This window comes from Bacillus cereus group sp. N14, from assembly GCF_016483555.1.
GTDB lineage: Bacteria > Bacillota > Bacilli > Bacillales > Bacillaceae_G > Bacillus_A > Bacillus_A wiedmannii.
Map to the genome: position 1 here is coordinate 115,343 of NZ_JAEHBQ010000013.1, position 48,063 is coordinate 163,405.

Here is a 48,063-nt window from a genome sequence, read left to right on the forward strand (position 1 = left end):
TGGCAACTACACTACAAAATTATAGTATTGTGGCTGTTTGTATTCTGATTTTTATTATGTTTGCGTTGTATACAAAATCGTGGATTACGATTTTTGTAGCATTTTCAATGTGTATAGGCCCAATCTTAGAAAGGGTAATCCCAAGTGAAATAAATAAAGACCCACTGTATATTACAGTAACGATTATCGGTTGTGTTGTCATGGGTATTTGTTTAGGGATATATTTCTACAAAAAAAGAAAAAATTATGAAGCAAGCCATTAAACAGGATGAAGCTTGGGCGATGTACAAAATCCTAATTTGGATTGTATTCATTTAAACGTCTATTATATATCTCTATTTTTCGATTAAATTACAATTATGAGTGGCCCAAAAAAGAAGGAATCGTTGTCGTGCCCCATCCAGAGGGTGCTTTTTCTATTGGAATAGAAATCCATTTGCTGACTATATTTTAAATATAATTAAAATTACGATACGTGAAATTTTATAAAGTAGAAGGATATAAGATTACATTTAATAAAATTAGGGGAGAATAGAATGTAAGAGTATGAGTCAAATGTATTTACTATTATAAAAATGGAGGGATGTTATGAACGCTGTTTTTAGAAAGTGGAAACTGTCTTTAAACGCGTTAAATGCTGCCAATACATACTTAGATAGCTTATTGCAAACTAAATCGTATCTGCAGTTTCTAATACTTATCATATTTTGTGTTATTACAGCTTACATACCTTTTCCTTCATTTACGCTTAATTATATAAATGAATTAGATATACAAATACAATACATAATTAAGTCTATTTATTTTTCTTTTCCTATTTCATTAGTTTTCCTATTTATAATGCGAGATCAAAGATTCTTGTTTTCTAAAAAAATCACTTTCCAGCAGCTAAAAATTTCTGTTTTCTGTGCTTTCATTATTTATGCTATTATGTTGTTATTTTTAGCCGTACTAATATCTTTTACAACATTCAAAGGAACATCTAATCCTATTGGGAATGAAGGAATTACTAATATGCTTTACAAAACGCCTGGGGTTGCAATTCAATTAATCGGAGAGAACATTATGTTTGTATCTATATTGTTCTTTTGGCATAAGATCATACGCTCCTTCATAATAAGCCCCATAGCTTCAATTACAGCCTCTTTAATATTATCTGGAAGCTCATTTGGATTACTCCATCTCTCTACGTATAACTATAATTGGGTACAATGTTTAACTATCATTGGAATACCAGCTATCGCTCAAATGATTTTCTTTCTAATATTTAAAAATATTCATATGGGATACATACTTCACTTCAATTACAATTTAATTATTATACTTTTTAACTATATAGCTTCTATTTAAAATAATTTACCACTAAAAATAAAAGAAAAGGTACCCCTGCTGCAAGGTACCTTTTCTAAGGGGTATAACGCATTAGCTAAGCGGCTGTTGGTCAAGTATACCGCCTAGACTATTACATGAGTTATGTTTTTATTATACATTGATCATATCAAAAATATTATCATTAGTGAAATTAACTTTTATTATTTTTTAATTTTAAAGCTGCCACCATAATAATAATTTTCTCCAAGTTTCATAACAGCTACAAATGATCCTGGCTCATAAACTGATGTAATAGGTGTTACAAATCTACCATAATTATGCTCAGTACCAGTATCATATATTGTTTTATATCTTTGCATATTTACTACTTCATTCTCATTATTTTGTTTGGTATTCAATATTTTATTACTATATTAGCATGGAATAAATCCAATAAAATTCAATAGGTATAGACAAAAAAGCTTATCTTTTAGCACATAATGATAAGCTTTTTATTATTTTCTTCATCTCTTTTTGATTTAGGGAGTATTTTTTGTTAGCTTGATAGCGATGTGGCGTGACCCCATCGCTATCAAGCTAAGAAAAGCAAATACCCCCAAAACGAAAAAATAAGCCGTTTTTTGTGAAAAATACACGAAATTTTCATCCTGGGGTGTTATAAAATTCTTAAGTTAATGGGCATGGGGTAGTACTATATCGTCACCAAGCTACGGTTTTGAAGTACCCCTAAATGAAAATTTTATTTCTCTATAGTTAGTTATTTTAAGAAATGAGCTCATTTTTTTGTACGATACATTTTTTAACTAATTTTGGTTAAGTTATTTCCAAAGGCATTATTTTCAATGAGCATATTTATATATCACTATTCCTAATCTTAAAAATAGAAATTCACTGAACACAATATAGTTTATTTCTGAGAGGAAGGGCATTATCAATTGAAACCGAATGAAAAAACACCTGTTTACTCTATAAAATCTTTGTACGATTTAATGCAATTACTAAAAAAATCTAAAGATTTTACTACATTGGAAATTGCTTCAAAAAATTCCTCTATAGTCATTTCATATTTTAGAACATTAATCGATATAAATATATTCCATGAAGAGATTTTAACTTATATAAAGGAGCAGAGCTTCGATTCATTACAAGATATTCAGTCTGTCTTACCCTTTGAAAATTCAAAAATAACAAATCAAATGAAAGATATTCAGGATAGTATTTTAAACGGCCATATACTTATTCAGTTCGATACAGATAAATTAAATGGCTTGTTAATAAATGTGTCAAAGAAAGAAAAAAGAGATATTGCAAAAGCTGAAATTGAATACAATATCGTGGGTCCACAAATCGCGTTTGTTGAAGATTTAGATGTAAACTTAAATTTAGTACGTAGAAAGCTTCCAACACCTTATTTACAAATGAAGGAATTGAAAGTAGGCTCCCTATCTAACACAACCGTTGCAATTGTATTTATTGAGGGAATTGTAAATGATCAAAATCTACAAGAAATTATAAAACGGGTGAGTCAAATAAAAACAGACCATGTTTTGGATAGTACTTATTTGATTGAGTTAATTGCAGACAATCCTAATACTATATTTCCTCAATTTTTGAATACAGAACGTCCAGACCGTGTAGCAGCTGTATTGGCAGAAGGGAAAATTGCACTTTTTGTAGATGGCTCACCTTATGCTATCACTCTTCCAACAACATTAATTGACTTTTTTTCTACGACAGAAGATTACACCATGCCTTGGATTATTGCCTCATTTTTTCGACTGTTAAGGATTTTTGCTTTTATCTTTTCTGTTTTAACGACTCCATTATATGTTTCGATCTTAACATATCATTATGAGCTTATTCCAAAAGAGCTTCTTGAAACGTTAATCATATCGAGAAGTAAAGTACCTTTTCCTCCATTAATTGAAGCACTTTTTTTAGAAATAACGATTGAATTACTGAGAGAAGCGGGGACACGTTTACCAACTAAAGTGGGTTTAACTGTCGGTATAGTAGGGGGTATTGTAATTGGACAAGCATCGGTGGAGGCAAGTCTTACAAGTAACGTACTTATTATCATTGTTGCACTTTCAGCTCTTAGTTCATTTACAGCACCAATATATCGAATTGGTAATACAATTCGAGTAATTCGTTTTCCTTTTATAATAGCTGCACACCTGCTGGGCTTATTAGGAATTGTTTTAACAAGTTCTTTCCTTTTAGCACGCTTATTACGTACAGAATCATTAAGACGTCCTTATTTGTTCCCTTTTTATCCCACACGCCCTACAGATTGGAAAGACAGCATTATACGTCTGCCAATCTCAGCGATGTTCCGACGTCCAATTTTTTCAAAATCTAAACAGCGGTTTCGTTTTGATCCAGAAGAGGTAGAGAAAAATAAAATCATATCACGAAATGATTTTGATGATTGAATTTAACAGGGAGGAGCATTATGAAACAGATCCCAATTGAGTATCAAGTATCTCCATATATGGTGTTTTTTTTAATTATTACTATACAGATGGGGGTTGGTATGCTTGGCTTTGAAAGGATTAGTGCAAAATTAGTTGGAAATGATGCATGGATTAGTACGCTACTTTTTGGAATATCTGTTAATCTTATGATTTGGATCATATATCAGATTTTAAATCAGGGTAATGGAGACATCATTGCAATCAATCAAAACGTACTTGGAAAATGGATTGGTGGATTGTCCAACTTCATTTTTTTATCCTATATTGTATTGTTAGGTGCAACAACACTCCATACTTATATCGAAGTAGTACATGTTTGGATGTTTCCTTCAATTTCATCTTGGGTTATAGCTGGGGCTTTTTTAGGCTTATGTTATTACATTGTGACTGGAGGATTTCGTGTAGTTGCTGGAATCGGCTTCTTTGGAATCGTTATCCCAAGCATTCTAATCTTCACATTTTTTTATCCTTTGCAGTATGCAGATTTTCGAAATTTATTTCCAATTGCACAGCATTCATTTCTAGAAATTATGAAAGGAATGAAAGGAAATATGTTTAGTTTTTTTGGATTTGAAATGTTATTGTTGTACTACCCATTTATTAGAAAGGCAAAAACGTCTCAAAAATATGCGCACTATGCAAATTTAGTAACGACTATTGTCTACACATACCTTATGATTTTAACTCTTGCGTTTTTTAGTGAAAAACAACTCGCGAGCGCGATATGGGCATATTTAAGCATGATTAAAATTATACAATTTCCCTTTATAGAGCGGTTTGAATACATTATTGTTTCTGTTTGGGCTTTTTTTATATTACCTAATGTTTCCTTTACATTATGGGGAGTAAGTCGTGGTATAAAAGAGGCACTGGGAATAAAGCAAAAATATGTTTTGCCAGTTATCATCGTATTCATCTTTGTTTTATCATTTTTCTTGAATAACCGTAATAAAATTAACTTATTAAATACTTGGACAGGTCAAATTGGCTTTATATATATATATGTATACCTACCTGTACTATGGCTAATTCAAACCGCCAAAATAAAGTTAAGGAGATAAACATGAAGCGATGGATACTTTTCCTTATATTAAGTGTCTTCTCAATAGGTTGTGCTAAAACGAAAATTGTCGATGACATTGATTTAGTTCAAGTTGCGGCATATGATACTGAAGCAGAAGGTAAGCTAAAAGGAACCTTTGCGATTGCAGCTTATAAAGGAGGCGTGGAAGGTGAAACGAAAATCTATTCAGCATCAGGCCAGACTGGTAGAGAAGTTCTTGCAAGAGCATCCGAAAAATCTTCTGGACCTCTAGAGTTAGGTCAATTGCGTGTTATTATATTTAATGAAAAAATAATTGAAAAGGGAATGCAGGAAATTTTAGAGACTTTGAACCGAAATCCCAGTGTAGGAAATGCAATTTATTTAGCAATTACAAATGTAAAAGGTGAATCACTATTAAAGGGGAACTATTCTAAAGAAAAAGAAATTGCTTCCTATCTATCCTCTTTACTGGAGCAAAATATGGCCAATGGAACGCAACCAAAAACAAATTTTTTTATGTTTTTAAACCAACTTGATGATGATGCGAGAGATTCATATTTACCGATGATATCTAAAAAAGATAACGTGTTGGAGTTAAATGGAATAGCACTTTTTAAAAGATGTAAAATGGTTGATAAAGTGAAACCTAAAGATTTATTTGTATTTAAATTGTTGACAGATACTTTTAAACAAGGCACATACCAATTCAAACTACCTGGTTCTTCAAATACTTACGCCACGATAGAGAATATAAAGGCTAGAACAAAATATAAGATGGAGGGGAATAGCAAGCATCCATTCGTAAATGCTCATATTCAAGTTAAAGCTGAAATTCAAGAATTTACAAAAACAAAAAATCTAGATAGTCCTAGAGAAATAAAAAAATTAGAAAAAATTATGGAAAAAGAAATAGAAAAAAAAGCAACTACATTGATAAAGAGATTTATTAAACAAGGCACAGATCCTATAGGACTAAGAAAGCTTGGTAGAACTCACGTAAGAAAATGGAACAGTCAAGAATGGGAAGAATCCTATAAACATTTACGTTTTCGTGTAACAGCTGATGTAAAGGTTACCCAATCTGGTGTTACAGAATAAGTAAATCAAATAAGATATAGAAAATTTAAATAAATATGGTCTCGCAGGAGATTAGGGAGAAGAGAAACTATTAACAAAGCATCTCATAAACATTAAGATGCTTTGTTAATAGTTTTTATATCTATATAGGGGATACCGCCACATCCATCAAGTTATCTAAATAAAATAACCTCTAAAAATCAAGAGTATCCAAAAAATAAAAATAGATATTTATTAACTTCGTTTGTTATAATTCAAACAAAATAAAAAAACGTTTATCTTTTATATTTAACGATATCAAATTTACTGGAGGGGATAAAGATGAAAAAAGCACTTTACATCAATATAGGTGGAGAAGGACACTTAAATCCAACATTAGGATTAGTACAGGATTTAGTACAACGTGGAGACAACATTGTCTATTATTCATCAAATGATTTTGAAGAAAAAATCAAAAAAGCAGGTGCACAATTCCGTCCCATCAATCAAGAGGCACAAAGAGAGCTTTCGGAAACTATGAATCTTATGACTTCCCATCCTCAAGAGTACTTATTACAATTCCTTCATGCTATGGAAAGAATTACTGATTCCATTTTTGAAGAAATCTCCAAAGAAACATACGATTACATCCTCTATGATGCACAGTCTTTACCTGGAAAATGGGTTGCTCACCATAGAGGTTTAGCATCTATTGCAACTTGGACCACGTTTGCTTTTTCACAAGAACTAAAAGAAAATATGAACCTGACAGGAACAAGAAACATAGAACAAAAACAGGAACGTTTAGCCATGCTACAAGCATTTTTGCAATTAGAAAAAATAGCAAAAAGGAAACAATATTTAGAAGGAAAATATGAAGTATCCCTATCTGATAATTTTTTACTTTGTCCGGGTTCACGCGATTTGAATATTGTCTTTACTTCTCGCTATTTTCAAAGAAACAGCAAGGATTATAAGGATGGCTATATTTTTATCGGTCCTTCCATTGCTGAAAATGAAACTCTAAATGATTTTTCGGTTGATGAATTAAAAGGAGAACGTGTGATTTATATTTCTATGGGAACCATAATTAATAATCAGCCTGAATTCTATCAAAAATGTTTCGTCGGTTTAAAAGATCTCAATGCAAAAGTAGTACTTAGTATAGGCAAACAATTAACAGTGGAGCAGCTAGGAGATATACCTGATAATTTTATTGTTGGTAACTATCTTCCACAATTAGATATACTGCGTCAAGCGGATGTATTTATTAGTCATTGTGGAATGAATAGCACAAGTGAATCACTTTATTTTGAAGTACCTCTAGTTATGCTCCCATTTATAAATGATCAGCATACGATTGCTGAGCGAGTATACGAACTTGGCGCAGGATTTATGTTAAATATCCAGCAATTATCGGCCGAGGATTTAAAACATGCCGTTAATGAAGTGTTGCAGCATTCGATTTACAAAGAGAATGCCAAAAAAATTAGTCAATCATTCCGCGAGGCAGGTGGTTATATCAAAGCTGTTGATGAGATTATTACATTTACTCGTTAATTCTGCTATGTATGCCACTCAAGGGCTATTAACTTAAGAATTTTATAACACCCTACAACAAGAATATAGAAGATAGAAGAAATGCTGGCAGTATCCCATACTCATCAAGATAAGAAATTAAATACCTCATTACTATCAATTCTTAAGTTGATAGTAATGGGGTCTCGCCACATCGCCATCAAGCTGAGGTTTTGAAGTACCCACTAAATGAAATTTTTCTTTCTCTGCAGTTAGTTATTTTGAGAAGTCAGCTCATTTTTTGTTTTTGGGGTGTTTACTTTTCTTAAGTTGATGGATGTGGTGATACCCCAAATATGATAAGAGAGTCATTTGGTTCTCTTGTTTCATACACAATAATAAGTTTATGGAATCGGGCTTGTAAAAGGAAATCTTGATGCCGCAAAGAATGTTGGATTAAATTGATTGCCCACAATACTTCCATTTGTAGTAGCACGAAATATAACTTGCACACTGTCTCCTGCTTTTAATCCATATATAGTGGAAATATTCACAAGTAAGTCGGCAAAAAAATCCACATTATTAGTTGCAACTATAACTTCAACATTGTTAAGTAAAATATTGAATGAAAACCCATAACTAACTAATGTACTACTAGGGCTAAATCTTGCACCTGCTGCTAATGAATATACTCCGTCTTGATTTGGTTGGAATGTTGAAACACCGTCAAATTCATTTCCAAAATCAAATTGTTCATTATTAAATGTAAGAACTAAATCATCCCCTGCGGTATATGCTTGTGCCTCTAGTGGTCCTTGTTTAGAAGCTCTAAATGCAGATTCAATTACGTTTAATCCAGTTGGACCCGTTGGTCCTGTGGGGCCTGTTATTCCGGTTACTCCTGTAGGTCCCGTTGGTCCCGTGGGGCCTGTTATTCCGGCTACTCCTGTAGGTCCCGTTGGTCCTGTGGGGCCTGTTATTCCGGCTACTCCTGTAGGTCCCGTTGGTCCTGTAGGCAAAGTAAATGGTGGAATAGGTGGAAGTGTCGGACCGAGTAAGCTTGGGTCTATTGCCGCACCTTGTAAATCTTTTTCTTCTGACATACGTCACCTCCAAAAACACTTATCATACTAAATATATGCATTGTGGAATCAATTATGACAAAAGAACCTATCGGATCTCTTTTTTATTTTTTCTAAACAATACAGCAGATGGTTGCGAATATTTTCACTGTCAATATTCAATTGAAAAAAAGACATGCAATATTCATATCCACAATTTGTAATCTAATCCACATTTTATTGATACTACTATAGTTACAAGTATGCTAAAATACGCTGGATCTGTTGCATTTGTTAGCTTGATAGCGATGGGGTCCCGCCAACAAAACGCGAATTTCGTAAGATAAGGAATTTTTTATTAAAAAAACTTAGTTTTTCTGTACGTTAAGAAGGTTCCATAAACGGTATTTAATGTTTGGTATGATACTTTATTTTTGGTAATGAGTTTTGGAACTGGTTTTAAACGTATTTCAATTAGTTTAGATAGATATAAATAAAGTTCCTTAAACGAACGTTTTAGGGACTATGTTGACTATCTGGTACTGGTTAGTCAACCTCAATTGCAATAGCTATAAGGTTCCTATAACCAACTAGTGAATAAAGTCCTTTTGAACTAAAATAGGTATTTAAAAAATGTTGTGATATTATAGTAAAAATAACATTTTATTTACTAAATAAATTTCGATCTAGAAAATGGAGGATTTAGGATGTTAATGATGGAGCACTTTATATAAAGTTATACAATACTAATTAGAGGTCCACCTTTTAGAAATGTTTATAAATATTATTTACATTTTTAGGAGGAATAAAGAATGCGTACAGAAAAAGAAATGATGGAATTAATATTAAGAGTTGCTAATGAAGATGATAGAGTAAGAGCTGTTGGAATGAATGGTTCTAGAGCAAACTCTAATGTACCAAAAGATAATTTTAGGGATTACGATATTGTTTATCTTGTATCAGATTTTCAATCATTTTTAAATAATCCTGATTGGGTAGATGTTTTTGGGAAAAGAATAATAATGCAAACACCTGAGGATATTGGGTTAAAAAACCATCCGCTGTCTTTTTTGCTGATTGTTGTAATGAATTTTGGTGGATTTCGACTAATGTAGCTAAAGGATTATGGAGAGAAGAAATACTTTACGCTTATGAACACTTAAATAGTGTAAGAGAAATGCTATTAACAATGCTTGAGTGGAAAGTTGGCATAGAAACCAATTTTTCATTGAGTGTAGGGAAAAACAGTAAGTACCTAGAGCGCTATGTTAATAAGGACATATGGGAACGTTTATTGAAGACGTACCCTAATGGAGAGTATAAACAAGTATGGCATTCCCTTTTTGAAATGATTCGTTTATTTGAACAAGTAGCTATTGAAGTTGCTGATATTCTAGAGTATCAATATCCTTATGAAGAAGCTAATAAGGTAAAGGATTATCTTAATAAGAAATAAACAACTATACCTTTAACCCCGTTCTAAATTTAGGACGGGGTTAAAGGTATAGTTGTTTGGACTTGTAAAATTAAATAACTTTATTGTCATTTTACATCTAAGCGTACGAAATTCGTGTAATGTTGGTGCTACCCCATCGCTATCAAGTTAATAAATTGATTGTTCCCTAAAGCAAAAAAATGAACTTAATTCTCATAGATAAATATAGAGAGAAGAAATTCTGTTTTTGGGGTACCTCAAAATCTTGGCTTGATGGGCATGGGGTAGCGTCAGGCAAAGTCGGATTTAAGTTCACCCACACTAGATGTGAAAGAACCCAATAAAAAAGCAATGACCCTTTTTTATTGTTATGATGTAATCACTACAAAAACATATTAACCAACCAAAAGATCATTGCAATGGATAACATTATTTGCTTACAACTAAAGGTTTATAAACTTTCTTGTCAAACAAATACATAATATGGCTAAGTACCAAGAAAAATACTATAAGGCCACCGATGTAGACAAGGGATTTTGCTCCTATTCTGTCATAGTCAAAGAAAAAGTAAGCATAATGTACTGGCTTCCCATCAATTGGCGATATATTGTACACATATCCCATTAGACCTGCGATAGTAGCAAATGCCACATATGAGAGCGGGTATATCAAAACATAATATACATCTCGGTATTTTAAATGATTAGATTCTGTAAATAGAAAATAATCTACAAGGCAAAGAATAGGTGTAATCAAATGTACTGCAAGATTATCAAATTTCCAAAGATAAAAACTTCCACCCATTGTAAAGGTAGTAGGAGCAAGCAACACCCAATAAACGATAAGTGTTAAAAGTAAATCAATTACACATATCATTTCAAAGCGTGGAAAATAGACAGCACTTCCCGTCTTACCATCATTTATCAATCCCTTAACTGTACGTATAGTAAGTATACTAAACAAGATCAGTGCTAAAAAATTACTTTGGATAGTATAGTACATAAATATCTTAAAATTCATTTCGCCCGATTGGATGCCCATACGTGATAATAGACCATATAATGCAAAAATAAGGCTACCAATTCTAAATAATACTGCTATAACTCTATTACGTATCATACGATTCCTCCTAATTTATATTAATATCATTTCATTCAACCAAATATTCACCCATCATTTCATCTTAAATTTTCACATGAAACGTTATTTTAGCGTTTTAGCGAAGCTTTGTCAAAAATTTACTCTTACCTTCATTTGGATTTTCAGATTGATTGTTACTATTCAGCCTTAATGATTAAATAAAAACTATAAATAGACCAGTCTATAGTTGAACTGGTCTACCTGTAAATACCTTTTCTATTGATTCTAGAACAGAGAGTTGTTTCCTTTTCTTTTACAAGTCTCAACAAAGCTCATAACCGTGCAATACAATTCATTTCCGCTTTGTTTTCTAAAGCAACCTGATACCTTCTGTTTCATCTTGCATTTTCGTAAATCTCGCTCGGAAAGATTATTGTTATATGCTACCTTGAAATCCCTGAAGAATAGCAAATGATTCGATTTATACTTCGTTAATCTGTTCAGGAGAGTCTTTTCGGATTCCTTGGCATATTTCCCTTTAGTTTGGATATTTTCTTCATACCCTTTACTAAGCAGATTATCATATCTGGTTTCGTATGCTATAATTTCTTCTTCAGGGTAGCAGGTCGTTGCAAGAGTAAGTGAATGCTAGTGAAATATATAATGGTTGAATGCAGAAATAGGAGAATAAATGGTTCACATAACGACTATGTACTTAGTTCATCATTAAATTAGAGTTAAATTATTTTTTGAGGTATTTTTATTAAAAAGGTATTTTATTTGTTTGAAAGGAGTTAGAAAAGTGAAAAAAAAAAAACATCAAGAACAACCAACCTCATGGCGGCCTAGAGGTTTTATTCAATGGTTACTGACAATCCTTGCAGTAATTGTATTGCCTATTATCAGCATTATGACATACTATATTTGGAATCCAGGCGGTTTTCCTAATATAATGAGTGTCCTCGGAGCGGGTGCATTGATAATACCTACGTTGCTATTAGGTATAACTGTTGTGATAATCATTTTATTAGTATTAGCTGTCTGGAGGAAAGCTTTACTAGCTCGTGCAATTTTGATCCCTTTAGTTTTATTATTAAGTTTTCTAACTGTCGAGCCAATCATTAAAATGTTAAACTATGCAAAAAAAGAGAATGTTTCCGTTTCACTTAGTTCTCATTTTTTTGGTAAGACAGAAATCACATCAAAATTCACACAGGACGTCGTATACGAAACAACAGCTGATGGCGTGGAATTAAAGCTTGATGTATGGCGAGCCCATGGAGACTCAAAACAATCACTACATCCCGCTATTGTAAAAGTGCATGGAGGTGGATGGGTTGAGGGTGATAAAGAAATGGCCCCTCACTGGAGTCAATGGTTAAGTGAATTAGGATATACTGTGTTTGCTATACAATATCGTATGCCACCTCATGCAGGATGGAAAGATGAAGTAGCTGATGTAAAATCAGCAATAGGATGGGTAGCAGAACATGCGGATGCTTACAATATTGATCCTGAAAAAATAAACGTAATGGGACAGTCAGCAGGTGGAAATCTAGCTATGCTAGCCGCCTATAGTATGGGAGATACAAAGTTACCTCCTTCAACAAATGTACCATCAGTAACTGTTAACTCTGTGATTAATATATACGGTTTGTCTGATATGGAAGGAATTTATAAGAATAGCCCAAGTCCTGATTATATGCAAGATGTAATGGAAAAATATATTGGGGGTACACCTTCACAATTCCCTGATCGTTATAAAATACTTTCTCCGATTAGTTACATTCAGGAAAAAACACCTCCTACTATTACACTTTTAGGAACAAGTGACCGAATTGTACCAGAAGAACAGGCTGAAATTTTGGATAGAAAACTAAAAGAAAATAACGTTTCTCATGAACTTTATCTTCTTCCAAGAGCCGACCATGTTTTTGATGGAGCACCAGATAGCTTGAGTACTCAGTTTGCTTATGAAAAAGTAAAAGCCTTTCTTCAAAAGTATAATAAATAAACATGGGGAAGAATAATCCGGGAAGGTTTATTTACATCATTATAAAAGAAGAAGCCTTTATAGCTTCTTCTTTTTATTATGTTCGAAAAGGTATGGATTTTAGAATATTTTTTATTTATATATATCTAAAGATAAAACGCATCCTGGATACGTCTGCAAAGCGTTTCAAAAGGTACACCTTTTGAAGTGAGGTGATTTCTATAAAAAACAATGTGTCAAAAAGTTCGAGATAACATTTTAAAGTACTTCAAAAATATATAGACCTTTTGAAGCATTTGTGAGTTTTTTTAAACGATTTCTTTCAAGTTGATTTAATTCTTATTATTCACCAGAAATAAATAAAAATATATGAATAAATCGATATAGACAATAGTATAGGTAAATAGAGAAGAATGAATAATTCTTTAATATATTTAAATTATATATAACTGAAGCAATCCCTTTATAAAAAGTACCCATTTTCATGTCTTTTTACACAAGATTAAATGAATATAATTCTGTAAATCTATAAAAATTCCGTTTAGACTTTCTTGTCCTTGTACAACATACATTAAGATAGGAGGGGAGTTTAACTCACATTTCCTCAACTGTTCGTTAAATTCCGATTTAACGTAAACAACAATTGTAGAAATCTAAAATTTTTATTTATATCTACTAAGAGAGAGTTTTTATATTCCAATTAATGTAGATTTCAAACTATATATTTTTTACATAATAAAATCAAATGTGAAACGAATAATAAATATCATTTTAACCCTAGTATAGGGAAAATAATAAAAGTTCAGCAATGTAAAATTGCTGAACTTTTATTATTTATTCTTTCCTATTCTGCCTAAGCTATCTTTAATAGTTGTTTCTCCAAGCTGTGTGTATAATAAAGCCGTATCTTGGCTAGTATGCCCAAGTTGCTGCATCACTTGTAACGAGTCTTTTTCTTCCATATATAACTTATTTGCCAATGTATGTCTTAATTTATGAGGAGACATTCTTTTACCAAAGGCCTTAGTATATTTTTCTACTATATCTTGGATAGCCCTAACTGAAAGAGGCTGTGCAGTATGTTTATACTTCGATAAGAATACATTTTTTAATTCTTTCCCTGGAGCATATTTTTTATCTCTAATTTCCATATAATTTTCAAGATCATTCAATGCAATTGGGGTAATCCATACAGAATCTTCTTTGTTTCCTTTTCGTATTACATCAATTAGCCTTTCTTTTAAGTTTATATCTTCCATACGAAGATCGGCCAATTCACTTACACGAATACCACTACCAAGAAAGAGAGAAAGAATAGCTACATCACGATCTTTATCTCTTAGGAAATAGAACAACTGATGTTTTGTTAAAGATTTTTCATGTTCGTACTTAATGTAATTCAAAAACTCTTGATCGTCATCATTATGAAATATTTTAGATCTCATACGTTTTGCACGGGCATTTAATGTTTCCTTATTTTTATGTATTTCAATTTTAGCCATTACATTTCTATAAAAATAACATTCTCCATCATCATTCTCTGATAGGGAGGTAAGGTACTTAAATAAAGACTTTAAGGCTGAAATTTTTCTGTTAACAGAGGAATTCTGCATATTTTGTTGTAGTTTTAAAAATCTCATAAAGTTCTCAACATCTTTTTTCTTTAAATTCTCCAAATCAGAGAAGGATATGTCTTTAATGGGCTTAAATTCAATAATTTGTTCAGATAATAGCCAATTAAAGAAAACTCTAAAATCATATACATAATTCAGTAGGGTGGAGGGAGAGGCATCATGCAATTCTTTGTACTCCACAAATTCTTCTATGTAAAAGGGCATTTCATTTAAATTCTCGTATAATTTCTTACGATGTACTGATTTTTGACGTTGCTTGCTGTAATCCATAAAAATCACCTCATATATACTATAACAGAAAAAATAAACGAACACAAGTTCGCGTTAAATTCAATTTTTACACGAACTTATTTACATAATTAAATTATGAAATAATAAAATTCACTCGAAATTGAATGGGAAAGTGTAATTATTCTAATAAAAGTTATAGATAACCAAGTGATAAATTCATATTTGGCGATAAAAATTATATATGTATATAAAATAAAACGATTTTCAAATATAAATTCTAACAAAATGAATACATGAACACAGTTTAAAAGTCGTTATAAAATGTGAATTGGTTAATTTAATCAAGAGTTAGTTAGATCAACACAAGAAAAGCTCTTATAAATTAAAATGTAATTCACTATAAAAATTGTTTATGAGTAATTCAGCATTTGATTATTCTTATATAAAATATGAATTTTATGGCGTATACCAATATACTAAGATTCATGCACTTGGGCTTGAAATCCCTAGATACTGTATTTAACTTTTATATAATCGTATTATTGTGCGTAAAATTGGTATTTCGTGCGAAGTTTCGAATTGTTTGTTTTTCACCTCTTCATATTAACTTTTATTCTCATCTAACAAAATACGTCATTCACTTTATCTTTCATTAGTCCGAACATCTTTTAGTTTCAGATACATTCAACTATACATATTAATATTGATTACATAGTTGCTTATAGGACATATCCAGTATATAAATACACTTTAATACAAAACAGTTAACTTTAATCGCTTAAGGCTAAGTAGATTGTATTTTTCGCAAAACTTGATTGTTTATAATGTCGAAATAGAGTGTTTCCTATAGTACTTTTATATTGTACTTGGTTTAGCTGAGCATTCCGCTTAATATAATTTTAATACAGATTTCAAAATATAACTTCTAAATTTTTCTTCTGTCTCAATAACATAAGTATTCTTTTCAATTTGAGATTTATTCCGATCTTTTTTTACAAACACCTATAATAAAGGTTATGTAAACTAATATAAAGTAAGTTCGTATGACAACCCATATAAATATGATTTCCTCATGATTTATCTCCCCTTACTTTTACACTATAACCTCGTCGAATAATTAGATATCACTGAGAAAATTGTAATCGTTGACTAAACATACATAGCCTGAAATACACCCGTGCTGTTTATAAATTATGTAATGCTCTAATAAACACCATAACCTACTCCAACAATAAAAATGTTTTTTCACTTTCTAATTATTAATGCTAAGTGAGTAATTTTCAATATCCACTGAAAGTGGAATCTTTATTAACTCTACTTGTTATAGAAATAGTAAATAAGCGATATATGCACCATGCACTCAACCCTTTATTTTAAATACATTTAATTTTTTTAATGTAAAGAATATATTTCATGACTTATATTTTATATTTTGTTACGCTTTAAGTAGATTAGCTTCAACAGCAAAATTCATTCTTATTTTTGAGAGGAGAACTCAAATGAAATTCAGATTTATAACCCCACTTTTCAATTTAAAATTAGAAACTGTTCTCAATAAGGGTATAGAACTTTTTCCAGGAGCAAGAATTACAAATGGACCAGAAGAAAAAAACAAAATTTTAAATACACAATTGATGCAACATACTGCTGGGAAAATTTCCATACGAGAATATGACAATAATCCTTATCTATACATAGATGGTGAATTTGAAACTATCAAATCAAAAGCAGAAATGGATGAAATAGGAGTTAAATATACTTATTATTATCTAAGACTAGCGCAAAGTTTTCTTCAAGACTTATGGCTAATTAAAGACAATAGCATTTATGTAAGAGATGGATTTTTACTTGCATATTATAAGGATTTCGAAGACGGTTTTATTTACAAAGCATCACTGTCCGAAATATTTTACCACTCTTCGTGTGTTGATATGGAATCAAATTTCACAAAAAATCAAATTTTATCAGCAACTCGTGAGTTTATACCTTATCCAATCGAAGAATATGATGAAAAAAACTTCGGGGGTAAGAATCCTGATGCAGATCATCTATTCAAAAATAAAGGCTCAAACCGATTAGATAGGGCTTTTTATTTCACAATTAGAGCAAGAACATGCTGTATTCTGCCAATGAAAATAGTTTTTTATTGTAATGCACTAGAATGCCTATTTACAGTTGGAACTTCTGAGGTTAACCACAAGATTGCTGAACGTGTTGCATTGTTGTTGGGGACTTCTGGTGAATCCAAGAAAGAATTATATAAAATTATTAAGATGGCTTACGACTGTCGTTCTACAGTTGTACACGGGCAACATATTAAAGGTGAAGAGGTAAAACTAGTACATGTTTCGCAAAAATTAGATGATATTTTAAGGGAACTATTGACTGAGAAGCATGAAGTGTTCTCAAAGAAAGACCCAGAAATGGAGGAAACATTCACTAATTTACTTTTTAATGTAAATTAAAATTAGGTCATAATCTATGAAAATGGTCCGTTTATGATGGTTAATCACAAACGGACCATTTTCATAGATTCGGACAATAAATAACAAAGTAGCCTACAAAATCATCTTAGTTCTCTTCATGTTGTTCAAAGCAACTCAAGCTAAACATCACAAATGAGGGATCAGTTGTTAAACTAGTACAGTAGCAGTCATATCATAATAGAGTTTATAAATCGGGAACGCTTTATAGCGCTCTTGTTCTTCCCTACTCAATTTATCAAATAGTAACTTCGCCTCTACTTTACTTTCTAATAGGACACTTGTACAGAAGTTCATTCCTATATCACCTGCATGTTCTTGCTTTATCGAAAAAAGTCTATGCACATCGGCTTCCGACAATTCCCCTTCTCTTCGTTTCTTAATTTGTGTTTGATTGATATATAGTATCTCTGGAGTTAAGGTATCGCCTTGATATTTGCTATATATATAATCAGCTAACTCTAAGAAATCTTCGTTTTGTGAAAGATCGAAAGCATGGATACATGTTAAACAAAAGTCATTCGAAATATATGCAACTTCATCATTCACAAACGGATCAATTCGGTTAAATGACTCTTTGATTACTGTTATATTCACGTTACAACTACATACCAATGATTGACTGTCAAATAAGGTATATGGTGTATACGGTGTTTCAACATCATTGTAAATTACACTTATACGTTTATTAGAAATGTTTTGAGAAAATGCATTTGTAAATATTGGTTTCGAGTAAGGATCATAAAATAATATGAATTTCATTCCCCCTATATTAAACCCTATATATTTCGCTTCTTCTGGAAATTCTACTTTAAAATTACTACGATCATCTTCCAGCATCATCTTATTAAAAATATCAATTTGATTTATAAATTTGTTTCTTTCTATTGTTTCATCCCCAAACTCAGTCGTTTCATCAACATCTAATTGCTGAAAAACTTCCTTAAGCTGTAACATTGTACGATACAATCTCTTGTAAGTTTTACTCATCTCACGTTCTTTTTCCGTAACAGATAAATCAAATGTCCATCCTAGTTGTACAAATTCCACATTTCTTCCTGTTAGTAAATCAAGTACGAGTGGCAATACTTTTAGTTGTGCAGCCAAAGAATGCAACCTCTTTAATTTAAAATCAAATTTACTAGTACCAATTGTATAATTTAGTTCTAAAGAATTTTCAATTAACAGTATGACTTCCTTTTCCATATTCGTTGTTTCTATAAATAACTCATATGATACGCCATCTATAATAATTGTTTCTATTATTTCAGACTTTAAAGCATCTATTCGAAAATGATCTAGCGGAACAGTGAGTTTCTCTTTCACGCCATAAAGCGTAAAATCATGCTCAAATATATTTCCAATAGACGGATCAAATGTTAAACTCGTCATTTCATAACTTGTATAATCTTCTCGTTCAAAAGGCTTATTTTCGATTAACATTAATGGTTGTTTCTTCGTTTCATTCATGAATTTAATACATACACTTGCCAAATCCGTCTCGGATATCGGTCTCAGCTCAATCCTTCTTTGCCCTTGCCCCTTTTTTATTCCGTATTCCTGTAAGATCCCATGAATTTCTGTAGGTACTAATTGTTTATAAAACACCTTTGATTCACGATTTCTTTTAATCTCTACTACAAAAATGATAACTCCTTGGCTATTGTAGTAATTTTGAAAATGGTCCATTCCCGTTGGAAACGTTCGATTTCCTGCCGTAAATTCCTGAACTTGTGTGCCCTTTACTTGAACAGGTACTCTACCAATTAGCGATTGTACCGATTCCGTATCATCCTTAAATACTTCAATCTCACCATCAAATGAAATCCCTTTATCTCCTACGGGTATATTTGCTCTTAGCGTCGTTTCGGATTTATTTGCATGCTCCGTAACTGCAGCTACTCCTAATCGTTCTAATAAGGCTTTTGATAATTTCGCCATCCCTACACCTCTATTAATTCTATAATTAAGATAATTATATCAACTACATGATTTACAATCTATTTTGGTATACGTACTATCAAAAAAACATATCTTCAAGGTAGATATACGCTGCCGTGCAAAAAAAGACGACACAGAGTCGTCTTTTATACTTTCAATATAAATGAAAACAAATCAAATACGTTTAGTCAGAATGTCTTTGAACTCTTTTACCTCTTCATCTATCATATTTGGATTCGGAAATGCTTTTGAAATGACATGTAATTCCTTTGCTATTTCATAGGTTATTGCATCAAGCTGTTTCTTATCTTCTCTAGTCTTATTAGGGGTTTTCATATATATTTCTTTGTATTGAAGTGTATAATTTTGAATTTGCTTAGCTGTTTCTATCAAATTTTCTTGCTTTGTCTGCACCATTAGTTCATAAATTTTATTACTGTGATCCTCTATTTCACCATGATAACGTGTAAAGTGTTTCTTTTTTTGATAGGGTTCTTCATAACTAATAGGATATCCGCGTAATTTGAAATTATATAAAGACAAAACAAACCAATCCATCCTTTGATTTAACTCCCTGTAAAACGTTTCGCTCGCTTCTTCTTCTGTTGATTTGATACGTTCGAAGCGTTCATCGTTTTTCATTATCGAGGGATCAGCAGTATGATAAGAAAACGAATACGTGTCGCTTTTGTCTTTAATAAGGACTGAGCCAAAGCTAAAATTACATGTATAATCTCCGCAGTCAAAAGACGAAATAGATGTCTGATTATCAAATTCTTTCTTCCAATCTGTCAGAACTTTTACTTTTTCATTATGAGACAAGTTATGAAAGGATTCATTCCCCGTAATAACAATATCAAGAAATTGCATATCCTCAAGTGTTCTTCTTTTCTCATAGGATAAACCATGATCAGAATATGGTTGTAAATTCATTTTTTTCTCGAAATCTCCTAATTCTTCTTCTATTTTTGTAACATCCATCTTAGCACAACCCGCAATTAAAAATAGAATAATAGCTACAATGAAACATTGCACCTTTTTCATAGAAGTCCCCCTGTTCACTTGGAATTTATTTTTATATGTCCATATTCCCCTAACCAATCACTATTTGCATCGTTCTTTTTTACCAACATCTAGGCATACACTATGATTTCAAACATATGGAATAGTAATTTGGCATCATTTGCGCATACTAATGTAAGTAACCTTATATAAGGAGATTAAACGATGACTGAAGAAAAATATGCAGCTAAAGAAGCGAGTGATAAGCATAATGCTCCAACAATTAATGTTTTCTTCAACATTAAATCACTTGTTAAATTGAATATTTTTACTGATTCTATAAACTTCAGATATTTTGTTCAAAAATTAAGTTTGAATATCATTACTTATCCCATATAAAAGAAACAAAAAATCCATTCTAATAAGTCTTTTATCAAGATCTTAATCGAAATTAATTTTTCAACTTTATAGAGACTGCTTTTTAACTATACATCTCTTGCAGTTTCATTAAGTTCTTTTTATGATTTGATAATCCAATTGTAAAACTATTTGGATTCATAACAATATCTCCTTTGTTATCTTTTAATGTAACAATAACTTTAGACTTTATTAGCCCTCTTTTTACTTTAATTTCCTCTACATCTTCAATATCAATTATTATCTTATTGCCATTAAACTTTCCAGTTAACGGATTCAATTCAAGCATCATTATCCTCTTATTAGTAAAGCAGATCACTTGATGTTGATTTTCTAAAAATGCACCAGGACCAAGTTTAATATATTCTGATGTTGCTGCCATTTTCATAGTGTAAAAATAATAAAAATACGATTCATCTTCATATGCTACCTCATTAAATAGTTCATCTAATACATTATTGTTTAACATTTTTATTCCCCCGATATGCTAATAATCCCTTACCATTTACCCTTTTTCTTCCTATCCGCATTTTAATTTTACCATAAATTAGAATTAGGTTAGAATTTAGATAAGATTAATAATAAATCAAAAAAATTCCCACATATTTATTTCAATAGCTAAATTAACCATTGGGGTGAAGAATAATGATAAGTTATAAAAATTGGAGCGAGGTCCCCATAGAACTTGCAAGCAAAACTAAACTCAACAAAGAAGGTTTAAAGCCTTTAGAAGCTCCTGTAGCTAAGGTATTCCAGAGAGTAAATAATAGGTATATAGAGCTATATGAACGCTCAAAATCAGAAAAAAAACAACAATTATCTGATAAGCAAAAACTAGCACTATCAAATGGTAGAAAATTAGGTATAGAGCAACGGACTTGTAAACAGTGTGGCCATGTTGTTCAAAGTAAAGCTAAACTACGTTTAAGTCTCTGCCCTAGCTGCTACGAACACCAAGTAATTATGAATCAATTAAAAGAAACAAAATTAAAAATCCAAACATTTATCAACCAAATGTTTATAAACAAAGATCAGTTCGTTATTTTAGATACCGAAACTACTGGACTTACTCTAAGAGATCAAATTATCGAGATAAGTGTAATTGATTTAACAGGAAAAATCCTATTAAATTCATTAGTTAAACCAACTATAATTATTCCAGCTGAAGCAACCTCCATTCACGGTATTACAAATGAAATGGTTCAAGATGCACCATCGTGGATAGCGATATATAAAGCGTTACGTGAAGTTACCGTAGGAAAAACTTTACTTATCTATAACGCTGAATTTGATTTAGGTATGATAGAAAACACCTGTATTGCTAACAATGTAGAATTTAAGGATTTTAAATCCACATGTGTTATGAAAATGTACGCCGATTATGTAGATTCAAAAAGATGGATTTCATTAAGTGATGCAACAGAATTATCGATTAAACATCGAGCAGCAGCTGACTGTTTTGCTGTCCTGGAATTATTACAACATCTCAAAAATAGTCAAATAGATTAGAATACTGTAAATAGGACTAATTTACTAACATAAAAATAAGCACATCCTGTAAAAACAGATGTGCTTATTTTTTAATTTTTATGCGTTTTTACGTTTTAAGAAAATAACTCCACCAACAATTAACAGTAATGCGCCTGCAGCCATAGAAATCCAACTTGTAAGATCAGCACCTGTTTGTGGTAACCATCCAATTTTAGATTGAACATCTTTCTTAGGTTGTGGTTGTTCTTTTACTTGCTCTTTTGGTTGTTCTGTAGTTGGAGTATTTTTATCTTGATGCGGCTGTTCCGGTTTTGGTTGCTCCGATTTTACTTCTTTAAATTTCACTGTCTGCCCCTTATCTTCGATGTCAACGTGAATAGCTACCAAGACATTATCTTGATACAATTCTTCAAACACTACCACTTCTTTACCTTGTAATGCAGAAGCATTGAATGTGAAGTCTAATGTGATAGAACCATTCTTCTCTTTAGCAGTAAACTTAGATTCTACTGTTACTTCTTTACCATCAACTAATAATGGTTTTTTTGTTGCTTTATCCATTAGTTTACCTTTTACTACGTACTCTTTACCCACGATTAAGTCTTTGTATTCCACTTTATCTTGGATTGTTACAGTTTTAGAAGCGTCTAACTCTTTAGAACCATCAGCTTTATTTGTAGCTGTCGTTTTAATAGAAGGCTCTACAAATCGTACTGTTTGACCTACATCGTTAATATCAGCGTGAGTTGCAATTACTTGGCTTTCATGTAATAAGTCTTCAAACACTACTACTTCTCTTCCTTGCTGTTCAGCACCAACAAAAGTAAAGTCTAATGTTACAAAACCGTTCTTTTCTTTTGCAGTAAATTTAGTCTCAGCTGTTACTTCTTTACCATCAATTAGTAATGGTTCATTAATAGCTTTGTTCATTAATTTTCCTTTTACAGTGTACTCTTTACCAACAACTAAGTTAGTGTACTCCACTTTATCCTGGATTGTGATAGAATCCTTTGAATGAATCTCTTTTCCACCATCAGCTTTGTTTGTAGCAGTTGTTTTTACTGATGGCTTAACGAACTTAACTGTTTGACCTTTATCATTGATATCAGCATGTGTAGTAACAATTTTTCCACCTTTCAGTAGCTCTTCGAATACTACTACTTCTTTTTCTTCTAAACCAGTTGCATCAAAAGTGAAATCTAATGTAATAGAACCAGCTGCTTCTTTTGGTGTAAACTTAGTTTCAGCAGTTACTTCTTTACCATTTACAACTAATGGTATATTAGTCTTTTTATCCATTAATTTACCTTTTAAAGTGTACTCCTTACCTACTTGTAGGTCTTTGTATTCCACTTTATCTTGGATTGTTACAGACTTAGAAGTGTGCATTTCTTTTGTACCATCTTTTTTATCAGTTGCTGTTGTTTTAATTGAAGGAATCTTCTCATCTTTGACGATATGTTTAATAATTTGACCATTCTCTTTGATTTCAAAAGAAAACGTCTCTTCATTTAAGATATAACCGTTTGGTGCAATAGTTTCTTTATATGTGTATTTTCCAAATGGTAGCTTTTCAAATTTAGCGATACCTTTATCATCTGTTTTACCTTTTACTACTTCTTTTCCTGCTTCGTTATAAATCGTAAATTCTGCATTTGGAAGCTTATTGTTACCATCCGCAACATCTATCTTTGTAATTTCCAGATCACCTTTGATTAGATGATTAACTGCTAATAGCTCAATAATTTTTCCATGTTCCTTTATTTCGAACACAATTGGTTCTGTAACAAGAACGTAACCGTTTGGTGAAGTCTTTTCTACAAATGAATACTTACCATACGCTAGATCTTTAACGTTAATCTCACCATTTTTATCTGTCTTATATTCACCAATTACTTTTCCACTTGTATCTTTTAACTCGAATACTGCACCTTCTAATTTTTTACTAATATCTTCGGTATCTACTTTTAATAGTTTTACACTACCTTTTACTTCGGTATTTTCTACTGTAAAAGTAAGTGTTTTATTATGATCTTTAATTTCAAAAGGATACTTTGTTTTATTTCCGATATATCCATTTGGTGTTTTAGTCTCTAAGAAATAATACTTACCAAATGTAAGGCCTTCAACCTTTGCAATTCCATTTTCATTTGTTACTGCCTTTTTCACTTCTTTTCCATCTTCAGTAAAAACAGTGAATTCAACATTAGGTAGCACTTTACCTGAATCACTAAGTTTTTTTATTTCAATGTTTCCCTTTGCCTTGTTGTTTACTATTTGAACAGCCCCAGTTTCTCCTGTCCTAACCTCAATGGTTTGTGGTTTATCACCTAAAACATAGCCTGTTGGCGCTTTTATTTCTTTTACAGTATAAGTACCAATTGGTAGGTTATTTAATTCTGCAGTACCATCAGCACCAGTCGTAATTTTCCCAACTGATTCATTATTTGCATTAAAAACCTCGAATACCGCACCAGCTAATACTTCTCCACTTTCCCCAACTTTTTTAATTTTTAAAGAACCAGCTGCTTCCCAATTTACTGCAAGGTCACTACTAAGCTTTTCTTCATTTCTTTCTAGTAATACTGTAGCATTCTGAACAGTATCCGTACCGCGGTAAGCAATTGCTTGAACTTTTGTTAAGTTTGCAGCAACACTTAAATTAAATTCACCTGTTTTTGTATTTTTAGGAATTTGGATACGGAATTTCTCTCCAACTGAAAGTTGATCTTTCACTTTACCATTTTCACTAACAATTTTTACTCCATTAGGTGCATTTTTCGCTACTACTTTATAAGAACCACTCTTAGCATTTGTTTGTACTGTATATAGATTCGTTTCGAAGAACTCACCTTTTAATTCTGCTTTTTGCTTTTCAGCTGGGATAACATTCATATAGATATCTTGTGTATCGCCGCTATTGTTAGCAGTATTGATAATTGCCTTAGCTGCTTTTTCAACATTTTTATTTTCATGTTTCAGTTCATTTACATCAAGTTGACCTAATGCATTCCAAACTGCAAGCTGAGTTGCGTAATGCGCTTCATTCTGATTAGCTACTCCTAACTGCTGAACACTTTTTTGCGGGAAACCGTTTAATAGGACCCTATATACTACATTATCTGTTTTCCCCATTTCAGGAAGATCTTCACCATTTGGTGATTTTAGTCCAAGAGTTAAGCAATAAGCAATTTGACCGCTTGAATTTTTAATCATTTCAGTTCGAATGTACTTGCCTAAACTATTACTATAACTCCAGTTCATTGAATATTTCTCGTGCGTCATTACCTCTGCACTAACCCTTGGTAAAAAAACATTTAGGAATAGCGCAAGTACAGAAAGTACTGCTAGAACTCTTACAACAACTCTTTTCCCCAATCTAAAAACCTCCCAAACAATATTTGTTTTGCATGATTATTTAAATATTAAAAATAATCACAATAAACCTAAGAACTATTATAAGACAAAAAATTACAAACATTAAATCATTTTCCAAATTTTTTTATTTTTTTACATTTATTACAAACCATTTTCATATTCACACATTTTGATTTTGTAATTTAATCACTAATTTTTTAAATCTATTGAATTTCTCTCCGATACATATTAGTTATATTGTTGATTGGAAATAAACTTTATTTCCAATCAACACCTCTTTCGTCTTTTGCCTCATTACTTGTAACAAAATTATTACCCTATAAGAATATTATAATTAAAAATAAGCATAAAAAAGATTCCTTTTATACAAAGGAATCTAGTGCTTCAGCTTTTTTTATAAACAGTTCGACTTTATTTCAAATTTACTTCTGTCTCTCTACTTCTAATTTGTTACCTTTACTATCTACCATTCTTAAAGAACCTGCTCTCAAGAACTCAACAGTATAATCTACTACCGCATTCATTTGTCTAGCATCTATCTTCTTACCGTCCTTAACAAACTCAGTAGGAATCAAAGTTACTTTATTACTGTCTTTATTGTATAACCATGTTCCTGTCATATGGTTGTCTTCATAAGAAGAGTTACCAGTGTCATCATAAGCCGTGAATGACTTATCTTGTCTAAAGTCTAAACCCTTACGAAACTCAGAACCTTTGTAACTACCCCAAGAACCGATTAACTCGTTACCGTCTGCGGATATTTGTACGTTACCATTATCAGAAGTAGTTGACGACTTAGAGTCGGTCTTTGTATCTACATCGAAACCTAAGGCTTTTGCTTCCTTCTCATTATGGGATTCAATAGGGTCGAATCCTTTATGCCAGTACTTGTTACCCTCATTAATCAAGTCCATTGACTTTTTAGACTTTTCTCTATCTTCGTCTGTTACTTTTCCTTTACCCTTCATAATTTCTACTTGAAGTGCATAGGCTTCACTATAACAGTCTACTGCTTTTAAAATCTCTTTATGAGCGTCTTCAAACTCTTTTGGTGGGTCTATCTTCTTAAACTTAGCGATAATCTTTTGCAACTCAGACTCTTCTTTTAGAATTTCTTTCTTTAAGTCAGTTTCCTTTTTAGTTTTATCCATAGCTATCTCAGTTATTACTGTAATTTTCTGCACTAACTCAGAAGATAAACCAGTCATTCGAGTTGGATACTTCTCTTTTGACAGCTTTTCTTTCGTTTCTGATTTAGATTCTACTTTTTCTTTTGGCTTTGCGTCTGTTTTATCGGTACCACAACCTGCCAATAGCATGAACGGTATCGCAAACGTTACTAGTTTCTTTGCTTTCACTATGCCCCATCCCCTTAGAAAAAAATTGTAATTAATTAACATATTGTACCATATCATAATTTGTATAAATAAGATATAAAGTTATCCCATCATTAATTAAAATCTAGACTCTACATAAAATAAGCACTTGAACATTAAATAGCTGTTCGAGTGCTTTATTTCTTCCCTATTTTTCATGTAATTTTAAAAGAACCTCCAATTAAAGTTATGTCAATTACAATAAGTGAAAAGAAAAATATATATTCAATCATACTTCCTGTTCTTGTATATATCGGAAATCTTATTTTCATTTTCAAAGGATAAAGCAATTGAATCCCACTTGGAGTAAGGGCATCTAACACTAAATGACTTAATACTCCAATAAACATTCCTATATATATTATGGGGTACTGGGGAACTAGGTACTTAAGAAATGCCGTTATACCAAACAAAAAGATTAGACTATGTGTTATTGTTCGGTGACCAAAAGTTTTATTGTTACCCCAAGATAATAAAGGTATTTTTCTTCCTAAAGTAGATCCTTGATGACAAATATCTGGTATTAATGCTCCAATTATTGATGTAGCCGTTAATAAATATGGGTCATCCCCAATTCCCGCATAATTATGTGCAATTAAAGCGAAAGCTGCTCCTGCTGCTACATGAGTTGGGCCTCTCAATAATATCCTCCTTTCTATTATTCAAGTCTTATCTTAACAGTTGGCGAAAACATAATATCCTTTCACCCAGCGCTCTTTTAACCATCTCAGTTTATATTCCATGCTTGGTGTATAAGCTGCTGCAGAATCCATTAAGTTATACCTATCTAAAATTTCCAAACATCTATTAGGGTTCGTTAAAGTATTTAGAAATTCCAAGTCCTCGCTTTCGAGAGAATTCCATACAATGCCTTTAAAATTAATTGGCAGCAGTTCTAAAATCATATCTCTATCCAAACCCGATGTTTCCAGGAAATTTTGAAGATGAGAGAGGGATAAGTAACTCCAATTGGTACTTTGGTATTCTTCCCCTAAAAAAGTAAAACGTTCTAAACCATTACAATTTAATTCATAACTTTTTATTGCTTCTATTCCCCATTTCATCTTTTTCCCCCACAATTATTATTCTCAGAATTGGCTACTAAGTATGTTCACAAATTTCTACCAGTTACTTTAAACTACATAATGGACTTCTCTATTCCTTCTTTTCACATAATGAATATATAGATAACATGAACAAACCATATTTATTATCATTGTAGAAAAACTAAAAAACACATTAATTCCTAAAACATCACAGAATAATAAAGCAACCATGCTTAAAACATAAAAAAATAATAATCTATCAAAAATAGACAAATGTCATTTCTCCCTTTTCTTAAGATTAGTATTATGCAAATGTTGCTTTTTGTAATTTCTCCTTACTCTTTCCCAAAACAGAATTCCTAGATTAAACATTATTGCTATAACTATCATGAGAATCGCATACAAAACTAAATTCACTTTTCTACAGATCCCCCCTTTAATTATAAATATAAAAACAACTCTTTATCTAACAGGTTACTATCTGTAACTTGTCCTTCACTTTAAATATATACAAATAATTCTACGAAACTAAGTAACCGTAAAACAATATTAACCTACTCTCAATACTTAAAAAGAACCACGCGTAAATTTCAAAGTTAAATCACATTTAATTATCTCGCTCTTTATTCTGCTTAGTAGCCCAATTATCTTTATGAAAAAAATTTTTAAGTTTATTTATGGATATTGCAGTCTGGGAAACTCGAAAATATTAATTTTTTCTGTAGAAGTCAATAGAATATTGTTGAGAAATATTTTTCTAGATACCTAAATATTAACAATTTTGATACAATAATGAGAAATCGCACAATATATAATAGGAGGGTTTTATATGGGAGCTGCAACAGTAACATTAAGTGAAATTTCAGAGCTTTTAAGTAAATGGCATGACTCTATTCGTGAACTAGATCATGAAAAATCAACTAATTTATTTGGAGAAATAAAAAATAAGATTGATAAAATTGAAGAAAATCAAAACGTACTTTTATATTACTCTTTATTAGAGTTTAGACATAATATGTTAAACAAAGATTATGAAGGCTCTAAAAAATCGCTTGAAAAAATTGAAGATTTTAATAAACCTAGTGAAGAACTTTTAAATTATTATTACAACTTCTTTAAGGCAATTCATAACACAGAAATTGGAGAATATAAAAAAGCTGGTGAGTATTTCGATAAGGCAAAACAATTAATCACAAATATCCCTGATGAGATTGAGAAAGCTGAATTCTATTATAAAGTGGCTGCTTTTTACTATCAGGTAAGACAACCATTAGAAGCAGTGAAGTATGCAAACCGTGCTTTAAAATTCTTCGAACCTGAAACAGGATATGAACTTAATATAGCAGCTTGTAATAATATCCTTGGATTAACATGTACATCACTTAAACAATATGAATATGCGGAAGAATATTTTATTAAGGCTTTAGATATCGTTACAAAAAAACACAACACCATGTTAGGCCTTAAAGTTAGACATAACTTAGGTTTTCTATATGCTGAGCAAGATCTTTCAGAAGCAGCTATACGAAACCTAACAACAGCTATCGATACTCCAGAAAAGAGTTATAAAGCAATTTTCCTTATTGCAAGAGAAAACTACAAACTCGGAAATACAGAAGAGTCATTAAAATTTATTGAAACTGGGTTAGAAGCATGCAATCGTATCAATAACACGGAATATAAACACCACTTCTCAATATTAAGCGCACTAAACTCGAAAGAATCTACAGAAAAGTCCGAAAATACAATCGCAGAAGGAATTGAGTACTTTGAACAAGAAGGTTTATTAGGGTTCGTTCATGACTACTCGAAACAATTGGCTTTAAAATTCTACTCATCTAACCAACAAGATAAAGCAAATCAATATTTCTTTAAGTCACACGAAGCCGAAGAAAAACTACGTAAAAAGGAGGCACTAAAATAATGAAGAAAGTAATTCAAGTTTTAGGTATCACTCTAGGATTAGTAGCCGTTTTCGGATTTAGCTTCACTTCAAACAACATTACTCAAAATGCTGAACATGGAGAAACATTTGCACCAAAAGTACAGGATAGCTCTATCCATTACGTAATGAGGGAACATGGAGAAACATTTTAATACTTAAAAGGAGCCATACCATCATATATGGCTCTTTTTTATTACATTAAGTTGGACTCATGTGTCCTTAAGTTCATATATTCAGCTGAATCCGTCAGACTTTTGCTAGCAGTTGATCTCCCACCTATCTTCTTTGCCTCGCCCAATTTTATACTGGGAGTTTCATTAATCAAAAATCGCAGGATTAACTATTATGTAGAAAGGGTGTAATTTATTCTATGTTGACTACACTTCCAATCATAATGACTACTAATGGCTAAAAATTAAAATGTTCATTTACTAGTATTAGTGAACGATGTGAGTTTCAGTATATTTCCTTCGACATGCAATTTCACGACCTTGTTAATAACTCAAGGGTCGGAACTGCTTCATGTCGTATTCAAAAAGATCAATCAGAAAACAAAATTGAAATTACTATTACCAGTTTAGATGCAAATCATATTGGAAATGGGGTTGGAACTGCTATGGTATACTCCATATACAGATGGACATATTTTAGCTATCCTGGTTATGAACTCCGCTTTAATGGAATGATTAGTACGGCCTTCGATGAAAAGTATCTAATAGGTTTTTATACTAAAGTTGGATTTATCGTAAAAAACGGTTTCTTTAATCTAAAAGTAGAAAGAAATGAATTTCATAAGTTCTGTACAAATACTGAAGGTAAAATAACTGAGATGTGTTTCACATTTCTAAGTAAACAAAATGAAAGCTATAACAAAAAAATAGATACTTATCTAAATATCCTCTCACATATCGAGAAGAAATATAATTCAATGTCATTAATTTCATTTATTAAACAACGCTATTTTAGACGTAAACAGGCCTATAATGAAAACACTTTCATGTAGATTTAAAATAAAGTTTAATGGAATTATTACAAGTAACCTTTATATAAAAAAGAATAACGCTAATATGCCAAAAGGGAGAAAAATGGTCAAATGGACTCCGTTCGCCGCATTAACATCTCAATTTGACGGTATACGTGAAATTGTTAAGGAGAAAAACAAAGTAACTCGGCCGACCTTAACAGATGAAGAAAAAGAACTGAACGAGAACATGTTGTTATGTTCTTTGTTATCTGAAGAAGAAATACTAATTACATATTATGAAGATGGTTATTTACTTTCTAGCTACATGACTGTTGTTGGTATCGACCAGCAAAATAGCGCTGTCATATGTACCGATGCTTTTTATAATAAAATGAAACTGCAATTTTCTAATATAATAGATGCAAAATAAAATATCTCTAATAAAAAAGCCGAATCTTTAAAGGAATCGACTTTTCTATTTTACGCTATACTGAAAATATGCAATTAAAGAATTCCAGCAGTTTTAAGGAATTCTTTTTCCTTTTCGTATGTATTACAAGTGTATGGAATTTCGAATAAAGATATATTTTGTTTATTCGCATAGGCACGTTTTAATTCGTCATTCTTTACTTGAGAATCATATTGTGAAACACCACCGAACTCGGCTACAGGCTTATAATGCTGTTCACCTTGACACTCAATAAGATATTTAATGCTATTATCTGAACCAAGAACAGCAAAATCATAACGCAATAAATTCTTCTGCCCTACACCATATAAGTCTTGAAACTCAACTTCGACTCTATATGCAACATTATTTTCTCTCAGTATTTTTATAGTTCGCCATTGAAATGATGAAATCTTATGACAGCCACAATAAGCATTACAATAATATCCATCTTTCGCTCTAGATCCGTATCCATCATTTTTTATCTCAAAATCTGCTGACTTAAATTGATATTCATTACCACATAAATAACAACGACATCTATATAACTTATATACTTTACACTTACCACCTTCCTTTCCTCTTCTTCCTTTATGAAATATAATAGGTTTCCCTTCATAATTTTCATCAATACATTCTAATACCTCTAATGATTCGTGTGTGGTATATAAATAATCAATATCATAACTTTCATCTTTTACTCTAGGATATGAAGCTATCTTTTTTCTCTCACGTTCCTGCTTTACCGCACAACTCTCCCCGCAATCTCTATAACTTTTTCTTAATAACATATTCTCAACTAAATAATGTACTTTTCCGCATTTACACTTACATTGATATTTCTTGTAAGACTTCCAATCTTGTATGGTTCTATCATAAGCATCTACAGATTCAAAATTATTCCCAGTAATTCTTTCCCCATTTATAAACTTTTGCTTTTCTTGTTCTAAATCCGCAATTTTCTTTTTAGCAACTTCTTCTTGATATACTTCAAAACCACCGATTATAGTAAAACATCCATGTTTCGTTCCAATAGGCAATACACTGTCCATGTATTTCAAGCCCCCCATTTATAATATAGACACTAACAATTTATCGAATACTTATGCATTATTATATAACATCCATTTATCATCTTTCCTTTCTCTTAGGAAAGAGCAAACCCATAGCTTCTACCGTTAAAATCCATTCTCCACGTTGTTTCCCTTCAGGCTTATAGTATTTAATTTTCCCACCCTTAATTAATTCATCTACTAATTTACTATCTTTACCTCTCTTCAGTTTCATCCGTAGCGCTTCTTGTGTAATCCCCCAACGATCGCATGCTTCTCTTGGTGTCATAATTTCCTCTAACATGAATAACATCATAGCCGCTCCTCTCATTACTTATAAGTAACATATATTTAAAGTATACATTACTTATAAGTAACAAAATATGTGATATGAACCATAAGTTTGCCGGAACGGCAAGCTTATGGTTCTTTTTGTTTGTGGCAAACTTATACTTCTAATATGCACACAACAAAAAAGATAGCTCAATAGACCATCATTAGTAGGTTACATAATTCTCGTTATTGGAAGTTCTACGGATTATTCTTCGTCTACAGGTTTTGGAATTGGATGGGTATATCATATATATAATCCCAAATGTAAATCCCTTTATAGTTTTCTGAATATTATGGGAGGATGTAAATACTGTGAACACAGTATATTTAGTGTTTAATTGACCTTATAATAAAAAAAGCGCGCTAAATTGAATTGAAAGGTGCAAAAACATGATTACAAATCAACAATTAGTAATAAATAATTTAGAAGAAAAATTAAAAGTATTTACTCATACAGTTAGTGGAGAACTTATAAAAGAAGAAGATTTCGTCATAGCAAATACAGGAATTCCTACTGATACATTCAATGTAGTAGTGCCGAAATCTCCAAGTATCAAAAATGCAGCTAAGATTAGACATGGAATTAATAATTTTTCTCATGAAAAATATCCCTTTAGTATTTGGATTGATGCTCAGTATTTAACCGAGGATTGGACAAAACTTATGCAAGAATATGATCTAAAAGAAGCGGAACGTAATGTAATGATGAAACTTGAAAATACTCTTAATGTTGGTCAAAGAAATTCCCATCAGCTTATGATTACTAATGTGAAAGATAATGAAGAACTTTTAAAATATATAGAGGTATTCATGAGCTTATTTGAAGGTACACCAGAAAAAGATGCATTAAAAAGTTATTTTAATAAGTTTTCACAAATGAAATTAGGTTCAGAAGTTCAAATGTTTATTGGATGCATAGATGAAATGCCTGTAACTACTGGTTTATTAATAGAAAGCAAAGATAGTTATGGTATTTATGATGTGATGACAAAAGAGCCATTTAGAGGTAAAGGAATTGGCAGTGAAATGTTTAAATTTCTTCTAACTCAAACAAAGGATAAACAAAAAGCAGTTGTATTACAGGCTTCAGATGATGGGAAAAATATCTATAAGCGATTTGGGTTTATAGATGTGGGAGAAATGGTTGTATTTGAATAAGGGGTTTTCTTATTAAGCTAAAAGTGTGTTTTGATCAATCTTTGTTCAAAACACGCTTTTTCTTTTTGTTTGTTTATCAATATTATTTGTCTTAATAATTCCTTATTGTACAAATTTGCGTTATGTTGGTGAGATCGCAAACATAACATGTGGACTGCATATTATATTCATGTAAGGTTAACATAACGTCCTATTATCAGAAGTTCTCCTCACCAACAATCCCCGGCTTATTAACATGCTGCGAAGCATCCTCTTCACCTATATATTCAGTTTCTTATTTATCCCGTTATATCAGTGGCTATAAGCTATCAGTTTCTTTATTTCCTATACTCCATATGTATAAAATTCCGCATAAACTAACGGCAAACTTATGGGTTAATTATTAACTCACGGTAAAGTTATGCTTCCATTTTCTTTAGATAATTAGTTGAATATCTTCTAAAATAAGCAATGTTCGGCAAGTTTATTCTTCCAACTTGTAAAAAGACAATAAAGCTATTTAATTTTAAAACCTAAAACAAGCATAACCCCGTTCTAAATTTAGGATGGGGCTAAAATATAGTTGTTTAATTTTCGATATAAGATACTTCACTTTACTCAAAAATATAACAATAAAGTCGTTTGAAAATCTAAGGTTTATTCAACAATAGCGCCCGATTGTTGAAGATCGTTTTTCTTATTGAACTAACGCATCTGTTCGTTAAGTGTAACTTTTCACAATTACTTGATATTATATAGGTGAATAGAAAGATAAATTAAAATTTAGTTTAGTAGTTGTAAAAGTAGGTTATTTATATTATTCTATTATAATTTTTCAAAAAGGAGAGTTTATGAAAAAGATTATTGTTTTTGTATTAACGATATTTATATTAATCTCAGGATTCGCAACACAAAGTTATGCGTTGTCTGATTCGAAATCTGCGGCAATACAAGCGTTGCTAGATGATGCCTCTCGTATATCAGGTGTGCCGGGAATGTCAATCTCAATACTTGCTGATGATGAAGTGTTCTACTTTTCTTCAGGGTATGCTGACCGTGAAAAGGGGTTGTCTGCAAGTGAAAATACACTCTATGAGTTAGCCTCGGTCAGTAAAGCTTTTACCGGTATGGGTATTATGCTATTGGAAGAGCAAGGGCTGCTCTCAATGACTGACCCTGTCCAAAAATATTTACCTTGGTTTACGTTAAAGTATCAAGGGAAACCTGTTGATATGCAAAGCCTTACACTAAATAACTTTCTTCACCATACCAGTGGTCTAACAAATATTAGGCATACTCAAAGTATTCCACAAGGCAATACACCGGATATGTTGCAAAAGACTGTGGAAATGCTCGTAGATGCTGAATTGGCGTTCCCTCCCGGTGAACAGTATAACTATGGAACCGTTAATTATGACGTATTGGGTTTGGTTATTGAGATTGTGTCGCGACAAAGCTATGAAGACTTTATGAGGGAACAGGTATTTCAGCCGTTAGGTCTTCACCAGACGTATGTTTATAAAGAAGATGCTCAAGCCACTGGACAGTTGGCACAGGGCTACCGTTCTTCCTTTTTTATGACAACTCCATTTAAAGCTCCGGATTATGCTGGGAATAAGCCCGCAGGCTACATCATTTCTAATACAAAAGATATGGCGCGTTGGATGGGCATACAGATGGGTATTGTGCAGGACATACCCGAAATATTTCACACGGTTATCGAAAAATCACATAGGGGTGATATGTCTGTTTCGGCTGTCAACGATATGTATTATGCGGCAGGCTGGTCGGTAAACGCCGACCAAACGATTATAGAACACACTGGGGGCAATCCAAATTTCAGAACCGAAGTAGTCATACTGCTAAATGAACGAACAGCCGTCTGCTTGCTGAGCAACGGCGCAAATACCAATATAAACCTGGTACTAAAAGTTAAAGATATACTAGACGGCAATCTAACTCAGTCATATGAAATAAGCGGCACACAGCTTTTGGATATCATTTTGTCGTCTATCACTATTATTCTTTTCCTATTGGCCGTTCTCCTATTTCTCTTAGGATTACGCAGAAGGAAAACGAATGAGCGGCAGCCAATGACAAAAAAGAGAATAATCGTAACAGTTATTTTCCTGATCGCTACGATTGCCCTGGGTATACTGTGCTGTGCTTTCGATTGGTCAACGATACTTATTTGGCAAACATATAGTGTTCTTACAGCTTTGATTTCGTCAGCATTATTAACAGCAAGCATTACATGGTTTGTATACACTCACCGATAAAATACCTCGCTCCCAAGATAAACATAATGTTAAGTAATTAAATTTCAATTTATCGGTATGCTTAATTTGAAAAACATAAGACACTTCGGTGTCTTTTTTAATATCATCGACAATTTTCCCAGTCAAACCTAATTACTATCGCTTCCACTAACCTGCTCCGTTTGTGGAATAAGGATTTTTAAACAACTAATATTATTTTTCAAATGACTTTATTGTAAATTAAACAACAATATTATTTTTGCACAAGCGTCGTTAGATAACATTTCTTAAAAGACTGTTATTCAACAATCTGGCCCAATTGTTGAATAAACCTTAGATTTTTAAACAACTTTATTATGTTTTAAACGACTTTATTGTAAATTAAACAACTTTATTATCTCTGTACACAACTGCGGCAAACTTATGAGTAAAGTGACAAAATAGAATAAAATCATAAAAAAAGAACATGTAGTGATTTTCACATGTTCTTTTTTATGATTTTATTAGGTTTATTGCACTTATTTTTTCTCCTTAAAATCACTAACAGAAGTATACATTCTTCAATTTAATTTTTCCAGTTACTAATCATTTTTGTTTTTATAGGTTTAAAGTCTTTTCGACTTTTTACATCAAACAATAACTTATAATGATTATACTTATCTTCCCCTGTTTTAAGGCAACATTTTTTATATTTTTCACCTGAATTGCATATACAAAGATCATCTCTATTTAAATCCCTATATCCTTCTATTAACTCTTCGCTGATAAGAAGCTCCCACTCTTCATAAGGACTTTTCCAATACTCCACTAGAGTTTCAAGCATGTCATAACTATACTCTTTATCCTCCAAAAACACGACTGCATATTTATCAAACGGATTAGTAACTAAGCCTATCCCAATAAGTTTCATCTCACCAATAATCCGAGAACATAATTCACCATTATATATTTCTCCTACTTTATGGTCACAAGAATTTCTAAGTTTAATAACCTGATTACAAATTGAACATGTTGAGTTTTTGACAATTGTTTCTCTACTTAAGAAGTATTGGTACGGGAATAACTTTTGTAATTTCAAAATATTTTCTTCGATGAATTCAAGATTATATTTATCACCTGTATAATCTAAGTGCCTACGAAGGAAATGTAATTTATTATCTGCACAATCTAGTTTGCACCATGCTTTATAGTACTCTTTATCGGTCAAATGTTTATATGCAGTAATATAATCAGTTAGCACTTTATAAACTTGTTCTAAACACCAAATACTTTTCGCTTCCTCCTGGTTCCCCTTATTAACTGCAATCTTTTTTAAATTTGAAAGTTCTTCTAAAATATTCATTTTCAATTTTACACCTTTGAATTGCTGTAAATACGTAGATATTTCATGATATCCCAAAAGACTCACCTTCTACTTAATTATTAATTCTATTCGCAGCTTTAATTGTATCCTCAAATTTATCTGCATCCCCTTCGTAAGAAATGTTTTTGGACGTTTCTCCATCTACAACTGTAATATTTACTTTTATTTTCAAATCCGTTTTACTCTTTTGTAATTTCCCTTCAATATAATTTGAAATTAATTGTATAGCTACTGGGAAAATTACATTTTCAAGTACCATATTAGCTAAATAAATGAGATCAGCATGTAACTCAAGTTCTAGATAATTATCATCTGAAATACAAATATCACCGATTAATTCCCCATCATTATATTCCTTTATAAATTCAAAGAATTGCATTGTCTCTTCTGGAAAAACAGGATTTTGATTATCCCTAAACCCCTCATACGGCACTAATAATAAATTCGCTTTCTTTAAATCCTCTTCATACTCTTTTGGAAAATACGGCTTACCATATATACTTTCAAAATTTAATTCACTTTCGGTAATTACCAATTCATTCACCTTATTGATTTCATTCTTCATTTTTTCTACCCCTTTTTTAAAATTTAATTACTATTACGAATCAACTACTAGTTCTCAATTTTAAAGGTTGATACGTAAGAACTTTGACTTCTTTTAAATTATAATCCTAATATTCTTTCTAATCGTTATTGTTTATATATTATAACAATAATAAATTCTTTTTGTTGAATTTCGCACAAAACGCCATAACAAAAACTCTCCTAAAAGGTACACCTTTTGAAGTATCTTAAAATCCACTCGTTTCAATACTTCGAAAGGTCAAAAAACAAACTTTTGAAGTACTAAATAATTATTGACGCCTTTTGAAGTTTTTTGTTCAAATTTTATTAGAAACACTTTTGAAAAAATGGCTTTTTATTTTGAATACAAAAAAATGGATATATAAGGGTTAGTAGGAAATATCAAAATAAAAATCGATAACTCGAAGCAATGAAACAACATATCACGGACGAACAAGATGTTTTTATCGACAAACAAAGCAGAAGAGATTTTAATCGTAATCAATACCACCGCTTCCAAACTCATCAACTTTTTGAACAATACCAGTTACTTTCATAATATTATTCCCCCTATTGAACTTCGTTTAGAAGAGGAGGATTCCTAAGTAAAGAGTTCTATCGAACTCTAATTTATTAGGCTAACCCCGCAATCCTTGCGGTTAGAAGCCTTATCGCTTCATTCTTTAGATTAATACTTACGTTAATATCCCTATCATGATTTTTACAACAAGAAGGGCAATCCCATTTACGTAGTTTTAGATTTTTAACGTCTTTGTTTTGATACCCACAATATGAACATAATTGACTTGAAGCAAATGTTTTCGATACGACAATGACTTGTTTGCCGTACCATTTTGCTTTATATTCCAACATGGCTCGAAACTCTGACCAAGATACCTCATTAATTACTTTTGCTAACTTATGATTCTTTAACATATTCGATACTTGTAAATCTTCTATACCGATAACATCGTGGTTTTTGATGATTTCAGTTGAGATTTTGTCCAAGTAATCTTTTCTAGAATTCATTATATATTCATGAATTCTAGCTACCTTAATCCGTTGTTTATTCCAACGAGAAGAACCTTGTGTTCTTCTCGAAAGAACACGCTGTGCTTTTGCCAACTTCTCTTCTAACGATCGAAAAAATTTCGGATTTTTACAGATTGTTCCATCTGACAAAATGGCGAAATCTTTTATCCCTACATCCATTCCAATGTAAGAATATGTTTTCGGAAATTCTTGCACTTCTGTTTCAACTAACAATGACACAAAGTATCTACCAGAAGGGTTCCGTCTAACTGTAGCATTTAAAATACGGCCCTTTACTTCACGACTTTTGGCAAATCGAACAAGACCTAGTTTTGGCAATTTTATTTTGTTTCCTATAACGGCAATATTTTCATTTGTTTGTTTTGTGGTATAAGATTGTACGTTGTTCTTCTTAGATTTAAAGCAAGGGGCGCTGTTTTGTTTTTTGAAAAAGCGTGTATAAGCATCTGCAAGGTTGCGAACAGATGACTGAATCGCAATACTATCCACTTCTTTTAACCAAACAAACTCTTTCTTCATGGCAGGAATTTTTGCAGAGCATATACCATATGTCAAACCTTTCCCTGTCTCTTTGTACGCATTATTCCATAGAAATAAGAAATGATTGAATACAAAACGAGAACAACCAATTGTTTTACTGATTAAAATCGCTTGTGCTTTATTTGGATAGATACGAAATTTATATGCTTTATTAATCATCATTCGTTTCACCACCCTTTCAATAAATGTCTATAATAATAAAAACGTACATCCCATAGATGATGAAGTAATCCTGACAAATTATCCAGTAACACTTTATAAATGTCGAACGATTAAGATGGTCTTCTGCCATCCCTTGTCCGAACCCCATCTACTGGGAAATGCCCCTACACGTTCCCTTTGAAAGGGGCATTTGTGGCTAAAATGATAAACTACCAATCATTTATATTTTAACACCCTTTTATTATGGTTTAGATTGCTCCAATTGTTGTTTCATTTTCTTTTCATTTTCAGTAATAAGATTTATTAACTCCCTTTCTCTATCATTATAATAACTAGTCAGTGTTTCAAAGCGAAGTTTAATTAGCTTTTCAAGACTGAGCTTTTTATTATAATCAATAATTTCTTTCTCATTTAAGTAAGAAATATTATTCTTTAAGTTATAATGCTCTTTATTAATTACATCATTAATCTCCATATGAGCCTTTTTAATATTCATAAATAAATCTGCCCACTGCGTATTCAGACTGAAGTATTGATCAATCTTCCAATTTCCCCATTGTTTATATAGTTTTTCATACTCTTTATTAAGAGTTTGGTGTAATTCATCAGCACTACTTACTGTCGCGTAATTCCCTTTTCCTGCTTCTGCTGTATTCTTTAATTGCTGTTGTTCACTATTTTTCACATCAAATCCAATAATATTTACAACTGCATGAGTACTAGATTGGTTGAGATTTTTGGCAGCATTGACTGGATCTCCTCCACAAGTCTCTTCTCCATCACTCACAATATATACTACATTTAGGTTTTCCTCACCGGTATACTCTTTAAAATCATCATTTACAGACTCAATAGCGGATGCTAACGGCGTCCACCCCTTCGGACCAAAATTGGATAAAGCAGCATTAAATTGCTCCTTTTTATAAGGCTGTAATGGATACATTACCTCCGAAGATCCACAGGATAAACTTTTATCATTTTCATTATTACTTCCTTTATGTCCATAAACTCTTAACATTACATTTGCATTATTCGGAATCTTATCAAGATAGTTGTAAATAGCTTTCTTAGCTGCTTCCATTTTAACTTGACCATTAACTTTACCAGCCATACTACCGCTTGCATCAAGTAAAATCTCCACATTCAGGGATTTTTCTTTTGGCTTTATAGAATGTACATTGTCATTATTTTGTTCTTTAATCGCTAATTCAGGGATAATTCCCTCCAGTTTACTTACAGCTTCTTTATAAATTTGCGCTTGTAAATTTAGTAATTGTACGTATATTTGTTCTGCACTTAAATCCTTTGGTAATTTTATCAATTCCTGATTAAGTTCATTCATTTCTTCTGATGAGAGTGCCCTTTCCTTTGCGTATTTACCTGGTCCTTCTTGTGTCATTAACGGGGCATTTGTAGCAAATAACGATTCATATGTCTTGGTATCCTCTTTTTCAAGTTCTTTTTTGCTGCTTTCCTTTTCAACTACTTCACTTTTTAGTTCATTAGATTTAGAAGACGTAGTATCTGATTTTGAACACGCAGTAATAAATACACAGAACCCCAGTGTTATTCCAATTACATTAAATAATGCTTTCTCCACTTTAAAACCTCATTTCTTCCTGCAATGAAAACAGATTCAACGTTTTACAGTTGATTAAAAATTGAAATTTGAATGGTTCTTTCCTTCTTTTCCACCTTTTCTTTAATTTCAGGCTTGTTAAACTCTAACTTATTAGCTGCTATGTTATATGACAACACAGCACCGAAAAGATCCTCCCCTTTCTTAAATCCTTTAATCATGTTTGTTTTTCCATCTTTCAATATTTTTTTCACTTGTGCACTAGATATTTTCTTTCCTAATATCTTCTCCTTAATTTGAAAATCACAGCCTGTCGTACTATATGCTGTGCAGCCTTGAACTACCCCCACTTTCACTTTGTTTAGAAGTGGAGGGTTCCTAAGTAAAGAGTTCTATCGAACTCTAATTGATTAGGCTAACCCCGCAGTCCTTGCGGTTAGAAGCCTTATCGCTTCATTCTTTAGATTGATACTTGCGTTAATATCCCTATCATGGTGTGTACGACAAGAAGGACACTCCCATTTACGTAGGTTTAGATTTTTAACGTCTTTATTTTGATACCCACAACATGAACATAATTGGCTTGAAGCAAATGTTTTCGATACGACAATGACTTGTTTGCCATACCATTTTGCTTTATATTCCAACATGGCTCGAAACTGTGACCATGATACCTCACTAATTGCTTTTGCTAACTTATGATTCTTTAACATATTCGATACTTGCAAATCCTCTATACCAATAACATCGTGGTTTTTGATGATTTCAGTCGAGATTTTGTCCAAGTAATCTTTTCTAGCATTTGCCATGTATTCATGAATTCTAGCTACTTTTACTCGTTGTTTATTCCAGCGAGAAGATCCTTTCATTCTTCTAGAAAGAACACGCTGTGCTTTTGCCAACTTCTCTTCTAATAATCGAAAAAACTTCGGATTTTTATAGGTTGTTCCATCTGACAAAATGGCGAAATCTTTTAGTCCCACATCCATTCCAATGTAAGAATTTGTTTTCGGAAGTTCTTGCACTTCTGTTTCCACTAACAATGACACAAAGTATCTACCAGAAGGGTTCCGTCTAACCGTAGCATTTACAATACGTCCTTTTACTTCACGACTTTTGGCAAATCGAACAAGACCTAGTTTTGGCAATTTCATTTTGTTTCCTACAACGGCAATGTTTTCATTTGTTTGTTTTGTGGTGTAAGATTGTACGTTGTTCTTCTTAGATTTGAAACGCGGGGCACTGTTTTGTTTTTTGAAAAAGCGTGTATAAGCATCCGCAAGGTTGCGAACAGATGACTGAATCGCAATACTATCGACTTCTTTTAGCCAAACAAACTCTTTCTTCAAGGCAGGAAGTTTGACAGAGCATGTACCATATGTCAAACCTTTTCCTGTTTCTTTATATGCATGATCCCATAGAGATAGGAAGTGATTAAATACAAAACGGGAACAACCAATCGTTTTATTGATTAGTGTCGCTTGTGCTTTATTTGGATAGATACGAAATTTATATGCTTTATTGATCAACATTCATTTCACCCCCATTTCGATATAATTCTATTATATACCAAACGTACGTTCGTTTGGTAGTGAAGTAACAGTTTATGTATGTCGAACAATTAAGATGACTTTCTGCCATCCCTTGTCCGAAGCCAATTCATCTCCCACCTACTCACTTCACGTTCCTTGAGGAAGGAGTCTTCTTGGCTAAAATGATAAAATGAATCAAGTCCATTATCAGCAATCAATCCCTTAGAAGTGTAAATATCAGCTATCTGAGTTTGAGGTATGGCCTTCGCTTCAAAGTAGCCTCCTGGTAGAAATACACTTTGTTTTTCTGACGTCTTCAAAACTTTCCCTCTCTTTCATACTTTTGTACAAATAAAAATAGCCCTCCGGAAAAGAATTGCATGTACGATGTACAGCGTTCTTTTACCCGAAGGGCATAATCTTTAATAAACGAAAGAAAATTCAAAAATATATTACAAGTATTATATCATACTTTAATATACGGTTCACTTTACATTTTACTCATTTGCATATCTTTTCAAGGCACTTTCAAACGCTGAAATCCCCTTACTATTTACAAAACGGATAGGAGTGTTATAACGAGCTGCGGCTGGAATAATTAATTCATGATATATATGACTCAATAATTCTGTTAGATAAAAGACTACATTAGCTTTTTTAACTGCACTATCTATCTTACGATGCTGATCTTCTGCTACAAATATAATTTCTGCATTGTATTTTTCAACGCACTCTCTATAGTATCTTTCTTTATTCCCACCAATTACAGCCACTTTCTTGCCTGACAAATCATTCTTATGCACATCTCCTTCCGGCTCTTCTTCTTTCTGCAATTGAATGATTTCTTGAGCCATTTGTTCAATCGTTTTATTTAAATACTCTATTTCTTTTTTATGTTGTTCTGACTTGATTTCCTCCTCAGTTGCCAACTCAGTCATCAATTCATTTACTGACCTCTCTGTTTGTTTAACAACTCTTGATGCCTTAGCATCTGATGAGATTTTTTGTTTTTTCAAATATTCATTTTCCATTTTGTATTTATTTAACATTTTTTCTTGTTTATTAAGCTTTTTTTCATACTCGTTTAACTTATTTTGAAGTTTATTCCACTCCTCTTTAAATGAAATCTCTTCAGCCTTTTCTTGACTAGGATATCTCTCCTGATGAAATATTGCTAATTCTGCAAGAATGTTAATGTATCTGAATGGAGCAGCTTCTAAATACAAATCATGCATATCATCAGTTCCTTGAGTTTTTATATAAGCAGTGATGAAAATTGTGAAATGCATTCCGTACTTCTCAATTACTTCTTGTACATCTTTAATTTGCTTCTGTTGATTATCTGTTTGATCATACGATGCTTGTAATTGAGCTATCTCAATTTCACCAGCGACTTTTAAATTCTTTTGAAGTCTTTCTTTCATTTGTGGTTTACTATATTCTTTTAACAAGCGATCGATTTCCCCTCGTTTACCCTGTTTCTTTTCCTTCGCTGTTAAGAAAATTTTACAGTCATTGAAAAAACGTGTAACTATTTTCTTGTGTTTCGGTGAATCACTTTCTATTAAAGATATAATAATGTACAAATCAACAACATCAGGTAATGAAGCCGTAGATTCTAACCAATACTGAGTAACAGCATCTTTCACTTTTGTAAATAATTCATCAGATATCTTATCTTGACCTATAGAATCTCCTTCCTCAAAACACTCACTGTAATGTTTAAATAAATCTATTGATTCTTTTCCGTCGTTTTTTGTAATCGAAAATAATTCACCCATTTTTAATCCCCTCACAATAGAATTTTCTGATAACTCCTCTAAATAGTAATATGTGGAATTATGAGTATCAAATCGATTCATTAAGTTTTTAATCTTCCTTTTTACCAAACAAAAAATTATAATATTCTTATAATTTTTTACTTTTTGTTTTTTCTTCTTTAAATTAAAAGCAGCCCTTTGGGTTGAGTTAACACATGCAAATGTGAACAGTAACTCTACTCATTTGGCTGCTTTTTTGCGTTTAAAAGGATTGCCATTTAATAAAATTTGATATTCATGGGAGGAAAATTAATGAGTAATTATGTTGCACTATACCGTGCGTATAGACCAAATAGCTTTAATGATTTAGTGGGGCAAGATCATATTAAAATGACAATCATGAATGCGATTAAACTAGAAAAAGTAGCACATGCCTACCTTCTATCTGGACCACGGGGTACTGGAAAAACAACTGTTGCCAAAATAATTGGAAAAGGTGTTAACTGCTTAACTCCATTAAGTAATGGTGAACCTTGTCAAAAGTGTGCCAACTGTAGTGATATTAATAATAATAAATTCGCGGACATTCTAGAATTTGATGCTGCAAGTAATAATGGAGTAGAAGAAATACGGCAGATACGAGACCAGGTACATTTAGCACCGGTTACAGGAAAATATAAAGTGTACATTATCGATGAAGTGCATATGCTTTCAAACTCTGCATTTAATGCTCTATTAAAGACATTAGAAGAGCCACCAGCACATGTTATTTTCATACTGGCTACAACAGACCCACAAAAAGTTCCTAAAACTATCATTTCTAGATGCCAACAATTCGAATTTCGAAATATACCTCTTCAAGCAATGATTGACAGGTTAAAATTCATCTCCAATGATCAAGGAATTCAAATTACAGACGAAGCATTACATTTAATATCTCAATTAGCTGAAGGTGGTTTAAGAAATGCTCTTAGCATAATGGACCAAGTCATCGCATACGCAACAAATAATGTAACAATAGAGCATGTTGCAACTGTCGTTGGTAAAGTAGCTATTCAGGATATTGAAAAACTAATACATTATATAACTCAGAAAGATTTAACCAGCACTTTGGATTCTTTACAAACTATCCTAGAGAGAAAACAAGCGGATTTCTTTTTAAGCGATTTAATCGGTTACTACAGAGACCTCATGATATTCAATCTATCTCAAAAAACTGACATGTTTAAAGTGGCCACTTATAATAATGCCTTTATAAATCTTGCTGAGCGAATACCATTATCCAAGATTCCAAGTATTCTTGAAGAGCTTACTACGGTACAGTATAGAATAAAAAATTCTGTATATGCAGCAACACTAATTGAAATCGCATTAGTTAAGATACTTCAGCTGGAGCAGGAAATATCAACGAACCAACAGAATATCAAAAATATCGAAAATGAAGATTCCAGTGAGCTTAATCAAACGTTGTTACAAAGTTTACTTGATACCATCGCAGCATTCAATCAGCGTTTAGACGAATTAGAAAAACAAAAAGAAGAACCAACTTCTAATCAAAGACGCAGAAACATTCAAATTTATCGCGATCCTAAAGCTAAGGAAACTGCAAAAGATATTGTTTTACCTGAAATCACTTGGGAAACAAGCAAATTGTTAGAAACTTTCCTCCCTAACTGTATTGCTCATATAAAGAAAGATAATCCCCTTATTGCAAATAGTTTAGGAGAAATAGTTCATGCTACTGGATCAAAGCACCATATTATATTCGTAATGGAACATCCCCAACAAGTTGAAACTTTATATAATCCATTAAATGATTCCATAGTTACTAAAACCATTTCACAATTACTTAGACGTCAAATTAAAATGATTTACTTAGAAAAAAGTGAGTGGGAAGAGATAAATACTAATAAGGAAGTGTAGAAATGAATCGTATCAAAGTACCGTTTGGAAGAAAAAAGAAACCTAAACTCCCAGTTGAAGATATTTCCGCCTTATCTTCTATGGAATTTGATCATCTATTGTATGTACTTAACGAACTTGCAAATAGATATAAGTATTATAATACTACCCCATATGACATTAGAAAGTTTCTTCAATTAATTGCATTTCATCTAGCAAATAAATTAACAAAGCAGCATACATTCTCTAATATCGAATTAGGTATCCTAAACGTTATACTTGAAAACAGGCTCCTACCATTTGAGGAAAGTAATAAATTAGGTGATTTTGTATTATTAGAGAAAATTGATAAGCAAAATAATTCAAATGAATTTATTACCCAATTAATAGAAAATGACTTTCAATTAGTTGAGAACATTGCATATGTAAGGATAAATAACAACACTCAATGTAATTAAATACTTCATTATGGAAGAAAATGTTGGTTTGAAATAAAGTTTAATCAAAAAAACTCCACAAACCCATATTATATGGTAAATAAGAAGACTCCATTTTGAAAAAAGATTAATCAAAATGGAGTCTTTTGTTAGAAATCCGAATCTAGTTTTTATAAAAAAGATTAATCAAAACTCATAGACATATCTATTACAACAATTTACTTATACCTAACCTATTCTTCAAACCAAAACAGAACTTCAATAGGTGCTTTCAAAACCTTCGCAATATCATAAGTGAGTTTGAATGAAGGATTATATTTTCCATTTTCGAGATTGCCAATTGTTTCCCTTCGGACACCAACCTCATTGGCTAGATCTTCTTGAGACATACTTAGCTTTACCCTATATTCTTTCATTCGAGTTTTAAGTGGCATCTTGCATCCCTTTCTTTTCTCTACGTTCAAATATTTCTAAATTAATTACAAAAGTTCCTAATGGTATTACAACTGCAAGTACAACGCATAATCTGATTACATGTACATTTGCAAAAATAACGATACTTAAGATTAGTAAAACACCCATTACTAATGCCACGAAAAATGCCTTTGTGGCAGCAATGCGAACATGTAGAATAAAAAGTTCATCTGGTATAACTTTTGCATATAAAAAGAAGGGGAAGAAAGCGAAATAGTAATATGTAAATGATGTTTCACCTAAAAATGAATGAGGACCTAAAAGTCCTAGAAATCCTAGAAATCCAATAAACCCCAAGTAAGCCAGTTTGTTTTTCATGTGAATTCTCCTTTGCGATGTATTTCGCACTAATTGTTATAAATATATCACATCAACTTGGAAATAAAAAGGATTGAAAACGGTACGACTTTTTTATAAGCAGTTAATCTTTTTTCAAAACGGTTAAACTTTATTGCAAACCTACACAAAAATCAAAAAAGACCAACCCTGATATTATCCCCTTTAGGTAGACAGTGTGAAAAAGACCATGTATACACATGGATGTTACACTATTACTTGGAGGGG

At 31.9% G+C, this 48,063-nt stretch carries 40 protein-coding genes and 4 pseudogenes (1 of these 44 running past the window's edge); 20 read left to right on the top strand and 24 right to left on the bottom strand.

The features are described 5' to 3' along the window. Together JDS82_RS29805 and JDS82_RS18880 are read left to right on the top strand one after the other, a co-directional pair. A protein-coding gene (locus tag JDS82_RS29805) for a hypothetical protein (protein WP_242474914.1) crosses the window boundary here: on the top strand, nt 1-263 show its 3' portion. It extends 31 nt beyond the left edge of the window; the window shows 263 of its 294 coding nt (coding positions 32-294); its start codon lies off the left edge, out of view; its stop codon occupies nt 261-263. A gap of 325 nt (nt 264-588) precedes the next feature. Further along, nucleotides 589-1,350, top strand: a complete 762-nt coding sequence (locus JDS82_RS18880) for a hypothetical protein (RefSeq protein WP_199713737.1) — start codon at nt 589-591, stop codon at nt 1,348-1,350. A gap of 182 nt (nt 1,351-1,532) precedes the next feature. Here JDS82_RS18880 and JDS82_RS18885 read toward each other — a convergent pair. Continuing rightward, a pseudogene (locus JDS82_RS18885) lies at nt 1,533-1,712 on the bottom strand (DUF5065 family protein); the annotation flags it as partial. Between the two features lie 555 nt (nt 1,713-2,267). Between JDS82_RS18885 and JDS82_RS18890 the strand changes: the two are divergent. From JDS82_RS18890 to JDS82_RS18905, 4 genes are all read left to right on the top strand, one after another. Then, entirely contained in the window at nt 2,268-3,767 is a 1,500-nt protein-coding gene (locus tag JDS82_RS18890; RefSeq protein WP_199713738.1) for a spore germination protein, read from the top strand. Between the two features lie 20 nt (nt 3,768-3,787). After that, nucleotides 3,788-4,870, top strand: a complete 1,083-nt coding sequence (locus tag JDS82_RS18895) for a GerAB/ArcD/ProY family transporter (RefSeq protein ID WP_048563628.1) — start codon at nt 3,788-3,790, stop codon at nt 4,868-4,870. 2 nt (nt 4,871-4,872) lie between these two features. Further along, on the top strand, nt 4,873-5,952 hold the full coding sequence (locus JDS82_RS18900; RefSeq protein WP_048563629.1) for a Ger(x)C family spore germination protein: 1,080 nt from the start codon (nt 4,873-4,875) through the stop codon (nt 5,950-5,952). A gap of 300 nt (nt 5,953-6,252) precedes the next feature. Further along, on the top strand, nt 6,253-7,470 hold the full coding sequence (locus tag JDS82_RS18905) for a macrolide family glycosyltransferase (protein ID WP_199713739.1): 1,218 nt from the start codon (nt 6,253-6,255) through the stop codon (nt 7,468-7,470). Nucleotides 7,471-7,832: 362 nt separating this feature from the next. Here JDS82_RS18905 and JDS82_RS29810 read toward each other — a convergent pair whose 3' ends face one another. Beyond that, on the bottom strand, nt 7,833-8,531 hold the full coding sequence (locus tag JDS82_RS29810; RefSeq protein ID WP_242474915.1) for an exosporium leader peptide-containing protein: 699 nt from the start codon (nt 8,529-8,531) through the stop codon (nt 7,833-7,835). Nucleotides 8,532-9,301: 770 nt separating this feature from the next. Between JDS82_RS29810 and JDS82_RS18915 the strand changes: the two are divergent. Beyond that, nucleotides 9,302-9,945: pseudogene (locus tag JDS82_RS18915) on the top strand (aminoglycoside 6-adenylyltransferase). Between the two features lie 408 nt (nt 9,946-10,353). Here JDS82_RS18915 and JDS82_RS18920 read toward each other — a convergent pair. Then, on the bottom strand, nt 10,354-11,043 hold the full coding sequence (locus tag JDS82_RS18920; protein WP_199713740.1) for a Pr6Pr family membrane protein: 690 nt from the start codon (nt 11,041-11,043) through the stop codon (nt 10,354-10,356). A 246-nt stretch (nt 11,044-11,289) separates the two neighbouring features. Further along, nucleotides 11,290-11,610 carry an IS66 family transposase gene (locus JDS82_RS30310; protein WP_088116073.1) on the bottom strand — a complete coding sequence of 107 codons (321 nt, stop codon included), beginning with the start codon at nt 11,608-11,610 and terminating at the stop codon, nt 11,290-11,292. A gap of 178 nt (nt 11,611-11,788) precedes the next feature. Between JDS82_RS30310 and JDS82_RS18930 the strand changes: the two genes are divergently transcribed. Next, nucleotides 11,789-13,018, top strand: a complete 1,230-nt coding sequence (locus JDS82_RS18930; RefSeq protein WP_242474916.1) for an alpha/beta hydrolase — start codon at nt 11,789-11,791, stop codon at nt 13,016-13,018. Nucleotides 13,019-13,827: 809 nt separating this feature from the next. On the opposite strand, the gene xerS is transcribed toward JDS82_RS18930, so the two are convergent. Next, nucleotides 13,828-14,901, bottom strand: coding sequence for a tyrosine recombinase XerS (gene xerS, locus JDS82_RS18935; protein ID WP_199713741.1), 1,074 nt, complete (start codon nt 14,899-14,901; stop codon nt 13,828-13,830). Between the two features lie 1,460 nt (nt 14,902-16,361). Between xerS and JDS82_RS18940 the strand changes: the two genes are divergently transcribed. After that, nucleotides 16,362-17,327, top strand: a complete 966-nt coding sequence (locus JDS82_RS18940; protein WP_199713742.1) for a HEPN domain-containing protein — start codon at nt 16,362-16,364, stop codon at nt 17,325-17,327. A gap of 168 nt (nt 17,328-17,495) precedes the next feature. Here the strand turns inward: JDS82_RS18940 and JDS82_RS18945 are convergent, their stop codons facing one another. Together JDS82_RS18945 and JDS82_RS18950 are read right to left on the bottom strand one after the other, a co-directional pair. Then, nucleotides 17,496-19,286, bottom strand: coding sequence for a DUF4365 domain-containing protein (locus tag JDS82_RS18945; protein WP_199713743.1), 1,791 nt, complete (start codon nt 19,284-19,286; stop codon nt 17,496-17,498). Nucleotides 19,287-19,460: 174 nt separating this feature from the next. Further along, a complete protein-coding gene (locus JDS82_RS18950) occupies nt 19,461-20,330 on the bottom strand; it encodes a hypothetical protein (RefSeq protein WP_199713744.1) in 870 nt (289 codons plus the stop codon). A gap of 183 nt (nt 20,331-20,513) precedes the next feature. Here JDS82_RS18950 and JDS82_RS18955 point away from each other — a divergent pair, with 183 nt between their 5' ends. Further along, complete coding sequence (locus JDS82_RS18955; protein ID WP_176359489.1) at nt 20,514-20,687, top strand: hypothetical protein; 174 nt, start codon at nt 20,514-20,516, stop codon at nt 20,685-20,687. A gap of 82 nt (nt 20,688-20,769) precedes the next feature. Here JDS82_RS18955 and JDS82_RS18960 read toward each other — a convergent pair whose 3' ends face one another. Next, entirely contained in the window at nt 20,770-21,174 is a 405-nt protein-coding gene (locus JDS82_RS18960) for a PH domain-containing protein (RefSeq protein WP_199713745.1), read from the bottom strand. A 176-nt stretch (nt 21,175-21,350) separates the two neighbouring features. On the opposite strand from JDS82_RS18960, the gene JDS82_RS18965 reads away from it, so the two are divergent. After that, on the top strand, nt 21,351-22,214 hold the full coding sequence (locus JDS82_RS18965) for a 3'-5' exonuclease (RefSeq protein ID WP_199713746.1): 864 nt from the start codon (nt 21,351-21,353) through the stop codon (nt 22,212-22,214). 78 nt (nt 22,215-22,292) lie between these two features. Here JDS82_RS18965 and JDS82_RS18970 read toward each other — a convergent pair whose 3' ends face one another. The 4 genes from JDS82_RS18970 to JDS82_RS18985 form a co-directional block, all read right to left on the bottom strand. After that, a complete protein-coding gene (locus JDS82_RS18970; protein WP_199713747.1) occupies nt 22,293-25,574 on the bottom strand; it encodes a VaFE repeat-containing surface-anchored protein in 3,282 nt (1,093 codons plus the stop codon). A gap of 422 nt (nt 25,575-25,996) precedes the next feature. Beyond that, the gene (locus JDS82_RS18975) at nt 25,997-26,932 is read right to left on the bottom strand and encodes a DUF7018 domain-containing (lipo)protein (RefSeq protein WP_000644860.1); all 936 of its coding nucleotides are present in this window, start codon (nt 26,930-26,932) and stop codon (nt 25,997-25,999) included. Between the two features lie 173 nt (nt 26,933-27,105). Continuing rightward, nucleotides 27,106-27,591, bottom strand: a complete 486-nt coding sequence (locus tag JDS82_RS18980) for a metal-dependent hydrolase (protein ID WP_199713748.1) — start codon at nt 27,589-27,591, stop codon at nt 27,106-27,108. A gap of 33 nt (nt 27,592-27,624) precedes the next feature. Next, entirely contained in the window at nt 27,625-28,014 is a 390-nt protein-coding gene (locus JDS82_RS18985; protein ID WP_074651321.1) for a hypothetical protein, read from the bottom strand. Nucleotides 28,015-28,825: 811 nt separating this feature from the next. Here JDS82_RS18985 and JDS82_RS18990 point away from each other — a divergent pair. The 4 genes and pseudogenes from JDS82_RS18990 (at nt 28,826) to JDS82_RS19000 (ending at nt 31,335) form a co-directional block, all read left to right on the top strand. Further along, the gene (locus tag JDS82_RS18990; protein ID WP_199713749.1) at nt 28,826-29,920 is read left to right on the top strand and encodes a Rap family tetratricopeptide repeat protein; all 1,095 of its coding nucleotides are present in this window, start codon (nt 28,826-28,828) and stop codon (nt 29,918-29,920) included. Further along, nucleotides 29,920-30,093 (top strand): hypothetical protein, encoded by a 174-nt coding sequence (locus JDS82_RS18995; RefSeq protein ID WP_000755959.1) that lies wholly within the window; start codon nt 29,920-29,922, stop codon nt 30,091-30,093. Before JDS82_RS18990 ends, JDS82_RS18995 begins: the two co-directional genes overlap by 1 nt. Nucleotides 30,094-30,311: 218 nt before the next feature. Then, nucleotides 30,312-30,944, top strand: a pseudogene (locus JDS82_RS29815) (GNAT family protein). Nucleotides 30,945-31,026: 82 nt separating this feature from the next. Further along, nucleotides 31,027-31,335 carry a YolD-like family protein gene (locus JDS82_RS19000; protein WP_242474918.1) on the top strand — a complete coding sequence of 103 codons (309 nt, stop codon included), beginning with the start codon at nt 31,027-31,029 and terminating at the stop codon, nt 31,333-31,335. Nucleotides 31,336-31,409: 74 nt separating this feature from the next. Here JDS82_RS19000 and JDS82_RS19005 read toward each other — a convergent pair whose 3' ends face one another. Both JDS82_RS19005 and JDS82_RS19010 read right to left on the bottom strand, forming a co-directional pair. After that, nucleotides 31,410-32,405, bottom strand: coding sequence for a hypothetical protein (locus tag JDS82_RS19005; RefSeq protein WP_199713750.1), 996 nt, complete (start codon nt 32,403-32,405; stop codon nt 31,410-31,412). A 79-nt stretch (nt 32,406-32,484) separates the two neighbouring features. Beyond that, a complete protein-coding gene (locus JDS82_RS19010) occupies nt 32,485-32,718 on the bottom strand; it encodes a helix-turn-helix domain-containing protein (RefSeq protein ID WP_199713763.1) in 234 nt (77 codons plus the stop codon). Between the two features lie 410 nt (nt 32,719-33,128). Between JDS82_RS19010 and JDS82_RS19015 the strand changes: the two genes are divergently transcribed. Both JDS82_RS19015 and JDS82_RS19020 read left to right on the top strand, forming a co-directional pair. Then, the gene (locus tag JDS82_RS19015) at nt 33,129-33,896 is read left to right on the top strand and encodes a GNAT family N-acetyltransferase (protein ID WP_199713751.1); all 768 of its coding nucleotides are present in this window, start codon (nt 33,129-33,131) and stop codon (nt 33,894-33,896) included. Nucleotides 33,897-34,726: 830 nt separating this feature from the next. Next, a complete protein-coding gene (locus JDS82_RS19020) occupies nt 34,727-36,154 on the top strand; it encodes a serine hydrolase domain-containing protein (RefSeq protein WP_199713752.1) in 1,428 nt (475 codons plus the stop codon). Nucleotides 36,155-36,698: 544 nt separating this feature from the next. On the opposite strand, the gene JDS82_RS19025 is transcribed toward JDS82_RS19020, so the two are convergent. Both JDS82_RS19025 and JDS82_RS19030 read right to left on the bottom strand, forming a co-directional pair. Further along, entirely contained in the window at nt 36,699-37,532 is an 834-nt protein-coding gene (locus JDS82_RS19025; RefSeq protein ID WP_199713753.1) for a YecA family protein, read from the bottom strand. A gap of 16 nt (nt 37,533-37,548) precedes the next feature. After that, on the bottom strand, nt 37,549-38,061 hold the full coding sequence (locus JDS82_RS19030) for a hypothetical protein (protein WP_199713754.1): 513 nt from the start codon (nt 38,059-38,061) through the stop codon (nt 37,549-37,551). Nucleotides 38,062-38,424: 363 nt separating this feature from the next. On the opposite strand from JDS82_RS19030, the pseudogene JDS82_RS30200 reads away from it, so the two are divergent. Further along, nucleotides 38,425-38,568 (top strand): annotated as a pseudogene (locus JDS82_RS30200) (recombinase family protein); the annotation flags it as partial. 125 nt (nt 38,569-38,693) lie between these two features. Here the strand turns inward: JDS82_RS30200 and tnpB (JDS82_RS19035) are convergent. The 6 genes from tnpB (JDS82_RS19035) to JDS82_RS19060 all read right to left on the bottom strand — a co-directional run bounded on the left by tnpB (JDS82_RS19035) (nt 38,694) and on the right by JDS82_RS19060 (nt 44,707). Next, entirely contained in the window at nt 38,694-39,815 is a 1,122-nt protein-coding gene (gene tnpB, locus JDS82_RS19035; protein WP_199713755.1) for an IS200/IS605 family element RNA-guided endonuclease TnpB, read from the bottom strand. Between the two features lie 241 nt (nt 39,816-40,056). After that, nucleotides 40,057-41,415, bottom strand: a complete 1,359-nt coding sequence (locus JDS82_RS19040; protein ID WP_199713756.1) for a VWA domain-containing protein — start codon at nt 41,413-41,415, stop codon at nt 40,057-40,059. 44 nt (nt 41,416-41,459) lie between these two features. Next, the gene (locus JDS82_RS19045) at nt 41,460-41,744 is read right to left on the bottom strand and encodes a topoisomerase C-terminal repeat-containing protein (RefSeq protein ID WP_223266048.1); all 285 of its coding nucleotides are present in this window, start codon (nt 41,742-41,744) and stop codon (nt 41,460-41,462) included. A gap of 60 nt (nt 41,745-41,804) precedes the next feature. Then, the gene (gene tnpB, locus JDS82_RS19050) at nt 41,805-42,926 is read right to left on the bottom strand and encodes an IS200/IS605 family element RNA-guided endonuclease TnpB (RefSeq protein ID WP_106075323.1); all 1,122 of its coding nucleotides are present in this window, start codon (nt 42,924-42,926) and stop codon (nt 41,805-41,807) included. 89 nt (nt 42,927-43,015) lie between these two features. Further along, a complete protein-coding gene (locus tag JDS82_RS19055) occupies nt 43,016-43,246 on the bottom strand; it encodes a hypothetical protein (RefSeq protein ID WP_223266047.1) in 231 nt (76 codons plus the stop codon). 177 nt (nt 43,247-43,423) lie between these two features. Then, complete coding sequence (locus JDS82_RS19060) at nt 43,424-44,707, bottom strand: DUF2325 domain-containing protein (protein WP_199713764.1); 1,284 nt, start codon at nt 44,705-44,707, stop codon at nt 43,424-43,426. Nucleotides 44,708-44,998: 291 nt separating this feature from the next. Between JDS82_RS19060 and dnaX the strand changes: the two genes are divergently transcribed. Then, a complete protein-coding gene (gene dnaX, locus JDS82_RS19065; RefSeq protein ID WP_199713757.1) occupies nt 44,999-46,609 on the top strand; it encodes a DNA polymerase III subunit gamma/tau in 1,611 nt (536 codons plus the stop codon). 2 nt (nt 46,610-46,611) lie between these two features. Continuing rightward, nucleotides 46,612-47,046, top strand: a complete 435-nt coding sequence (locus tag JDS82_RS19070) for a hypothetical protein (protein WP_001079848.1) — start codon at nt 46,612-46,614, stop codon at nt 47,044-47,046. A 212-nt stretch (nt 47,047-47,258) separates the two neighbouring features. On the opposite strand, the gene JDS82_RS19075 is transcribed toward JDS82_RS19070, so the two are convergent. After that, nucleotides 47,259-47,459 (bottom strand): helix-turn-helix transcriptional regulator, encoded by a 201-nt coding sequence (locus JDS82_RS19075; RefSeq protein ID WP_001128818.1) that lies wholly within the window; start codon nt 47,457-47,459, stop codon nt 47,259-47,261. After that, on the bottom strand, nt 47,449-47,817 hold the full coding sequence (locus JDS82_RS19080; RefSeq protein WP_199713758.1) for a DUF3796 domain-containing protein: 369 nt from the start codon (nt 47,815-47,817) through the stop codon (nt 47,449-47,451). Before JDS82_RS19080 ends, JDS82_RS19075 begins: the two co-directional genes overlap by 11 nt. Nucleotides 47,818-48,063: the final 246 nt, after the last annotated feature.

Coding starts and splice junctions, on each gene's coding strand:
- JDS82_RS18880 (WP_199713737.1), top strand. CDS start 589: ATGAACGCTGTTTTTAGAAAGTGGAAACTGTCTTTAAACGCGTTAAAT.
- JDS82_RS18895 (WP_048563628.1), top strand. CDS start 3,788: ATGAAACAGATCCCAATTGAGTATCAAGTATCTCCATATATGGTGTTT.
- JDS82_RS18900 (WP_048563629.1), top strand. CDS start 4,873: ATGAAGCGATGGATACTTTTCCTTATATTAAGTGTCTTCTCAATAGGT.
- JDS82_RS18905 (WP_199713739.1), top strand. CDS start 6,253: ATGAAAAAAGCACTTTACATCAATATAGGTGGAGAAGGACACTTAAAT.
- JDS82_RS29810 (WP_242474915.1), bottom strand. CDS start 8,531: ATGTCAGAAGAAAAAGATTTACAAGGTGCGGCAATAGACCCAAGCTTA.
- JDS82_RS18920 (WP_199713740.1), bottom strand. CDS start 11,043: ATGATACGTAATAGAGTTATAGCAGTATTATTTAGAATTGGTAGCCTT.
- xerS (WP_199713741.1), bottom strand. CDS start 14,901: ATGGATTACAGCAAGCAACGTCAAAAATCAGTACATCGTAAGAAATTA.
- JDS82_RS18940 (WP_199713742.1), top strand. CDS start 16,362: ATGAAATTCAGATTTATAACCCCACTTTTCAATTTAAAATTAGAAACT.
- JDS82_RS18945 (WP_199713743.1), bottom strand. CDS start 19,286: ATGGCGAAATTATCAAAAGCCTTATTAGAACGATTAGGAGTAGCTGCA.
- JDS82_RS18950 (WP_199713744.1), bottom strand. CDS start 20,330: ATGAAAAAGGTGCAATGTTTCATTGTAGCTATTATTCTATTTTTAATT.
- JDS82_RS18955 (WP_176359489.1), top strand. CDS start 20,514: ATGACTGAAGAAAAATATGCAGCTAAAGAAGCGAGTGATAAGCATAAT.
- JDS82_RS18960 (WP_199713745.1), bottom strand. CDS start 21,174: ATGTTAAACAATAATGTATTAGATGAACTATTTAATGAGGTAGCATAT.
- JDS82_RS18965 (WP_199713746.1), top strand. CDS start 21,351: ATGATAAGTTATAAAAATTGGAGCGAGGTCCCCATAGAACTTGCAAGC.
- JDS82_RS18985 (WP_074651321.1), bottom strand. CDS start 28,014: ATGAAATGGGGAATAGAAGCAATAAAAAGTTATGAATTAAATTGTAAT.
- JDS82_RS18990 (WP_199713749.1), top strand. CDS start 28,826: ATGGGAGCTGCAACAGTAACATTAAGTGAAATTTCAGAGCTTTTAAGT.
- JDS82_RS18995 (WP_000755959.1), top strand. CDS start 29,920: ATGAAGAAAGTAATTCAAGTTTTAGGTATCACTCTAGGATTAGTAGCC.
- JDS82_RS19000 (WP_242474918.1), top strand. CDS start 31,027: ATGGTCAAATGGACTCCGTTCGCCGCATTAACATCTCAATTTGACGGT.
- JDS82_RS19005 (WP_199713750.1), bottom strand. CDS start 32,405: ATGGACAGTGTATTGCCTATTGGAACGAAACATGGATGTTTTACTATA.
- JDS82_RS19010 (WP_199713763.1), bottom strand. CDS start 32,718: ATGTTATTCATGTTAGAGGAAATTATGACACCAAGAGAAGCATGCGAT.
- JDS82_RS19015 (WP_199713751.1), top strand. CDS start 33,129: ATGATTACAAATCAACAATTAGTAATAAATAATTTAGAAGAAAAATTA.
- JDS82_RS19020 (WP_199713752.1), top strand. CDS start 34,727: ATGAAAAAGATTATTGTTTTTGTATTAACGATATTTATATTAATCTCA.
- JDS82_RS19030 (WP_199713754.1), bottom strand. CDS start 38,061: ATGAAGAATGAAATCAATAAGGTGAATGAATTGGTAATTACCGAAAGT.
- tnpB (WP_199713755.1), bottom strand. CDS start 39,815: ATGATGATTAATAAAGCATATAAATTTCGTATCTATCCAAATAAAGCA.
- tnpB (WP_106075323.1), bottom strand. CDS start 42,926: ATGTTGATCAATAAAGCATATAAATTTCGTATCTATCCAAATAAAGCA.
- JDS82_RS19060 (WP_199713764.1), bottom strand. CDS start 44,707: ATGGGTGAATTATTTTCGATTACAAAAAACGACGGAAAAGAATCAATA.
- dnaX (WP_199713757.1), top strand. CDS start 44,999: ATGAGTAATTATGTTGCACTATACCGTGCGTATAGACCAAATAGCTTT.
- JDS82_RS19070 (WP_001079848.1), top strand. CDS start 46,612: ATGAATCGTATCAAAGTACCGTTTGGAAGAAAAAAGAAACCTAAACTC.
- JDS82_RS19075 (WP_001128818.1), bottom strand. CDS start 47,459: ATGCCACTTAAAACTCGAATGAAAGAATATAGGGTAAAGCTAAGTATG.
- JDS82_RS19080 (WP_199713758.1), bottom strand. CDS start 47,817: ATGAAAAACAAACTGGCTTACTTGGGGTTTATTGGATTTCTAGGATTT.